Source organism: Legionella sp. ST3F1, assembly GCF_048553315.1.
Lineage (GTDB): Bacteria > Pseudomonadota > Gammaproteobacteria > Legionellales > Legionellaceae > Tatlockia > Tatlockia donaldsonii.
In genome coordinates this window covers 1-45,496 of sequence record NZ_JBLZIO010000027.1, presented here as the reverse complement: position 1 = coordinate 45,496, position 45,496 = coordinate 1, and the positions used below count along the sequence as shown (strand labels likewise).

The window sequence follows — 45,496 nt, the reverse complement described above, 5'->3', positions numbered from 1 at the left end:
AAATACCCCGTTTTTATTAATTGATATTTTGCCAGATTCTCTAATTTACAGTGGATCTATTTTTAGGGAGGAGATCAACCCCACTGAAATCAAATATTAATAATTACATCGAATGTAAATTTTAAAGCTCAACAAACTGATAACATGGGATTTTGATTTTTTAATGGTCTATTAAATGCGGAAAGGAAAGATGGCGAGCTGGCTAAAAAAAACTGGTTTAAATTTCAGGCAACCATCGATATTCATAGAACACTGGCACTTGGCACTAATTTTCACAGTAATTCAAATGAGTGACGCGGAAGAGTTAAATCAGAACAATTTCGCGGGTATTCTAAAAGAGCCCTTTTTACAATCGATGAGAACGAGCAAAATGAACGAGATTGATTTCGATTAAGCAGCCACATCAATACCTGGCAGGTTCTTTGCGTAACAATCCCTACTTTGTTTTAAGAAAACAAATTTTTAAGGTTTTAAGCAGTACGCGTTGATGAGAATAGTCAAATACCCCAACAACAGGAGTTAGAATGAATAGCCTTATCGATACCGCTGTAGGAAAACTATCAAAACAAAGCTTAAGTGTCGCGTTAACTAAAATCATGGGCTGTTCCTATCGAGCAGCCATCAATATGATATCTTTTGGAAAATGACGACTTGTAAAACTAATCACCGCTCAATTTTAAACTCCAATTTTTAGCTTTAGAGTATGAGTATACTAGCTTTTTCTATTTTCGACAGAACCCGAGCAACCCCTTTCTTAAAAGACAACTGTTTGTAGAGATTAATGGTGAATTCCTTTCGGGAATCTGTTCTAGAAAATTTTTCGCTGTATTTCGCTCCGCTCAAATGAAACCATTATGCCCATAAATCAAACAAAGAGATCAGGTTAAGTTTACTTTTCGTGACTCCATTAAATTGGATATTTTAAATATGACTATATTATCTCCTCAATCCCTAGTTCAGTTGGTTTATGAATTAGCTAAAAAAAATGATGTAACTGAGTTAGCTCAACTTGAGAAAGAAGGTTTTTCTCTAGGGGCCTTTTACTGTGAATACAATGCGGTGATATTACTAGCCAAGGAAAAAAATATCGAAGCAGTTGAGCTTTTGTTAACGCGGTTTAACTTGAGCATAAATTACGCTGTACAGGGATATGCGATGGGTGGTCATGTACGTCTAGTTAACCAACTGATTGCGCAAGGAGCTAGTAAAAATTACGCTGCAAAAGGCTTTGCGATAGGTGGTTATGTCCATGAGGTTAACCAATTAATCGCACAAGGTGCCAACAAAGATTATGCTGCAGAAGGCTTTGGGATAGGTGGTCATGTTCATGAAGCCAAACAGCTCATAGCGCAAGGAGCTAGTAGAGGTAAAGCTACCAGGGGGTTTGCGATAGGTGGACATGTGGACGCGGTCAACCAATTGATGGCTGAGGGAGCCAATAAGGCTAATGCCATAGAAGGCTTTGCGATAGGTGGGCGATGGCGCGAGGTCAAAAAACTGCGCACGGAAACAGGGGATGAAAATGACGCGTTAGCAGGATTTGCGATGGGTGGACATGTGTATGAAGTTAACCAACTGATGGCGCAAAGAAGGCCCATAGCATGTGTTCTAATGCGCTATGCGGAAGGCGGACATATCCTTCAAGTCAAGGAACTTATCCCCCAAGTGAGACCGGCCATGAGTAAGAACGATCTGGTTATCAGCTATGCACGAGGAGGGCATGTTAACCCAGTAAACGAACTCATCGCCCAAGGAGCAGGCCCAGAGTCTGCTCTAACGGGCTATGCGAGCAGAGGGTACCTGAAAGAGGTCAATGAGCTCTTGTCCAAAAAAGGGGCTGCCTGCCGCAATGCAGAGTGGGCTGCTTCTTGCTATGGACTAGGAGGGCATATCAATGAGGCGAATCTGTTACACTTAATGAGTTTTAGTGATACTCACGAACTAAGAAAGTGTATAGCAGAACAGTATGTCATTGATTTATTAGATTTAGGGCAATCTACTCGCGGTGAAAAAGAAAGAAAGCAAATTATAGAAGAGTATATCCTTCAGAACTTAGCCCCACTAATAAAGAGAGCAGGAAAACTAAACCAACTGATGAGGGGATATAACCTCAATTTTGAACAAGCAAAAGGATATTTATCAACAGCTGCAAATGTCTGGGCATTTCAAGGGCAGCAATTAGTGATAGAGGGAAAAATTCTACCAGAAATATACTTTCACATTTTTTCTTTTATCAGCAAATGCTCTGTTAATGACAATATCAAAATTATTGAGTGTGCTAATCAGAAATTGAAAGATGGGGTGGTTAGTTCTTCGAGAACAGGATGGTTGTCTATTTTTAAAACTCAATATTCTTTGGAAAAATTAGAAAAAGAAGCAGAAGAAAGATACCAGAATAGAATGAAACAATTTTGAAGCACAGAAAACTCCTTCAAGACGTCGAGGATTATCATTAGAGAGCTTGCTAAGCAAGCGTAGATACTGTCTTTAATAATTTTATAAATTAACAACCAGTCCGGAGTAGTATGGCATTCGCGAACCCCAGTAAAATGAAGTATTCTTCATCAGTGAACAGTTCGGCATTTACAGTTGAGATCTACCTAAAATTTAACTTTTCTAACTTTGATCATATTGGTAACAGCGCTTTTTTTGATTGTGCTCAATTTTAGTACTAGACTAATGATGTTTATATTGAATAATTGCAATCAAATTAATGAACGTATTTTATCTGTTAAGAGCCATACAACGTGAACTCAATGAAGAGCCAGGCTATCCTAATGCCAGCATTCAAAGACCTAGTGGTTATTTAAGCATTACCTGTCAAAAAGACAGTGTTGAAAATCAGGATTTTGCTGAATTAGTCGCTGACTTTGAGACTCTATGCAAAAAAAATAACATTCCTAAACTACCTAATCAGAGACAATACGCTCAGACTCGAGAACCAAAAGGTCCATCTCAAGAGGCTGCTAATCTTATCAAATACGAATTTTTTATTTCTGCAGAAAATTTCGAACGCTTATTAGTAAATGAATTCCCAACTTATATTGGTTATCGTTATTCTGGTTCTATCTTGCGACTTGCTAATCCTGATGAGGGAGTAATGAAACCTGGAGCTATCTGTTTATTCCCAGTAGTGGCAATGGAAGATAGTACATTTATGTTACGTTCCGCAGGCTGCAACATTACTGAAACTATATCCACTCAACTTGCTTATTATATTAGTAAATATATAAAGCTAGAAAAGAAGCCAGGCCAATCTGATTTTTATGGGCATCATATGTCCCCTTTAATCAGCAAGATATTAGGTATTTCAGATAAAGAAATGTTAGAAATTGCCTTTACTACTATTGGTATTAGGGGTAAAAATCTCAGAATTGATTTGATTCAAGAAGGCGGTGGTTTTAGGCTCTTTAAATTAAGAGAAAAATATCAAGCAAATTTGGTTGCCATGAATCCGCAAGCAGAAAAAATATATCAACGGCTGGCACCGGTAAGCCATGATGAGTTGCCCCATTTAAGCTCAATGGAGGTATCCGTAAAAACCATGATGGAAAAAATAGGCCTTATAATCTCCCATAAAAAGGAAGCGATCAAAGATGAAATAGCAGAATTAATAAAAGAAATGGAAAAACTTAATGCAACTGACTATGATAATGAAGAATCGCTACAATATAATGAGTTGCAAAGAGAAAATCGTGAACTAGATATTAGTCTACTAGAGCAACAAATAATTACTACAAACTTGGTGGAATCAATACCACTTCTAGAGCGATTGAATGAGTTAAGAGAAGCGCCTATACCTACTAAAGAATCCGAAGTAGAAAAACGCAAAAAAAAAATAGAGTCTGAGTTCGAATTTTTGACTAAAACGCTCTCAGAATTAAAACAATCTCAAAAATATATCAGTGTTCTTCTTAAAAAAATAGATATGGAACAGGTACAGCAACAGCAACAAAAAGAGCAGAGCTCCCTGCAAGGCAAACCATCCTTTTTTTCTTCCTTAGAAACCCACCCAAACAAGTTGACACAAAAGAAGGAGGATAAAGAGTTGGATGAAGGAACTGATTTTTCTCATCATTAAGGGAGGAGGTGTAAATTCTCCCATTTGTCTTAGGCTTCCAGGCAGTGCTGCATAAATAAATTACAAGAGCGTCTTTTTCCAATATTCCCTTATAAAAATAGTTGGACATATTTTAACCTAATCTTCAATTCATCTTCCTAGTGTTATTATAGATATCCCAGCTAAGATAGCTTGAGAGAGCGCAGACTCATAGACATGAAGGGAGTAAATGAGATATGAAAGAGTCATTTCATTTAGAGTTAATTTACTTATTGAGGTATGGATGAACTTAACTTTGATAAGTTAACAATATTTATTAACTTTTGTTGTCCCTATTCCGCTGCCTCAAAATTTTTAATGCCAGAATTTATACGGAGTAAAGAACCCCCCCATTTTATTCACCCATGGTGTAATACCTTTCCTAATACCAATATAAATTGATCATCGTATAGAGTATGCAGCGCCAGAGTATTTTCTGGGACGTAAATTCCACTATTTTTGATTAACTCAAAACAATACAGGGAGTAGTTATTGTAACTTACCAAACCAATCTACCTGTCTCTCCGTAAATCCTCAGCTTTGACTACTCCAAACCGCAATCCAACAATAATCGCACTGGTTATATTTTTACAATCCAATTTTTGAAAGATGGATTGCCGATGCTGAGTCACTCTTCGGGCGGATACCTTTAAAAACGCTGCTATTTCTTTCACCTCTTTACCTTGCGCCGATAGATAAAGGCATTGCTTTTCCTGCTCGCTTAAACGCAGGTCGAAATGAATCGGTTGTCGTATCCAAGTGCTGGCAAGCAGAGCTTGAATTTCCGCTAATTGATTAGAGGTTGGATTGCTATTTCCTAAATAGGCCAGATAGTTCTTTGCAAACACTTTAAAAAAGGGACTATCGATTAAATTCGTTTTCATCAAGGTTTCTTGCTTTGTTTTCACCATTATTCTTCCTTTATTTTTTAAAGGCGTGACTTAGTACAGGAATCATTCAAAAAATAATTCCTGTATCTCTAGTCGCTGAAATAATTAAGATTTCTGGTCAAAAGCGAATTAAAAGCACGCTGTAAACCATGCTTCTAATGTTCAACCGGTGTAAATAATGGGAAATTTTGGCGGCTTCTTACGGACATGCCATTGAAATACAAAACTGAAATAGACTAAGATTCGTTTAGCCATTTTTATCTCCACTGATAAATTTGGTTAGCTGGCGGGGAGGAGGTGAGATGCCTCTCTGTCAGCGCTTATTGCATTTAAACACATCAAACGCAGATTTATAGTATTTGATTCTGTGGTGCCTTGCAAATGAATTTTTTTAGCTTTTTTAGCAGGCACTACAGAATTTTTTATTTCCTAGATCTACATTAGAACCCCTTTTCCAATAAGGAAGCTCCCTCCCCCTCTTTCCTATAAACCCGATGAATACAGCAATCGTGACTTCCTCTTTAGGTAGTGTTTTTTCAAGTTTGGAAAAGAAATAATACCTCCCTTTCGATTACAAAAGATTTAGACATGTCAAATAAAGAGGGAGCTACATCAATGGGGTCAGGCTTGAATTTTGAATTAGTTTGGAATTTATCATGACAACTTCGCTTTGGTTCTATCTCACAGAAATCATGACAAGTTGTTGAGCATCCGATTAACTGCATTAGTTTATTGAGTTTTGACACTCTATACACATTCTTATCCACAGATTTTGTGGATAAGATAAAAATCAATCATTAATTGAAAAAATCATTCAGGCCTTTTAAAACAAGGTTTCTCATTGCAATGAGCCGGTTTTTTTATAAAAAACCGACGGTAAGATTAAAAAGTTATCCACAGGATTTTAGAAGAAGCAATAGAACTAGCGCTTAGCTATGATAAACAAATAAATATTAAAAAAACAGTCTTGACTCTACAATTTGAATGAATAATTGAAATAGATAGACTGAACGTGTTTTCTTACCTAAGAATTTCATAGCGTTTGCAGATTGGATATTCCAATGATTACTTTTAGAAGAAATCAAAAGAGATGTAATTTTTTGATTCCTAAAGGGTTTTTGAAACCAATGTCTGGGTATAACTACCTGGTTTCCTGGATAAGAAGGCGAAGCCAAAAATAATTAGGCTAAATAATAATAAATACAATAAATCCCAATATTGGGGTATGACATGTTTTCCACCATAATTGCCGCAATAAGAAAAAATTCCCAGCCCAAGAAGATAAAACAAAAACCAAAGCGATTGCTTCCCATCAAGATCTCGATGTGCTTTTTTTATAAAACAATAAAGACCGGAAAATACCAGACCAAGGATCACAATGCCTAATAATTTTCGTACACTGTGGAAACCAGACCAATAAACCCCTACGGTACAGACATAGAATCCAATCCATGCAATAAAGCCACTACAACGCAAACGAAAGGGTCTTTTATAATCAGGCAATTGTTTACGCAAGCAGATAAGGCAAACGGGCCCTACAGCATAGCTAACCATTAATATGGCTACTAAAAAAGCCGACATTTCTTGCCAACCGTGTAACATGATAGACATCGTAGCAGCTAATAAAAAATTCACACACAAACTCACCCAAGGAACCTGATATTTATTTTTTTTAGCGACGATTTTTGGTATATAAGCGACGGAATCCATACTCGCCAACATATGAGCTGCCGTGGTTGAATAAACCAAACCTGTTGAGTAAGGCGATACAAAGGCATCAGCGTATAGTAAAACACTAAGCCCTATCATCCCGGCCAGAGCAGCCAATGCAGCAAAAGGACCAGCATCACCTGTAAAAGACAACTTCGCCCATCCATTGCTTAGATCATGCTCACTGACGCTGCCAATAAACGACCATTGCAAGCTTGTGTAAAGCAAGGTCGTCACCAATAACGAGCCCACTAAAATGAGGGGAACATATTTCCCTGGTTTTTCAATTTCGCCCATCATAATAATAACTTGCCGAAATCCCAATAAAGAAAAAAGGACTCCCCCACTCGACATAGCAGCCATAACTCCCTGCCAGCCATAGGGCATAAAACCGCCGTATTGGGAAAAATTTTTCGTGTGGTAACTCATGGTTAACAAGCTAATGACTGTAAGGATTGGGATTAGTATTTTCCAGACAGTAAAAGCGGCATTAATTCGTGCGAATAAACCAATCCCGAAATAATTAAATAAAACAAAACTCATGAGTAATACCAACGCCAGTAAATAACCCAGGGGTGTATTGGTATAATGCATACCCTCATGAATAATTAATCCGGGAATATAATTACTGGCGTACTGAATAACCCCCTGAGTCTCAATTACCGGTAAAATGGCCAGGGAAAACCACGCCAAGCTACTGATCATCACACCGGTTAAACGGCCATGAGTGTATAAAGGTAAACAAGCCAGTGTATCAGCTCGAGGAAACATGGTCCCTATTTCAGCATAAGCCAAAGCAACAAACAGCAGTAAAAAACCAGCGAGGGGCCAAGCGATAATGGCTGCTGGACCCGCAAAATGGGCAGAATATAAAGAACCAAATAACCAGCCTGAACCAATCATGCTGGTCATTGCAATCCATAATAAGCTCAGCGCACTCAGATTTTTTTTCATGTCGATTTTACGCATCCTTGTGTTTACAGTCAGATAAGAAACCCAACCGAATTGTAAAAAAATAACACCAACCTTTTGATTTATTTTATTAATTCAATACAAGAAGGTATAAAATACAACCTTATAACGAACCATAGGTTAAATGATATTTATCCAGCAATTTATCCAGGGTAATTCTGGCTTTCGTATTTTCACTTATCCAAATACCTGTCAGCGCCTGCCTCATCTTGCTGTTCGTTCGTAGTAATTTATCGAAAGGCTCCTCAAGAACCTCATAATTTTTTATGAAAAAATCTTCCAAAGGACCTGCTGCGATATAAGCCAACTCTGCAAGATTAGTTGCCTGGGCTAACAACGCCTCAATGAAGCTTATTCCCTCTATGGGTTCAGTGATTATTTTATCGATCCTTTCGACTAAAGAATCATCATAGAGCTGCTTTCGAAACGCCTCCAGATAGACCTCTGCCAGGGAAATATATTCATTAAGCATGCTCAAAACGTTATGGAGATAGTAATAAATAGTTAGCATATAGTCCGGTGGAATCCAAGTCAAAAAGCAGAATTCCCTCGGGCAGCAGATACTGAGAATAACAATCGTTAGATTTGAAAAATAGCTCTCGGCTCATAGGGAAGTTCCAGCTCCGTATGAGAGCTAACTGCTTTCATGGACATCATGCTGTATAGATGGGGATATTGCTCGCCACCCGGTTTATTAGCTTCCACTTTCAAAGTATCTTTTTCCAATAATCTACTGTCAATCTCTACTAAAACGACCCTATCAATTCCCTTGAAGAATTTTTCAAGAATTGCGGGATATTGATTTTCGAACGTTAAATGGATGAATCCATCTTTCTTATCGTTTGCAGAACCATCGAAATGACCGCTTTTCTCGAAAGCGGTCCACTCGTCAACGGTTAAGATTTTATAAACACAAGTCATCTTTAAACCCTTATTGGTTGATTGGACCGCTAAATCCTATCAAAAAATTATTAGCCGAAAATTAAACTGCATGATCAGCATTAACGCGGCTTTGCGCGCGAAAGTTTACATATAAGAGCAAAAAACTCTTCCGTATGCAGCGCAAGTTTATCTTTTTCAACTGCATTTGAATTATTTCCTAAAAAATGATTAATTTGCTCTGCACACTGATTGCATTTGAGGTGTTTGAAATGAGCAAGTATTTCCCCTGCTCGCATCAGATCAGCATATCCCAAACAGTTTAAATAAAAACTATATCGATCCGATGCTGTGGGAGCTAATGCAATACGCTTTATATGGAGAAATGGACACCATCGATGTTCTACTGCCTGGAATGTATTATAGGAACGAGTAAGGGTTTTCAAGAGCTTTTTAAGCAACCGTGAATTGGTTTGCTCAAAAGCAGGAAATAAATCGGCTGGCTGACGTGGTGGCTGATTTGAAAAATAACTCTCTTTCGGTAACATGATTTTTAAATAATCAAAATGAATTAGTGCCTTGTACTTAAAGAGTTTTAATTTCGACATTGTACTGGCGTCAGGATCATGTGCGAGGTAATCATTAATAACCTCAATCAGAAAGGAACCATAACCATTCACAATCGAGCACCAGTCACACCAGGATTTAATTAAAGGACTAAAATTAGCGCGCGTAAAAGACACATAATCCTCTAATTTCTTATCCGTGTGGGCCGTAAGAATTAATCCTTGGCGAACCAGGGTAATTAAATAATAAAGATTGAACAGGTTGGGGCTAACCAGTGCACCATTGACGAACATTCGCAAAGACTTGTTTTCACCAAAAAACAAAGAGGTTTCATAATTTTTTCTAAAATTCAGCGACAGTTTAAAAAACTCATAGGAGTATCGATGTACAAGGAGATGGTCTTTAATCGATAACATAATTTATTGACGTCTTGTGCAGATAGAACAAGTTTACTTCGGTATCGGAGCAATGATCAATTTAAAATTCGACCCTTATTCTTGAATAATAAAAATTTTCAACCATTATTAAGTCAGGGCTTACGCAAACTTAGAGGTCGAGGCAAAATTTTATTTTAATGAGGGCGTTTAGCTAAACTAAATGACCGAATTAAAATAAAATTTTAACGAAGAGATCGAAGTTTTGCGTAAGTCCTGTAAGTTAAATCCTTAATCTGGGAAATAGGATGCCTCGACTTTATACCATAGGACATTCAACGCATTCCTTGCAAGAATTCATAGCGATCCTTGACGTCTACCATATTAGTCACCTGGTTGATGTTCGTACTGTGCCAAAGTCTCGCTATGTCCCCTGGTTTAATAAGGAAGATTTTTCCGTCTCTCTGGCGAAGGAAGCAATTAGTTATACCCATTTATCCAAATTAGGAGGCTTACGGAAGGGCTCCCCTAGTTCAATCAACACGGGCTGGCGGAATGCCAGTTTTCGTAATTATGCCGATTACATGCAAACCAAACTATTTTATGAAGGACTTAAAGAATTGCATGATCTCATTAAAAATAACGCCGCAGTGGCCATCATGTGTGCTGAAGCCGTACCTTGGCGCTGCCATCGCTCACTGATTGCCGATGCAGAAATCATAAGAAACATCAAGGTGTTCGACATTATCAGTAAAAGCTCAATCCAACCACATAAACTAACAGACTTTGCCGTAGTGAATAAACAAACCAGGCCTTTCCAGATTTATTACCCTAAACCCTGATATTATTGACGCCTCTCTTTATCCTGTAGACGAATGCCATCTGACTCAATGCTAATGACGCCTTGTTTATAGAGTTGACCTATTGCGCTCTTGAAGCTTTTTTTACTCTCGCTAAATGCACGTTGGATTTCAAGTGGTGAACTTTTATCATGCAGTGGTAAAAAACCACCCTTTTTTTGTAATTGCGCCACAATACGCTGGGCTAATTCCTGGATGCTATCCTGGCCGGTTTTTCTTAAGGCTATATCAATCTTTCCATCTTCTCTTATTGCTTTTATATAACCTCGTAGTCTTTTTCCATAACTCAATATCTGAAAGATGTCCCCGGAGTGGATTAGCCCCCAGTGGCTATCATTAATAATGGCCTTGGTACCTAAAGGGGTGGTTTCGGCAATCAGTAGATTGACTTCCTCACCCGGCTTGTAGGGAGCTGGTAATTGATCCAGAAAGTGATCTATTTTGGAACTGGCAATAATACGCCCTTCATTATCCTGTTTCACATAAACGAGATACGATTTATCTTTTTCCATCGGACGACGTTGTTCAGGTCGAGGAACTAATAAATCTTTCTCCAATCCCCAATCAAGAAAAGCACCTATGCGATTAACATCAACTACTTTTAAAAAAGCAAAACTGCCTACTTTGGCACGGGGCGCCAAGGTTGTGGCAATAATCTTATCTTCCGAATCGAAATAGATAAACGCATCTACTACATCATTCACCCTGGTACCTTGAGGCACGACTTTATTAGGCAATAAAATTTCGCCCCAGTTACCACCATCCAGGTAAACACCAAACGCGACCTCTTTGATGACTTTTAATTTGTTAAACTGCCCTACTCTAATCATTTTTTTACTCATCTTTTAGTATGGGGCCGAGCTTATCATAGAAATGGCTACCCGATTAAATAAAGTAAAATATAGCCTACTTAGGCCTCTTGTCTGTATGCCTGAACCACTTAGCTAATAGGTCCCAAAAGGCTGCTATTGCCACTATAATGGTAAACAGAAAGATTGCCACGACCATTTGCACGATATCAAAATTAAGCGCATCGCGCGCGACAAACCAACTTGCAATAAAACCTGCTACTACCAAAAGTATACGTACAAGCCATCCCAGCATAACATTCTCCTATCCAACTCTCTAAAGCCTGGTTGCTTCACTATGGCTTGTTTTAATCCCATAAGCCACTGTATGCACTTAAATTAACACCGAAAGAGACCTAACTGCCTCTAATCCCAAGATATCGTTCAGGTTTTATTTGTCGTTCACCCGGAAGCAGGAACCTATTTATTAATTATTTAATAGGAGTAGCAAATGGTATCAATAGCGTATTTTTATCCCTCTCGGTTACTTTGAGTTAACTAAATTCAGGAATTATGTTATTAATGTTACTCTTAAGGCTCAAAGGTTAGTACTTGATATAAGGATATAAATAGTGTGGCTTAATCTTAGGAATTCATTGGGACCTCTTCTGCTGATTCTGCTATGCCCTCCCTTTGTCATGCTGATGTGGTACACCAATACTGAGTTAGCAGGTTCCTTAGCGACGCTATGGAATATGATAACCCAAAACGGATTGGTACAAACCATTTATGACATATGGAGACCCTATTTTTGGGGTTCAGATACCGCCTGGATGATCATTGGCTGCTTTATCGTCTTTGAAGCCGTCTTAATGCGTTTTCTGCCCGGAAAACCTTTTCAAGGGCCTCTTACACCGAAGGGAAATACCCCGACCTATAAAGCGAATGGCGTTTTAGCCTTCATTACCACGATGGGAACGTTTTGCCTGGCCACGTTTGGCCTGAATTTATTTCCTGCAACCATCCTGTATGACAATCTGGGTAGTATCCTAGGCGCTCTTAACCTTTTTAGCCTTCTTTTCTGCGTCCTATTGTATCTTAAGGGACGCTTTTATCCTTCATCAACCGATGCAAGTATCAGCAATAATATTTTATTTGATTACTATTGGGGAACAGAGCTATACCCACAAATTTTTGGTTGGCATATTAAAAAATTTATTACTTGCCGTTTTGGCATGATGAGTTGGGGATTATTGCTTCTCTCTTATTGTGCCAAACAAGCAGAATTGAGTGGGCTAGCGAATTCAATGCTCATCTCTGTCTCATTACAATTCTTGTATATAGCCAAATTCTTTATTTGGGAAACAGGCTATTTACGCTCATTGGACATTATGCATGATCGAGCTGGCTTTTATATTTGCTGGGGTTGCCTGGTCTGGGTTCCTTGTATTTACACTTCGCCCAGTATGTATCTTGTACTTCACCCAATTCATTTAAATTTTGTATGGGTTGCACTTATTTTAAGTCTGGGGGCAGCCAGTATCCTTATCAATTATCTTGCTGACAAACAACGAATTCGAGCAAGGGAATCAGCAGGCAATTGCAAAATATGGGGCAAGAAACCCTTGATTTTGCCTGCCCATTATAAAACGAGCGAAGGAAATACGAAGAAAACCTTACTACTTGCCTCAGGATGGTGGGGTCTTGCAAGGCATTTTCATTATGTCCCAGAGCTTACCAGCGCCTTTTTTTGGTCAGTCCCAGCCCTTTTCACCCACTTCTCCCCTTACTTTTATGTTTGTTTCCTGACAATTCTCCTCATCGACCGTGCTTTTCGTGATGATAAACGGTGCGCTGAAAAATATGGTCAAGACTGGAATGAATATTGTGCGCTGGTTCCTTATAAAATCATTCCTTTCTTAATTTAAGGAACTCTGTTGACGCCCCCTATCGGGCTCAGGCTCAAAAGGGGTGCCTATACCACAACCCCAAATTTTAGTTATTGAACCCATTATTCGTTTAACCTCGAAACGAAAACCCACCTGTAGATCAAGGTGTTTTTTTCTTGCCTCATCACAATTAATTGTTTATCTGTGATGCCAATTACCTAAAAAACCCTGGATTTAATCCAGAATATTCTGATTGGCAAATTGATTGGCCATGATTGGAATACTCCCAATCATCCGGAGACCTGGCAAAGACTTTATAAAAAAGGATGAAAATTCAGCAACACCGGCTTGTTTAAAAATAAGCTCAGCAGGCGCTCATGTTATGAGCGCCTGCCAAAGATTCCGCGTAGCAACAAAAGCCCTATACCGGCAGCAATTAACAGGGTTTTAAGGGGATTTTCCTTGGCCGCTTGCATAATTATTTCTTTAGATGCTTGCATCTCATCCTCAATCTCCGCAAACGTATTTTTTCCCTTTTCATACAGTTCTTCGCTTAATGTTTTAATCTCTCTAAGCAATGGCTGTGCAGATTCATTGAAATGAGTATCAGGCTCACAAGCTTGCTTAAGAAATTGAACGTCCTTTTTCTCATTCATAAGCGTTCCCTAATCCCTGAGTTTTAGTGCGCGCGTTTTTTCAGCCCTTTCTGCAAAACTCGTGTGGTTCGTTTAATCTCTTTCTTTGTTTGCCTGGCTGCCTCTTCTTTCAGCACAAATAGATGCTTTTCTAAAATATGAAAGGCTTCTTCAAAGTAATCGATTGCCTTATGTCCATTATCAAACAATAGTGAGACATTTCTATCCAAAATTTCTTCTGGACGATTAAGATCCTTTAATTGCTCGGGTTTCATATAAGAAAAATTTTGCAGCGTTTTAAGATTAAGCTCGAGTAGTTCTCGCATAGGCTGAACAGAGTTAAGTAAATTTTTTCCTAAAAGCCTATTCTGGGTTTGCTGTTGCAATCGTAGGGATTCTTCCTTGCTCATCGTTCTCTCCTTTTGCTAAGGTATGATTAATTATAGACCATTTAGCATTTCTCCAGAGTGTGCCTACTCTTCACAACTCAAGAAAGAACTAATCATTAGGGGGGACGAGGCTTGGAAACAGCTATGAAATAAGAATCACCGCAAGATGATTCTTATTATTAAAGAGCGACTACAAGTAACAAGATAAAACGCCACATCAGAGCGATTTAAAAATAATTTCTATATTCTTACCATCTTCTTTTTCTCTTGCGGCAATCCACTCTTGAATGGCTGATGGTAATTGACCACGACGATTAGGATCATTGGTGAAGTAGCTTACTTTTCTCTCATCGGAGTTTAAAACTGCAGCCCAAATCAGATTATCACTGGTCATTATGATACAGTTCCCAGGTCCTATGCCTCGTATAAATCCTGAACGGACAGAGGCTTTAGGATCGGTACTTTGCTCACTATCCCCCGCCCCCCCGCATCCTGATATAAACTGAGAGTAATCATTACCCACCAGTTTCTTAAACCGGTCTTCCTGTTGTTTTGAATCTAACAAGCCCAGTTCTACAAGATTAAGGGATTTCTTTTTACCATTTTTGACATAATTACCGCTGAAGAAAACCCCATTTCCTGCGTAATAAGTACAACCAGCATTTTGGTTGACAACAAGCCCCTTATTTACAAATTGAAATAGCAGTTGGCAAGGTGGATTACCGCCCTCTGCATTTTTATCAATCGTTAGAGCATCCTTACCAATAAAGAACGCTTTATTGTCCAGTTCGCCTGTATTACCTCCGTTATTTGCCAAAATGGTATAACTGAAACCTTTTGAGTCAACAGCAGTAATTTCCAAAGCGGACTGCCCATACTGATTGCTATAGTCAGCAAGCCAAGTCCCGGTGGCAATCTGCTTCTGGATAGGTTGCGAAGCTGGCAGCAAGGCATGTAGCGCATTGATCCGTTGATCATAAGCGTTGGCAAGACAGGATGGAGATTGACAACGATTTCGTTCTTTTAGCCATTGCTTTTGGCTTTCTGTTAATTGGCTATTTGAGGCCGTGTTAGAAAGTTGGTTATATAAAAGACCCAAATAACTATCTTTTATACTGAGTTCCTGCTCATTGCAAATCATTTTCTCTACAGCACTACCTGCCTTTTGGCAATCATAACTGGCTGCATAACTAATACTAAATGCACTGAGAAATAGTGAGCCGGATACAGCAAAAAATCTTCTCATAATAGTCCCTTACTAACTAATTACCCTGAATATAATCTATCAAGGGGACTCTGTATACACGCATTAGAACTATTCCTCAGACAGCTTCCCATTAGCTGTCTTGATGTCATTTATGAGCAAGCATCACTGAAAAAATATTACACTGGATTATATGACTTGTACTGCTCATACTTATACTCAATTGCTTTAGCACCTGGGTTATGAGGAAACACCATGAAGATAAGAAACATTTTTTTAATCCCAATTCTACTCCTCTCTGGGATTGCCTGTGCAAACGACTCCACCGCTGAATTAGCTTCAGGAGGTTTAGTTTTCACTAAAAATGCTTTCATTGAATTACAATCGGAAGAACTCTTTTTATCCTTAAAGAAGGTACGCATTCGTTATATTTTTTTTAATAAATCGGATAAACCTATTAAGGCTTTGGTAGCCTTTCCTTTACCCTTAATTAAAAGCTACCGCTATGATAGACAATTTGCAGTTTTACCCGTCGATGATCCAGTCAATCCTGTGGGTTTCGTCACTCGCGTCAATAACCAGCCGATTAAAATGTCCATCCACCAAAAAGCGCTGGTTAAAAATAAGGACCAAACCGCTATACTTAAAAAGTACAAGCTTCCTTTATCACCTGAATACAGTCAAACCAAAAAAGCCTTACTGGCTATTCCCAAACAGCAATGGCCGGAATTAGAATCACTTGGCCTCATTTGGCTTGAGGAATTCGACGATGGCAAAGGAATGAGAAAGGAACCGCAACCTGCATGGGACTTAAAAACTACTTATACCTGGGAGCAAATTTTTCCACCCAGGCAAGCCATTATTATTGAACATGAATACCAACCCGTGGTTGGCTCATCAGCAGGCACCAGTATAGGCACTTCGTATGCAATCCATGAAAAATGGTATAAAGAATTTGTTACAAAATACTGCATCAGCGACCATTTACAAAAAAGTTTAACCCCCAAAACCAAAAACAGTACGCCGCCTTATACGGAAGGACGCCTAGCTTATATTCTTAAAACCGGCGCCAACTGGGCAGGACCGATTCGCAATTTTACCCTAACAATTGATAAAGGTGACAAGAAAAATATACTAAGTTTTTGTGGAGAAAAAGAAGCAAAACAAATTTCAGCGACTCAATTTCAAATAAAGAAAAAAAATTTTATCCCTTTGCAGAATTTAGATATTCTTTTCCTTATTCCTTACACCGACCCGATTGAATAAATTGTATAGAGGAAACACTGTCATTCCACTTTGTTTCCTCCATACAATTTATTCAACTATTCGATTTAATTTTTTCTTAATAAAATTGATTTAAAATAGCTCAATTTTTTTGAGCGCCTAGAGTACTTTGATGGGTAAACCTATTCAGATACAAGAAATAATTGCAATAAACAATAACGGGGAAATCCTACAATCAAAAGCAAAAGAGTTGAGAGGTACGGCTTGGTATATTAAGGACACCAATTCCAGTACTGACGATAGGGTAACTCGCATGGCCGCTCATATAGAAAATCTTGCGGCTCAAGCAAATACAGCCCATAGAAAACTAGAAATAACAACAGCCGATGTTTTAGTAACCCGCTTAAGCCTGAATGAATTTAGCCTGTACACCAAAGAGACTCCTTTAAGCCTGGACGAATATAAATTACTTATTAAAAGAATCGATGGCATTGCTTCTAAACTCCCAGCCAATATCCATCTTTTATTAGCAACCATCCCTGTTTATTGGCCCGATAATAGTGTCCATAATTGTGCCTTATATGTTCAATCAGCAAGCTCAGCGACCGAAAGACCAATTATCAATCATTTCGCCAAAAAAAATTACTCTGCGGTTGATTTCCATTATATCAACAAAGCAGGGGATCCCTTGCCTTTGCGTGGGGATGAATACGGATCCAATGCCTGCCCCACAATTGTTTTAAAGGATACCGAAGTACGGACTATGGATCCTCATCAATTTGAGAGTGCATTAAAGATCATAACTGCTGAAGGCGAATCCTTTATCACTCTTATAGATATTTGCCTGGATCATAAAGAAAGAGTTGCTGAAAAAAATTTAGTGGGTTTGCTAGCGCAATTACAACGAAGGGGTTTAAAGATTCCACTTTATATGAGTCAGCTAATCACCTCTCATACCATTGCCCCTATTAGAAAAAATATTTTTGCTTCATTGACCCAAGCAGATACAACCTATAAAGCTGTGGATAGATTGTTTCCTAATGAAACGCGCCACTTACTGTCCCCATTTGGCGATTGTACTGACCTCACCCTCTTTCCACCGACCTATCTGGAAATGCCTTACAGAAAACGGGTATTACGCCATCTTAGTGCAACGATACCTGGACAGACTATTTTGGAAGAGACAATAACACACCCTCGCATAGCCCTGTATTTACAGAAACGAATCCGATCGCTTGCAGCTCTAGGGATAACTATGAGTGAAGAAACACAGCAACGATATCAAACCTGGGTAGATAGCTTTCTTTTTTCTATATCTAATCTGCTGAATGAACCATTTATTGCAGGAGCGTCTGCAATAGCAAGTATAGATAGTCCTGCTTCAACAGCAACAGAGGATTCTGCTACGCAAGATCTAAGTAATGCCGAACATTGGGTAGAGGCACTATTGACTGAGCTGCTGGATGAACCAGCAAGTATGGAGAACTCTATAACACCAGTCACCCAGGACGGGACGTCAACATCAAGTACAGAAGAGGATTCTACTGCGCTGGAGCAAAGTGATGCGGAACATTGGGTAGAGTTACTACTGACCGATCTACCGGATGAATCGGCGGGCATCGAGGATTCTACAACGGTGGATCTCAGTAATGCCGAACATTGGATAGACGCACTGCTGGATGAATCAACGAGTTTGAATGATTCTACCGCATCCACTACTATAGATGATCCATCAGCATCAAGTACAACAGATGACTCTGGTTCCGATTTCGATGACGACAGATTTTGGGTAAACGTACGATTAACAGGTAGTTCAGTACATCCATCCAGTAGCTCATCACCATCCCCTACTACAGAGATACTCTCATCCCCAGATTGGCAAGATTCAACCATCACCCATGATAAGCCCAAAGATACGGAAAAATCGTTCCCTTGCTCTGCCACAAGAAGTTCGGAAAGTCTTTTGTATTCCGACAGTAATCCTTACAGTTTATTTTTTAGCGGTGCCGCAAAAGAGATTGAGGAATTAAAGCGCCCTTTTAAAAACCACGCGACTACAATTGAAACCTACCCTCGATTTGTTACTAATCAAAAAGCAGCAAGAAACGACGTAGTGAAAAAGCGACGACATTTTAGGACCATGGTATAAAGCGGATAACGCCTTCTCTGTTCGTGTGCTTTTTGCATATACTTTAATTTATTGGCCTATGCGAGTTACCCTCATGGAAAAGAGGACATTGACTGTATTAGCGGTCGTTCTGTTTATTGGTTTTTTCCGTGTTGCTTTAATATTTACAACGCCATTTCAAGCCGCACTGACTCAAATCGATCCGAATCAAATGGGCTATATGGGCTTGCTGCAAAATCCAATCATCCATTTATTATTCTGTTTAAGCCTCCTAATCATGCTCGGTGGTTTTTATTATGCTTTTAATAATCTTAGCCCTGAAAGCAGCTTGGGCAAAACCAATATTATCTTTATCCTGATTGGAGGATTAATCGGTATTGCAATAGCAATTCTGTGGAACAACTGGAACTATATTCATAGCCAATTTACAACCTTGATCACCCTGTTGACATACGAAGCCTATAATCCACAATCAGCACCCAATCTAAGTTATTATCAATGGAAATACGCTCTGAATCCTGCAAAGGTTACTATGGGTTTATTACTTATCCCCCTGTTTCTTCCCTTATTCTATTACTTAAGAAAAACTCGGAAAAACAAGAATCTGCCAGCTTCAAAACGCTAGTTCATCTCAATTCACTCAAAATCAGAACAAATGCAACTAGCGGTGGGAGTAGAGGCAGAACAGTGGAAACAAAACTGGCTCATTGTAGTCACCTTTGAAACAACCCCTTCCCAAACTGAATAACACCGTAAATACCGGTAAAGGCTGTGCTCTACCACTTTATTATTTATGCGCACAAAAGAACACAATGCTCTATAATTAATCAAACAATCCTCTAATTGGAACGCTTATGATCCATATCAACCTTTTAAATGATTTGGTGCAATTCACTCTGGCAGGCACACCTGAAGAACAAGCGAGAGATAAAGACTATTTAGAGAATGCTTTATGTGAACGATACATTGACTACAGCAACTCTACAGGAAAAACCGTGTCTGATTGTGATCTCTATGTACATATTTCTAATTTTAAGTCGGCTAATGAGATTAGAGACATGCTCACACCAGATTTAGGCGTTCAGGATAAAAAGAAGCCTCAGTTTTTCCAAAATCCATCTGTGAATTATAAATTTCAAACACAAAACAAAATTGGCGTTGATGAATTAATTGATAACAAAATCGAGATACTGAGAGCAGGGCCACGTTGGCCGCAGGATACGTAAAATCGCATGTCTCTTTATCAGGCTACACACAATAAAAGCCAGTGCCTAAATGCAATGATATTCAGTTCAAACCAGCTCTCGTTATTTTTTATTTCAATAAGATACAGGAAAAATTTCCCCCGAAATCATCCTCTCCCGCATGATACGCGCGTCTGCAGCTAAAAAATCTTTTGTCGGTATAAGTATCGATGCCCATCTGTCCAATCGATTTTAAACGCAAGTTGACCAAGCATCTTTCGACAAACCCCGGTAAATCAAAGAGGAAATGATTTAATTTCTCAGCGCTTTTGAAATAACGGCAATTGTCCTGGTTGTCATGAATAAATGCATCGAAAAAGTCATGACCGACTTCATAAGAAGACTGGGCAATACAAGGACTAAGAGCCGCCACGACTCTCTCGGGGGTAGCACCTAACTCTTGCATTTTATGGATAGTTGATTCTAACACGCCCGCTTTGGCGCCTCGCCATCCGGCATGGGCAAGCCCAATGACACCCGCTTGCTCATCAGCGAATAAAACAATAGGGCAATCCGCACTATCTGAACCCAAAAGGATATTTTTCTGCTTTGTTACCATTGCATCTGCTTCGATTGTCTCATTCTCTGGCCAATGCTCATTAACAATCACTGCCTTATTACCATGAACATTTTTTACGGTTACCAATGAGGTGAGAGGATATCCTAAAAATGTAGTAATTCTTCTCCTATTTTCCTCCACTCTTCCAGGTTCATCATCACTGCCATAAGCACAGTTTAGAGAAGAATATCTCCCTTCGCTCGCTCCGCCGCGTCGCGTAAAAAAGGCATGTTTAATTGAGGATAATTGCTTTAACGTTGGCTCATGCAGCGCTTCAAGCGTGTTATCGTTCTTTTGATCGTGCTTAAATGTCAAAATGAGTCCTTTAATCCATCAGGTAACGTTGATATTTTAAAAACGCCAACTGCGCTTTCACAGCAGGCCATTCGCTTGCAATAATGCTGTAAACATAGGTATCTCGTAAAGTACCATTAGGCATCACCATGTGATTGCGCAAAATACCATCCAACTTAGCTCCCAGACGTTCGATACCCCGTTGACTTTGGCGGTTAAGAGCATGGGTACGAAACTCCACAGCAATGCAATTGAGGGATTCAAACGCATGGTTTAGCATTAACAGTTTGCACTCAGTATTAAGACCTGTACGTTGCACCGTTTTACTATACCAGGTTCCCCCTATTTCCAAACGATTATTACCATGATCAATATTTAAGTAAGTTGTCATTCCAATTGCTTTTTGGGTTTGATTATTGATAACAGCAAAGGGCAACATCGTCCCGTCGGCCTGCATTTTTAACCGCAAATCAATATTTTCCCGCATTTTCCGGGGCTCCGGCACAAAGGTAAACCAGAGTTTCCATAACTCTCCATCGTTAACTGCCTCTACTAAATCATCGTGATACTCATGGCATAACGGCCTTAAGGTGCAGTAATCGCCCCGCAGGATTATTGGTTCATTTAAACTGGTCATCGAAGTCCCCAATCCGGATTTTTCACTAAGTTTATGGAATAAATAATAGAGAGGGTAGCCCCGCCTTTTATTTATGATTTAACATAACAAAGTAAGCGTTCTAAATAATTTGAATAAGGATGATTAAAATGCCTAAGGATGAAGGACAGCTTCATGATGTCTACGTTGATTGGGACCAATCATCAGGATCTAAAGAAGAGACGGAGTATAGCGCGGTAAGGCCATGGACACGTTTTATGGCAAGAATCATCGACAACACTCTATTCACTATCCTTTTCGGCTGGATTTTAGTATTCCTCGCGCCCGCATTCATGGAGGCAATCAATGGAACAATTTTTGGTTTTTTATCCTTAGTTGCCTGGATTTTCGTAGAAACTCTCTTATTAATTACCCTGGGTACCACTTTCGGGAAATGGCTGTTAAGGATTCAAATCACAGCCAATGACGGACAAAAACCCACTTTGCCCCATGCCTTTAAAAGAAGTATAAAAGTTTGGTTTTTTGGCTTAGCTATGGGTATTCCCTTTATTAACCTGTTTACGCTCATTTCAGCCCATAGTGGCTTAAGCAAAAATAGAATCACAAGCTGGGATAAAACGGAAAAATTTACTATTACTCATGGTGAAATAAACATTTATCGGGGAATCGCTGCCTGGGTTATAATCATAACGCCGATTGCTTTTGCAATTATGGCTAGAGAATTCAGTTAGAATCACAAGATTGGGGTACCCAGAGTACACCATTCGCTGGATAGAAGTGAAAAGAGGATTTAGAAATAGACAAAAATTCCATTTATTTTAAAGCGGTTATTGAATCAACAATGGTCTTTAAAATAAAAAGGGCTGCTCCCTTTTTATTTAATCGCTGGGTATCGCATGCCAAACAACGGTATCCTGACTATTTATTTCAAGCCAATACAGAAGTCTTAGTCAATGATCTCACGCTTGCACTGGCTAAAAGTCTGGAGTTAATCTGGCGTAAAGAGAACCAAAGCAAACGCGATGTACCGGAATGGTGTGGAGGATTTCTATTGGAAGCAGCAGCGTCTGCACTCAATGTTCAATGGTCCCAAGAATACATTTGCAAACAGACTCCTGAGTATAAAGAGTTGTTTTTTCTTAAAACCGTCACCCAATATTTAAAGATGGATACGGTCGCCATTAAAAAAGTAGAGGCACTTTATAACCATTTAATCACTAAACAAACCAATCCTATAGAGCAAGACGATAGCAAAAATGAAAAAATTATTGATCTCAAAAAATTTAAAAAGAATAAATACCCCAATAACCTTTTCAAAAATAGAATCGTTAACTACCTGGAGTCTATTTTCTTCGAAAAGCATTTCCTGATGTTTAGCGACATTCTTAAAAATAAATTCCCTCTCCCCCTGGCAGATTTTTTTAGTGATGAGGAGATGATGAAACTCGTCGACGCTGTCAGACGATAATTACCCTCTCATTTACCGAAACATACTGGGAGAATAATTATGGTGCTTCGCCTCATCCAAATCATTCACATGGTTTTCAGCAAGCACTAGAAGTAATTCATCAATCTGACGATTAAAATCGTTAAGATCACCTGGACCAATAACCAAATGATTTTGATTACTTTGATCATCAATAGTGAATAAACTCCGTACCTTTTCTTTATCAACAGAATTTTCAAACGTGATATGAAGTAATGAGTCCTTCTCCGTTATTCCCGAAACTTTGCCGAAATAATGACTTAATACCAGTTCATATTTCTTATGGGTTAATTCCTTAATCCTATTTGCATTCTCTTGAGCAATGATTGCATTGAATTGCTCTACGGCGTTTTTATTGATAGATAAGACGTTGTGCTTAATCGTGTAATTTTCTTTTAGCGCTTTAAATTCTTTTTCCAGAGCCTGTTTATCGATTTCGTCTTTAAACGCTATCTCAAAAACCGGGCTCTCTTCATTGTCTTTCATCTCAATGGGTTGTTGGCCTAAAACTCTCTCGAAAGCGGCTTTGATGGCATGAGTTAATTTCATATTATGCATCCAGGGGCATTTTGTAATTTATTATAACATATAGATATATATTTTATCATTTATGCAGGGTCCGAAACGCTGCCAAACAGCCTTCCCATGACCTTTCAATTTCACCGCGGCGACATGTTACTCAAGTGTTTTTTTATAAAGAATTTCTTCCAGCAGCGCACCACCTTCATAGAACTCTTCTATTCTCGTGTAATCGGTCACGACAAATCCCAGCGACTCATAAAAGCGTCGCGCTTGGGAGTTGTCAGATAAAACCCAAAGGTAGACTGATTTAAAACCTAATTTTGATAACTCAGACAATGCTATCGTACATAATTGAGTGCCTAATCCCTGACGCCAATAATCTGGATGCAAATAAATAGCGCTGATCTCGCCTTTTAATACGTCTGGTTTTAGATCACGAAATTCACAGATACTCGCAAACCCAACCATTTTATGATCAATTTCAAGAACTAATATTTTTACACCTTGTTTTATAAGGTCTTGCCATTGCTGAGTACGCTCTTGGACGGATAAATTCTGTAAGATAGACTCAGGAATAAACTCTTTGTACATTTCCTGCCAGGAACGGATATGGTTAATAGCAATCGCTTCAGCATCTTCGAAAACAGCAAACCTAATAACTGGCGTTGAATTTTTACTCATAACAAAAAACGAATAAGAAAAGAAACTGCTATTTATCACTAATTCGACTTAGATTCTACGTCTCTCTTAAAATAGTTTTGGAATAACTCGGCTAAACCAGCAAAATCGACGTCATTGCATTTTTGGCGTAATTATTACTACAGTCAAATAGGAGGTAAACAAGTTACTGCATGATAATAGGCAGCAAACCTTTGAGATAGTCCGCAGCGCTTCTTGTCTTTGAAGCATTACGGACCATGCTGGTTTTTTACGATATGGAGAGATCTACAAACGTACGCTTTTAGGAGTACACGCATCAACAATGGCATAACCGACATCGGCAATTGCTCCCGCTATCGCTGCAGCAGTATCAACAACTGTCGACAAGGTACGCGTAGCTAATGCGGTCAAATCCCATAAGGTATCGGTGAGAGCAGACCCTGCAAAGTAGGCAGCCTGTAAGACATTAGTAAAAAATTCCGGCACACTTTTGTTTATATTACCTACATCAAGAAAAACGATATTAATAGCTGTTTCCAGAACGTTGCGACAGGCATGAAGGCAAGATTGTACCGCCAAGGTCAAATCCACTATTGGGGCGACAACCGGTGATCTTAACTGTGTTCTCACATCTGCAAGAGAGTCGAATGGCCGGAAAAAACTTGCCCCACTATTTATTTTGACACCGCTTTCTTTATATGCATAATCTTTAATAGCATATGCTCTTTTAAATACACTTTCTTTCTTCCCGTACATCCTATTACCTATATGATTAAAAAATTGCATAGTACCATTAATTGCTATACGACGCTATGTCGCAGTTTGGTAACACCGGATGCTGTAAAAATCCGAAAATCAGCAGACTCTACAAGCCGTTCGAGCCCCATCCTTTATACTTTATGAACAACTGGCAGATGGTTTATTCATAACCATAATGGTACAATGAGAGCAAATTTCTCGCTTGTTGTGCCAAGGAATAGAATGCCCAAACTTAAAGAGTCGGTTATCGCAACAGCAAAGGCTGTCGTTGCACAAGTTCTACTCGCCACCATTGAAGATTGTGCTGAGGTTACATTCGATAAAAAGCAACTTGCTCCTGAAGAGATTGATTTTTTAAAAAACACAGCACTGTCAGAAATTAGCTTTGAGAATATAACGACCCTGAAAAATTTCTGATTAGAAATAAAGAGTCCGGTGCTGTCATGGCAGTTTCCAATCGCGCAGTAGCCAATAATGAACTCAGAGGGCATTTAGTACGAGCTATAATCAGCGAAGCACAAATAGCCACTCCAACACAAAGTCTTTATGACACCCTCAATCATGCGTTAAACAATCCAAAGACCTCAGGAATATTAGCGAAAAGTAAGGGATTCTTTGTTGGCCTAAAATTCTCTCCCTATGAGCAGGGTGAGATTATGGAAGAAAACCATTTTGTGCTCTTTACACAAGTTCTTCTTAATATTCTGGATCAAAAGAAAAAAGAAGGACGACTAGATGGCGTCACGTATAAAGATGTTCTCAAAAAAGAAAATGACGTTAGAGACCATATTTGGGACGGTATTGATTTAGATGAAATTTATGAGGTCACCAAAGAAATCGGTGTGCAATTTAAACAATTCTCAAGCAAAGCAGAGGATTTGGAAAAAAGAAGTTACAAAGCAGAAGCCGGGATTGCGCGTCAACTTGCTACCGATCTGGAAGGCAAACAAACCTTACTTAAAACCGGAGACATCAGTGTTAGCGGCTTTTTCACTGAAGGTATAACATTAATAGAGGCAGCACAGCAAACTACCCTCATAGATCTCCGTGGTTTTGGAAAAATTTTCAATGATCTGGTAAATCGATTGATAACGATGTTGAATTATTTGGGTGCAAATCTACCAGCGGTGGTAAGAGAGCCCGATTCAGCTACCAAGCTTACAGCCACGAAAGCAAATCTTTCCTTTTTTAAAGAGATGACACTTCCAAATCAAGAAAATGATGAAGTAGCGCCTCATCAAGTCCAGGATTTTGTCGCTAGATAGACTCTAGTTGCTGGGTAACGGCAAGAAATATTGAATCCCCTTTTCTCCCTTTCCGTACCGTGTTTTATGCGCGGTACGCAGAAGATAGTTCCTTTCACCGAAACGTTTTCTGTGCTCATTAGCCTGCAATGAATACCGCATAAGCCCTGATAATCACTATCAATTTATAGGATATTTTACTTGCCGACTTTCCACGGCTCTCCTGAATAGCCAATTCAGTGATTACGTTTATTTATTTGTGCGACAACAGAGGATAGTGCCATTGCAAGATTTTTCGGCAAAACAATGTTGGGGAATCCCGGAATTGGAGCGGGTGATGGGAATCGAACCCACGCTATCAGCTTGGGAAGCTGAAGTTCTACCATTGAACTACACCCGCCTCGTTAGATGCTAAGTGTAATAGCTAAAGAACTCTAATTCAAATAAGTATTAATCAGCGATGTCAGGTCCTTCTGTTATGCCCTTTCAATAATGGTCATTATCAAATCACATCACGAAACCCAAAAACATATCGATAAAAAAAAATCAAAAAGGACAAAATAAGTGAACAACTAATATTTATTTAATTTTTATGGATTACGCCGTAAGACCCGCTACGTCTGCCTGAATATTGGCAGCCATCCGCCCTGACCTTGTCTGGTTATTAAAGAATAAAAATGAATTACCCTGGGTTGCTATGGCTTGAACCGCTCCGCCAAGAAGACCAGGAACGATACCCGTGCATAAAACAAGAAGGATTGATTTCCAAATTGCCCCTGTCACTCTATTCTCATTAAGGACTTTAATAGCGTCTCTATTCGTCTCTATATAATCATCAAATGCGTCTTCCTGGCCATCTTTAAATGCTGCTACGCGCTTTTCAGTATCGACAATAAAGCCATCGATTTTCTTAGACTTATCCTCGGTTAGGGGATCCGTAGCAGTTAATTTTTTCGCTTTGTATATCCTTAATTCTTCGATATGTGCTTCCAGAGATTTATATTTTTCTGCAGATCCGAATTTTTCCGAGTCATCTTTAATCTTGGAGGTAAGTGTCGTGATTACTCTTTCATGAAAACCTTTATTTATGCTATAAAATTGATCACTTGAGTGATAAATTTGACCAAAATCAACAGGATATGTTTTACCGTTATGCGTAATAAAATTTCTTTTATCACGGCAATCGGTCATGACATAACCTTGCCTAAGCATATCCTTAAGACAGGCAAGTCGCTGGCGATCGTTTGGATAACTCCCACTGATATAAGGTAAAGAAAGCTCTCCTTTTTCTGTAACACAGGCAGTTGCATACTCAGTATCTTTGTAAAACTCATTCCATTGTTTTACCTGCACAGAATAACTTCTCTCAAGGCCAAGTCCTTTGGTCGATTTAAAAACACGGTCGCCTTCTATTCTTGTGACGTTATTATTACCTTGATCACATGGTTTGGTTTTAGACATGACAATTACTTCTTTTTTACCACTAATGGGTAGATTTTATCCTATATACATTAAGGAAAAATTAGGTCTTTTTTATACCAGAAGACGTGCAGATTTTTTTTCAAACTATCAATAACCTATATATATTTTCAGCAATTCAGTTTAAGATTTTACTTTTCAATGAAAAAACCATGTTGCCATTAAACATTCAACGCTCCCTGCCCAAAGTTATAACCTTGGCTACCTTATTAGCCATTGTTCCCCCCTCTTTTGCCCTTGATTTAACAAAAGGACAGAAAATCCTGCAATTAGGCGGTTATCTGAATCACTCAGGTAAAACCCAGTTTATCGGAATTGAAGACTTGATTGGTGACCGCTTCACGGTAAGTAAACACCATGATGGAAATCTATTAGTCGGATTGGGGTACCTTTTAAATCATCCCGTAAAAAAAGCCATTCAGTTATCCTATGGCATTAATGTCTTTTATTTAACAAAAACGCATGTCAAGGGGCAGGTGATCCAGGAAGATTTATTTGAAAATCTGGGCTACAAATATGGCCTTAGCCATGTTCCTGTCTACGCTGCTGCCAAGGCATCCATCGATAATCCTGCCAATCATTATGGAATTATTTTTGATAGCGGGATTGGAGTCAATATTCTGACAACCAGCAGTTTTCATGAAGAGTCTCTCGACGGTATGACCCTTCCAGATCATGCTTTTTCGGGGCATAGTCAAGTCACCTTTTCTGCAATGGCAGGCTTCGGAGTAAAAATGAATAACGTTTTTGGTCATGCACCACTCGAATGCGGCTATCGTTTTTTTTATTTAGGACAAGGCAAATTTAAAAAGCAGACAAATCAATTACTTAATAACCTGAGCACAGGTCCGAGCTATGCTAATGCCTTGATTTGCTCAGTTGTGGTTTAACGATAAGGATTGTGAATGAAACGGAGTTTAAGCAGGTTTGGTGTGTTGTTTGGTTTATTATTAACAAGCCAACTAGCCTTTGCGGCAGCCTTTTTCAAAGTATCGTCAACAGGTCTGTCCTCAGAAACAATAAGCATAACTCTGTGCCTAAATGGAAAAGGCCCCCTTACCTGCCAAAACTATAATGTCGCTTCATTAAATCTAAGCATCACTACCACTGTACCCAATCGTGTCTATCCCTCCGTAGGTATCAAGGTTAATAGACCAGGTTATTATCCTTTATTGGGTTGTACCCCCATTGCAAATGGCTACTGTTTATTTTCAGCAAATAATGTATCCCCCGCCACCATTACCCCGGCCAATGCACGATACAATGTCGTTTTTGATGCTGGCAGCAGTGGCACACGGATGTTTATCTATCAAACTATTGCCCCCCTTAATCCTCTCATCGTTACTTTATTCACTGATAATAACAATATTCCTCTAGCCAGTTTTGCGAATAACCCTGCAGCAGCAGGCAATGCCATCCAGCCTCTGTTAACAGAAGCGACCAATGTATTGCAAACCTATCAAATCACGCCATCTCAGGCCATTGCCAGCGTTTTGGGAACTGCGGGAATGAGAGTGCTGACAGAAGCACAGCAAGCGGCCATTTATCAATCAGTCGCCAATACGATAGTAAGCAATAACTATGGTTTGGGAGAAACAAAAACCATTAGTGGGCAGCAAGAAGGTCTATATCAATGGCTAGAAGTCAATTATTTAAACAGCAGCCTTGGTACCTACCTTACCAGGGGTATTATTGAAATTGGCGGCGCTTCAGCACAAGTCGCCTTTGTTGCCAATACTCCATCGAATCCCAATGTCATCAAATTGACCATCAATGGTGTGGTGTATGATCTTTTCAGTATTAGTTTCCTGGGGTTAGGGCAAGACCTGGCAAGGCAATCGATGGATGCAGTACAACCACCTCTCGACCCTGATAATTGTTACCCCGTTGGCTATAATCAAGGGCCCATTACCGGTAATTTTTTATACAGCAGGTGTTTGGCAAATTATGGCGAGGTCCTTACCAATTTTTCAATGTTATCGCAGTTAACTTCCGTGCCAGGTTTTACAAGCCAAAGCTATTATGGCATTGCAGCGATTTACTTCAATGCAACGTTTCTAGGCATCTCCAATAATTTCAACCCCCTTTCAATACGCAATGCCATTACGTCTATCTGTTCTAACAGCTATGCCCAATTACAACAACTATACCCCGGCCTCCCGCAATTATTTAATAAATGCGCTGACTCAACCTACGTTGATTCTTTTCTATATTCTTCACCAGGATTAAATTTGGTTGGTATTCCTGTAGAACCTGTCGTGACTATCAGCGGAGTTCCTATAACATGGACTGGCGGTTATATTTATCTGGTAAACAAGGTCCCCTCAATACTTGGCTAACACTTCGTAGCGAAAACAAAAATAGCGCGCAATATTCCAACCACTGCCCGCTGAAGAATATTGACCTATTTTTGCTTCAGGAGCCTAATCCAGCCTGTTTTGCCTGTGTTTCTAAACAACTCATGGCCTGTTGGGCAAGTTTCTTTGTGTCACTTGGTCCAATTCCTGAATCGTATTCAGGGTATCTACGGATCACTTGAGCCAGTTCTTCCCTGCTTCCACTTCCATCACGTAACATTTGCTGAGCTGCTTTAAGTACCTCTCTTTTATGAGTGCTTGATTTGTCATTTTTACCTTCAAACTCGGCTATTTTTTTCTCTATTTTGGGTAGCAAGGTTTCTGGAGTTATATTGCTCACATAGCTTCCTGAGCTGTGACTTGAGAAAAAAGAAAATTTACGTTCTTCTACGGCACTAAACTTATTCACAACAGATAAATTTTCTTGAATTACTTTACCAAAATCTCCCGTATAAACTGCTTTGTTGTCCTGACTGTCATTAACCATGAATTGCTTTAAGATCTTGATTTTTTGTTCTATTGGCATCTCAGGGTGTCCAATAATATTTTCAATATCTTGTGCAATAGCTAATTGCTGTTTTTTTATTTCTAATTTATTTCTATCAGTTGGCTTAGTTAATTTAGCTATCTCTTCCTGTAACTGGGCCATTAACTTTCTGTTATTTCCAGAAACCTCAACTAAGGCATCATAAAGATTAAGTGCTTTAACAAAAGCGTTAATGTCCCCAGCAACCTCATGCCGACTACCCTGCTCACATTTTTCTACCAGACGTTTTTCATAAGTATTCAGGTAGGCGAGCTTTTGTTGCATACCTGCATTTCTCTCTCTTGGCGATTTATCAAGTAAATTTTGTTTCTCGCCTTGCAATTCCTCATAGTTGTGCAGGTTTTCTTTATTAACTAGTAATTGATAATTGCCCAATCTATCTCTAAATGATCTTACGAAAAGGGCGTGCTCTTGCAGCTGTGCCCTATGAGCGGCTTGTTCAGATTCATTACCCCTTGGAAATTCCTTATTGGCAAAATTTTTTACTTCTTCTTCAAAAGCATCAAATTTGACAAGTATCTCCTTCATCAGAGGATTATTTTTTGCGCTTTCAAATTGCTTTCTTATTTCTTGAATCGCCTGATAATCGGCATTAAGTTGTGCATAGGTTTTTCTAATTGTTTGGAGGGGATTGCCTGGTGATTGTTCTGGGCTGGGAGTCATCAATTCTCCGAATACACTATTTATTTTTTCTCTAATAGCTGCTTCAACGGATGTGCCCAGATCGATATCTTGCAACATTGATTCTCTACGTTCATCATACAACAGGCGCACATCCTGAAAGAATTGATTGGCATAAACGCCCATTTTTTGATTCACTAAAGGGAGGATCTCTTCGTTGATGATTTTTTCGTAGTTAACTTGCTTAAATTGCTCGAATCGTTTGCTCTTGTCTGCTTCTTTTTCTAATTTTAATTCTGCTAAATAAGCTAATCTTTCTCGTGAGATACTGATTTCCATTTTTCTAGTTGCAGTTATTTCAGAACCAGCAGTTTCTTCGAGATGTTTTAATCGCCGTTCCTCATTAGCAATCCGTATTGAAATAGGATTCAGATCACCTAGTAATTTTAAAACATCCTGATCGGAATATTTTGTTTTGACGCTCGTAATAAACCCTCGATAGAATTTCTCAACCGGGTCATTAAGAGCAGACGATAGAACACCTGGTTTTAAGCCCAGTGAAAATTCAGCCTCATCAGCGAGCAAAACAACGGATTCCCAAGCAACACGGAAGTCCTGCATTTTTTCCAGAAATAACTCGCGACTTCCAACGCCAACATTGAATAATGCCGCATAAACTTCTTTTACCGCATTTAGAAGATTTTGTACGTCTTTCGGTGTTGGAGTTACTTTCACTAGAAACGGAGCCATACCTTGTAGCGCGGAGATTAATACTTCCTTATCCTGCGCAATTTGGCGAGCCTCGGGACTATCTTTTGCAGGAGTGGGGAAGCTCCTAACACCTTTAATGATTTCTTGCAGAGCCTCCTCACGCTTCATGGCATCTGATTTTTCCACAGTCATTTCTACTGGCTCAGATTGGGCAATAATGTTTGCAGTCAGTGCGCCCATTACTCCTTTAAGTGCTGGTGTACCCTCGGAAAGAACATAATGAAAAATCCTGTTTATTCCATTTTCTTTAATTGCTGCAATAAGTTTTGTTCTATCCTGGATTAAAATTTTCCGTAAAACTTGCTCATAATTCGGAGAATCGTTTAATAAATCGTTTGTATAGTAATTTTTATCCACCTGGGCCAGGTAGGGTTGTAATTCCTTATAGCATTCTTTGATCGTTTCTTGATCCTGATGAGTCAATGGTGTACCTGATTTAGTGTACTTCGCTAAGCAGGCATCCAGTTTTTGTAAATCACCGGCCACTTGTTCTTCAGCTTCATGTCCTCTGGGAGCACTCCATTGGTCACCAAGCAGATTGTCGATTTCACCCATTTCTACTTTTATTTGTACTTTGATTTTATGCAAAGCAACTAAAATTTTATCGACTAAAACGCCATCCTCGGTCACGGGAGTTTTGGTTACACCCTTGGCCTCCAGGTCTTGGATAAAGCGAATGAAGTCTTGCTCAAACTCGTTAAAACGGGCTTCAAGTTGTTCAACAGGGGTATTCTCGAAAAAATTAAGGAGCCTATGCTCTAGCCAATCAACAACTTTTGGTATGAGGCATGGATCATCCGTATGCTGCAAATACTCGGTTACCTCTTTAGGGATATCCTGCAACATAACGGCAAATCGTGGATCAACTTTGGCTTTTGCGACAGCCTCACTCATCTTTTCAGCAGTCGTTAACTTCGCTTGTTCAAAAAACTCAGCGAGCTCCTTAGGTAAAATTTTGACAAGCGCTGCAAATTGCGGATTATTGGCGACATTAGCAAGAGCCCCAGCCATATTTTTAGCTGGTGAAGCAAGCCCTAAACCGGTCTGGCCTAAAAAGAGAGCTCTTGATAAGGTGCCTTCGGTGTATTGATGCCCTGCCTGCTTCTCAACTGCAACGACAGCGTCTCTTAAGTAGCAAAGCGAGTTAATTACATTTTTGTACAAGGAGACTTGACTTGAATCCGTTTCCTTTAGTTGATAGGGTTTTACTCCCCCAGTATCGCTAAGGCCCAGTTCTGCTACTAATCCAGTAGAAAGATTGTCTCTCAAAAAACCAACTGCTTTTTGTATCGTGTTATCAATTAAACTATAAAAATAATTAAATACCGTTTTATAAAAAACAGTTACAGAAGCATCATTAGCCTCTATTTGATAGGGAAGGCCGGGTACCTGACGGAGGCCTGAAGCCACCTCGGCAGCCAGGTTTTTTTGCAAAAATTCGATTGCTTTTTGTATGGACTTATCAAATTCTCCTGAGAGTTTTGCTGCATTAGCTTGCGCAAGGAGAGTGCCTTTGGACAAGTCCTGTGAAGGCTTTAAAATGATGGGAGATGCTGGTCTTTCTTTTAATTTTTCTTGTAACTGTTGAAAATAGAGTTCCTTACATTGTTCAAAACGCTTTTGAATAGCGGCCATGTTAGCAGCGATTACCTTTTCAAGCTCCACTATTTCTCCAGTAGTCACTGGACGAATACCGTCGACTTGAGGTTTATCCTGCATCAAGGCTTGCACTATTTGTTTATCCCATTGGAGGAGAAACTCGTTTTCTTCAGGAAAGAGGTATTTTTGGAATTGAGCATAGTGTTTCCGCAATTGCTCTTTAGTCTCTGCATCCACGCCACTGAGTGGTTTATTTCCTTTTGCGACTTCATTGAGCGTATCAATAAACGTTGAAAATGCCTTTCTTGCTTGTGCCAATTCATCGAGTTGATCATCCAAATCAGCCATTTTTTTGTTGAGTTGTCCAGACGATAAGTTTTCGGCAGTGGTGACTGGCTTTAACCCATTGCTATCAGAAATCTCTTCAAGGGTAGTTTTTTTACCCATTCTCTCATAGGAGGACGCTTTCACTTGAGCCTGGCTGGATTGAATTAAATCTATTTGCGTTGCTACGGTAGCTATTTCTCTGTTTATCGCATTCATCACTGCCGTGTCTTGTTTTAAAATCCTGTCAAATAAGGTCTGTCCAACCAACCGTAAACCATAGTCACCGACAGTTCTAAGAAAGGGTTGTTCCTCAGGTTCTGGTGAAGCGCTTGCTGCTCCCTGAGACAAGCGCTCTTTTTCTTGCTCTGTTAAATTCAGGTAACTTACAATTTCCGCATCCAATCGGGGATCTCTAGCCCTCATATGAGGTTGGAATTGCTGATAAAGGAAGGCTAATTCTTGTCTATCCTGGATAGTTAATTTTTCAGGTCGCGTACTAATTTTTGCAAAAAATGATTCCGCAGCCCTGGCAATCTCTTGTACCTCATACATCCTTTCTCTTGCTGCATCGAGTCTCGCATGTTGCCGACTTATCCTTTGTGCTACGAAGGTCTCATCAATCAAGTGAGCGACTTCTTCCCCTACTTCGAATTTCGTGCCTAACTCTAATTTATCTTCATCTTTTTCAGTTACATATAAGAAAGCCTTTACACCGACGTTATCCGCTTTAACCCTTGCTTCTTCAATTTTAGTAGTAAGGGTTTCAATCAATTTATTGTAATAAGTCGTTGCTGCACTTAACGCTGGCTCAACCAAGAGGCCAGGTTTTAAACCCATCGTTATCTCAAGCGCTTCCAACTCATCTATGATAGCTGGTAGTACTTTGCGTTTAAAATTAAGTAAGGCTTCTTCGAGTCTTAAGTAGGCTGCCTTAGAGGTTGGTATGGCCGTCTGGACTAAAGTCTTCGTATGATCTTTTAAGAAACCTGCCAACCGCCCAATCGCAGCAACATATTCAATACCGAGTCCTTGGGACCAGGTTTTAACGGCCATACTATCCAAATTGGCAACAAAGGCATTCGCTTCTTTTTCTCTTTTTTCCTTTTGTTTTAAAAGGGCAGGATTAGAGGGATCTATAGATAAGTCTGGCTCAGGGAATAAGGAGCCGCTTTCAAGCATGGTTTGTAATTGCTTAAAATAGTCTGGAATATTAAAAACAGCTTGCCCCAGAGCATTGAAACTTACCTCGTCAGAGGTGATCTGTTCTTTGGGTAAAAGCTCAACTGCTTTACCAAACACTTCACCCCAAGGTTGATCTAAAAGAGCACCACGGGGTGTAAATTGTCCTAGCTGCTCCAATAGTGGAGCCATTTTTTGTTTAAGCTGATTAAAATGAGGGCCCAAAATGGCTTGAACAGAGGCGTTTGAGTGATTGATTAATTGGATCGCCTCATACACTTGATTAATCACACAATAAAGACTTCTTGCGATTTTTGGAGCAAGTGCTACCAATTCTGTGAGGCTTGCTGTTTCACTCAGATTGATTTGCTCAAGCTCTTGTAGCATTTTTTCAATATTGAACAACATATTGATTGCTTTTTTGAGCACAACGACTTGTTCGGGATCAGAGGAATCGATGTGGTAAGGTACCCCTCTTGCTGAAGGCAACAACTTTTCAGCAAGTTGCTCAGACATAATCTCAGGATTAGTTAACAACATCGTCAACGTATGTCGAATCGCATTGCACTTCTTAGATAACCCTAAGGTCTTAAACTTATCAACTGTAGCCTTAACCTTGGTATAAGGCTCTTGCATTGCCGAAAATACGTGCATTCAACACCACAACAAAGTGCGTTGCTCTATATAAATTGTATGACTAATTTATTATCGCAATATTACGTATTTCTTATGTGAATATTATGGAGTCGAACTGACAATGAAAAAATTCTGCTAATTGATGCGGAGACTTTGCTGTGATAGAACTATTTAATTAAAAAATATTTTTTTAAATGTTTTGAAATAAATGATTCACTCTTCTTGGCTATGCCAGTTCACATTGATATTTTCGAGTAACAGAAAATAATTAGGATATTATGAGAATAATCAAATGGTTAATGACCTATTTACTGATTGGCTTTTCCACTTCGGTTTTTGCAGAACAACTATTGATTCCTATCCAATACCTGGAAACAACTGGCGCTCGTCAATTAACACCATTTACTCTGGAGGATGAGTACTACATTGCAGTAGCCCAGTTCGCTGAAGACATCCCTGACACCCCTGCCAAGATGGACGGAGGTAACGCCGATGTTGATGTGATCATTTTCAAGAAAGCAGGTAGTCAATTCCGTGAATACCAACGCATCCCCGGACATGGTAATGAATCAGCTACTTTTTTTTCGATTGGCAAAAATTCTTTTTTAGCGATTGCCAGTGCACACTCAGGTCCTCATCCTCCTTTTAATTTGCATACTTATTCCATGCTCTATCAATGGGATGGGCGTTATTTTTATCCCGTACAAGAATTTTTAACTTACGGTGCGCAGCAATGGTACTCTTTTAATATTGGCCAACGGCACTTTTTAGCGGTTGCAAATGGAGGGGGTACTTCCGAAAACAAAGGCCATCCTCAAGAAACTAATTCCATGATTTACGAGTGGGATGGTAAAAAATTTGTTCCTTTTCAAACCATTCCATCCCGTCAGGGTTATTCGTTTAAAGCCTTCTCTATTAATAACAAACTATTTTTGGCCTTTGCCGATCACTTGAAGCAGTCATCCCTTTATTTGTGGGATGGGACTCAATTTAATCTGTATCAACAGTTTAAAGGTGATGGCGGGCGAGGCTTTGAATTTTTTATGCTGGATAATAAATTTTATCTCGCGTACGCCAACATTAAAACAGATTCGATACTCTATCAGTGGGATGGAAAAAAATTTAATCCCTATCAACTTTTGCAAGGCGAAGGAGGACGACATTTTAGTTATTTCACTTTAAGGGATGAGCACTACCTTTTCCGGATTAATTTTATTACCGGTAATCACACTAATCCAAGCCCCGCCTTGCAATCTCCTTTATATCAATGGAAAGAGGGACAATTCGCCATCATTCAAACAATACCCACTTTTGGTGGCGTTAGTTCCCATGTGTTTTCAATGGATGGTTCACTTTATATGACCCTGGCAAACAGTTTAAGCGCTGACCGGCGTTTCAAAGTGAAGTCAGTTATTTATGAAATTACCAAAGGCAAACACATTGAATATGGGTAACAACAGGTACAATGAGTTCTTGTAATAACCCTAATAACCCTGTTACTTCCTTGCCTCAAAACCAGACATGGGAACGTTGAGGCACGTTTTGTTCAGTGCCCTTTCGTTCCGTATAAAGACTTAGCTCAATGGAAAATCCTATTTAAGATTCCGTTAATGTAACTCCAATACACTAGGCAAAATTTGCCAGGAACCAGCATGGGTAAAGAACAAATTTCTTTTTTTAAACGGTTAACCACTGCCAGTGGAACGCCAACAAAAACAGCGTTTCAAGACCTTGAAAATAACCTATTAAGTACCTGGCTTTTAGAACATTACCGATTGCAAGGAAGTATCATCACTGTCGAGCATGACGAGGGCAAAATAGGATTTTGCTGCATTGATTTAAACCAACCCATAGAAATAGAGAAAATCCAGTCAGCTATCAATGCTTTCCTCCAAGAAAACCCTACTACGCCATTAATGATGCTTGGAACAGTTCAATACTGCACGAGCAAATTCCCAGCGATGCAAACACTTTCTCAATTGCCACTTCAGGGAATTAGCAAACACGTCGTTGTAGCCCATCACGATATGAATTCAGATTTACGCCAACAAGTCGAAGAGGTTGCGAAGCAACAACAGTTAGCTAATAAGCAACGTCTTTCCTTGTGGAGCGAGGCAAAAATAAAGTATGCCAAAGAAATGGACCCTTTATCGGAGGATAAAAAGCAGAAATTGCAAGCTGCCTTGGAGCAACTTGAGGAATCGATTATCAATGGATTAGATAAAGAAAAATCCATTACTGAATTTATTGCTAATACTCAGCTCATTCTTGAAGAAGAGGCGCATCCTTTTCTCAATATTGTTTTAAAAATTGCTGCTGTGGCAATTATCACTTTATTTGCAGGTGCAATAGGATATGGAATTGGCTTAACACTGTGCTCCTATTATCCCGCTCTTTTTATCGCACCTTTTCTGGGATCAACAGAGACAGCCTTGCCTACACTAACAGCGACTACCGCTTTCCCGAGCCTTATTACTGCGGGCGTTGCCTGCGATAGTCTATTTAAACCCAAAGCGCCTATGCCTGTCCCCAAAGAAGCCCATGAAGTGACGGATGCAGCCCGTTCCCACTTGCAATCGCTTTTCTAACAACCATCAAGGGAGTAACACTCACTCCCTTAACGGTTTAACCGGGTAATTATTGATTTGGGCAACCACTTTGATGGTAGGCTACAAGGGCATTATAAATCGCAGTATAATTTGCAAATGCAGTTCGATTCGCTTTTATATCATCAAAAACAGTATCTGTTCGTTTGCAATCACCCAGCCCAGTTATAACCGTATGGTCACCGCTCGGTTTTTTATAAGACATAAAACCCTTGCCGCAGTGCAGATGTGGCCGCTTTGTCTTGGGGTTTCCTAAATATTTTTCATTACCGCAATAGGTATTCTTATAGTTAATGCTCGCAAAAGAAATCACTGGAACCAACATAATCAGGCAAGCTGCTACAAAACTTTTTTTCATGTTAAGACATCCTCGTTTAAAAAAGCGAAGTTTGCCATATCTCTTTTTAATATCAACTAATTATTATAAAAATATCATCATCACATTGGCGTTATGGATACGTTACCGGGATCCAGAGAAGATATAGTATAATAAATAAACACTTAAGCTTGAGCTAAACAATGTCTACCGAAAAATTTGAACCTGAAGACACCATTCAACTTCAGGAAGTCGATGAGGTTAATGGAATTACCCGCGAGTCGACTCACCATTTAATGAGATCAAGCAAGATCAAGGGAGCAGCTGTTGCTGCTTGTAGAAATGGGGGTATTTTTACGATGCCCATAGGAGAAACGCTTGGCACAGAAGAATCCTCCCCTACTCCTGTTAGGCCCGGAACAATTTTTGAGGCCGCTTCGCTGAGTAAACCCGTCTTTGCTTATTTGGTCTTAAAACTAATCGAAATGAATAAAATCAACAGAGAGCGCTCTGCATTCCTGGGGAAATTTAAGACTGAATTTGATTTAAAAACGCCTTTGTATACTCTGTTCCGGGATACAGAGGGACAAATAATTCCAGATGACGAGAACCCCTTCCTCAAGCGATTTCTCCCGAACCAGAACGATCAGGCAAAACGCTTGACCGCTGAAATGGTACTATCCCATAGAACTGGGTTACATATCACGGATGAAGAACCATTTAAATTTCAGTTTCCACCGGGTAAATATTACGCCTATTCAGGACCTGGTATTGACTGCCTGCAAGGAGCAATTAAAGAACTGACCGGTGTGGATCTGGAAACATTAGCTCGAGAATACGTATTTGGGCCGCGGGCTTTAAATATGCCCAACAGTAGCTATGGCCGCCCGAAACCTGTCGCCGCCAACAGTCTAAGAACAACAGCGGAAGAGTATGCCAAATTCATAACCGCCTGGATCAATGACGACCAATTGAATTATGCCTTCAGGCCTATTGAACCCATTTATTCGATGATCAACGATTTCTTCCCCTATTCAGAAGATAAACTGGTTGAAAAGGTCAGGGTTTCTGAAAGCGATAGAGAACAGGTGACTTGGGGTCTAGGTATCGGGTTAGTCAAAAATGGCCAGGGCCAAATAATAGGCGCTTACCACACCGGCGACATGAATAACGCAAGGGCTGGTTTTGGTGCCGAAATAAATCCGCAAACTCAACGTTGTATAGCAACGACTGTTTATTTCGCCAATTCGCACAATGGTCATATCCTTGCCGAACACGTCTTACCTTCTACGTTAGAGCCCGCACTCAATTATTTTTTCCCAACCTATGGCTTTGCTCGGAACGTCGAAGAATTAGACGGCACTGATTTTCACGGATTAAATCCCAAAATTTTAAACCCGGAATTAAAAGAAAAGGCCTACAAGACAAAGTCTGCCATGCAGAATGAAGAACAACTAGGCGATCAAACAACCGAGAAGGTTGAAAAAACACAGACACCCACCGCTTACCCAACTACCCCTAAACCACCTTGGGAGTACTAGGAATGTTGGATAGGGGTTTCCAGCTACCTCATCGTGTTCTTAACTATGAGAACCGTGTTAAGTAATTGAGCACATGGATAACTGTATTAGTTCATTAGGATTTAGCATTCTATACACACGCTTATCCACAGATATTGTGGATAAGATAAAAAAACAACAATCCCTAAAGCGTTTTATTAAACCCTTTTAAAATAAGGCTTTTGAATTATTAAACGGTATTTTTTTCTAAAAAATAGACGGGAAGACCAAAGAATTATCCACAGACTTTATAAGAAAATAAAAAAAGAACTATGCGTTGGTGATGATAAACAAATAAATATTAAAAAAACAGTCTTGACTCTGGAATTTTTAAATTTAAGTTGTTAACTGCTTACCTTGCAGACCCTGTCAAAATAACCAATCTGAATTATTATTTATTAATTTCAGTGAATATAATTGTCTTATTTTTACCTTGTCTTTTAGCTGCGTATAATGCCTGGTCGGCTGCATCGACTAACTCTTTCAATGAAGAACCATCACTTGGATAGATTGCTACTCCTAGTGATATAGCAATATTAGAGACCCGTTCTTCAATCACAATCCGCATTCGGCTCACTTTATTTCGAATTTTTTCAGCAAAGAGTTTTGCATTCTTAGGATCGCAATTCGGTATAACAATTAAAAACTCTTCACCACCGTAGCGACAGGCCAAATCACCTTCCCGAACCAAAGACGGAAGTAAATTACCCAGGCGAGATAATACATAGTCTCCTATTTCATGGCCAAAACTATCATTGATTGCTTTAAAATTATCAATATCAACCATAATAAATACCAACGTTGTCTTGGTACGTTTTGCTTGCCCTATTTGCTTGATCATAAATTCGTCAAGAAAGCGACGATTTAATAAGCCGGTAAGTGGATCACGAATAGACTGGGAATGAAGTAATTCTTTTAATCTGATATTTGCAATCGCTAGTGAGACTGTTTCTGCAACCACCGGAATTAACGTATTCTGTTCGTTGGAATCCCTGTTAATAAATAACAGACCCAGTATTTCATTTTGAGCCATTAAGGGTATGCACAAAGATGCTTGCTGTTCTTGTTTCATCTCTTTGATATGCCGACATACAACCCCGGGTTGTACTTCACTGATTTCATGAATACAGCCTCGTCTTAAAGCCCAACATTCATTGGAAGAAAAAATCACTGGATAGTGATTTACATCATCCCATGTAATTTTTTTTTCCAGATAGTTGCGTGAATTATGCATTAGATATAAAGCCCCCTTGGAGAAACCCAGAATTTTATTAGCAAACGATGAGAAGGACTCCAGGATTTCATCAATTGTGTTGCAAGCAAGAAAAGTTTCACTTAATTGTGTAATGGTAAACATCTTTTGATTAATCGATTTAAGTTGCGATTTTTCTTTCTCAACCGTTTCATACAATTCTCTGAGAGACTTTTCTTTCTGTTGTAATAATCTGTTTTGTTCAACTCGCAGCGTTACATCGCGGATAATAGCGATAGCACTCCCTCCTTGAGGGGTTTGCAACGGACTTAAACTAATTTCAATGATAAATATTTCCCCATTTTTTCGCTTTCCTTGAAGCTCCATGCCAAGCCCCATGGGACGTACACGGGGTGCATTAAAATAATCCTCACGATGCTGAGGATGTATTTTAGCCGCATTTTCAGGCATTAATAACTCGACTGCCTGTCCTAATAATTCCTTTTTGGTGTAGCCAAACATGACTTCTGCCTGAGTATTACTAAATTCAATTTTTCCGTCTCGATTCACTAAAATCATTGCATCAGGAATAGCAGATAAAAAAGCCGAATTATACCCCTCTCTTTCTTGCAACGTTTTATTAATTTCTTGAATATTAGTAGCTCTCTCCATGATTTCCAAACCAACCTGCCCCTCATGACTTTGCAATATTTCCATCGTTTTTGATTGAGCGTCATGCGCTTGCTGATGAATAAATGTGGTTACATCCACGACTCGATGAATAATGTATTTTACACGGTTATCTTGATCCAGAATGGGGCAATTAATAGGACTCCAGTATCTTTCCTCAAACCCTCCGCCTAAAGCAGCAGGGCGTCGAATATCGTATTTTTGTATAGCCATCGCATCACAAATTTTGTCTTCTAATACCCGATTTAAAGAGTAACGCAAATTAGTGACACCCGTTGCCGACAGATCATCAGGATTGTCAGGAAAAATATCGAAGATAGGTTGTCCCAGTATTTCCTCTCGTATCCGCATCGTGGCTTTAAGATAAGCATCGCTTGCACCAACAATATTCAATTTGGGGCATAAAATAAGATACAAATCCGGAACTGCTTCCAAAATGGCTTTAGCGTCTTCTTTGAAATGTTGAATGTCTTTGTTTTTCATGTCCGCTCATTACCGATCCTTGGCCTCAAGAGATATAATCAATAAGACATAGTAAATGATAGCATAAGATTTAATCATTCAGCTCAAAGAACTCCATACCCCTGTAAGAAGAATTCGGCGATTTGCAAACGAGGTTGCTGCGGATTTTTGGGGTGGAGCAATCCCTGCTTCAACAAGGCAAGTGACTATAGCCAATAACGGCTTACAGCGATGTTTCCATCACGGTGACAGGATGCCCTCTAAATTCATCCATACCTATTTTATTAAATCCCTGCCGCACATAATAAGCAGGAAGTGTTGGATCGAAAGTAAACAGGTACAATGTCTTAAAATCTAATTCAATGGCCTTTTGCTTGGTGACATCAATTAGCATTTTTCCAATACCCCTTTTTTGATAGGCTCTATCGACCACAAGAGAACCAAGCCAGGGCACCAAATGCGGCTGTATTCCATCATTTTCACGCAAAGAAACACTACCTACGAGTTTATTTCCATCAAAAGCAACAAAGGTCATTGGCAATAAGACATCGTTTAAATGATCACGAAAACGCTGCTCGACACGTTCGATAGGAATGTCTGGCACCCAAACACGTCCTAAAACAGAATGCCAAATCCTTGCGAGAGCAGGAATTACGTGAGGATGATTTTTAAGATAGGAGATTGTAAGACTCATATGAGAAGCTCCTCTTTAAAAATTGAAGCTTATTGTAATCCCTTTATTTTGTCTATTCACAGAAAATGTCACTAGAATGTTTATCCATAATTTCAGGAAAAATAATACCAACCTAAATTAGTCCTTATCAATGGCATTGAAAAAAATAAAATTATTCTTGCCGTGTTTTTTCACATAATACATCGCAGCATCCGCTTTCTTAAGAAGATCATTCATGCCATCTCTGGGGTACAATGAAATACCAATACTTAAAGTAACTTTGAGGTTATAATTTTCAATCAAAAATCCTTTTGAGAATAAACGAATTAACTTCTTCACTATTTTAATAACATCCTTTTCTCCATTGAGGTAGGACAATATTAATGCAAATTCGTCTCCACCAAACCGTGCCAGGGTATCAATGTCCCGTATACATTTTTGCATGCATTGAGCTGCCGTGCACAATACCAAATCGCCTATATCGTGACCGTAAGTATCATTAATATTTTTAAAACCATCGATATCTAAAAAACAAACGGCCATATTACAATTTGTTCTTTTTGCAATAGCCAGTGCTTGAACCAGGCGATCTTCAAAGAGTGGGCGATTAATCAATCCTGTCAAAACATCATGCTCCGCAAGGTGTTTTAATTTTTCTTCGTTTATTTTTTGTTGGGTAATATCTCGAGCAGTTGTTGATGCGCCTATTATCTTTCCCCGAGCATTTTTTATTGGCGCTATCGTAAGAGAAACGGGAATAATATGACCCTCTTTATGCATTCTGACTGTTTCAAAGCCCTTAATGGGTTCGTCCTTAACCATTTTATCCATGATATCTTGAAATTCTCCCTGCCTCTCCTTAGGAAATAGCATTTTTATATTAGCACCTATGGCTTCCTTTTCCGTGTAACCGTAAAGATTCCTGGCTGCTTCATTCCAGCTTTGTATGATCCCTTCCAAGTTTTTTCCTATGATTGCTTCCCCTGAAAACTCAACAAGAGCAGAAAGCATAGCCTTTGCATCTTCCAGTTTTTTTCGCTCAGTAATATCATGTTCAATCGCAGCAAAATACTGAATCCTCCCCTTACTATCTTTAATAGGGATAATAGTAAAATCGAGCCAATACTCTGTTTGATTTTTAGCATAGTTTAATAATTCAACATGGATAGCTTCTTTTTTTTCCAAAGCGATCCTAATTCGTTTTAGCGTGTTTTTATCCGTTTTATCTCCTTGTAAAATACGGGGTGTTTTACCTAGAACTTCCTCTTGGGTATACCCAGTAAGTGTTGTAAACGCATTGTTAACATAAAGAATTTTTGGACCAAATGGCTCATTGAGAGGTTCAACTTCGGTGATGATAACGACATCATCAGTCTGATCAAGAACCGATTTAAATGGTAACTCCTTTTCATCAATTTTATCGGACATAAATCCAGTGCTCCTAATCCAAAAGAATATCCAACTTTAATTTCACCTTACAGATCGGTTTTTCGAGAAATCATTTTTGACCAGCATTTACTCCATCAGAATCGAATAACACGCCTTTAAACGTTTGAATTTCGTCCAGTGCTAGATTGATCCCTAATGGCGGTGGATAGGGGCGATGAGATGGCATTGCGTCTGCTGTATCCGCAACAACAATTATTTTTGATTCAGGTATAATTAGGCCAATTCTCAAGCTGCCAATTCCATTTCATGATTAATAATCTTACTTTTTATTAATCAGAATATAGCAGGATTATGCTTAATAAAGCATCGTTTTATTGTCCTAATACGCCAAATGTCCTACTTATTTTAAATAGTTGTACAACAAAATTTATATCAAGATTCACATCTTACATCTCCCCCATCTGGAATTTGCCATCTACCCAAGCAATCTACTTTTCGTCTAATAGATGTTCAGCTTTGATTACCCCAAACCGCAGCCCGACAATAATTGCACTGGTTATATTTTTACAATTCAATTTTTGAAAGATGGATTGCCGATGCTGAGTCACTCTTCGGGTGGATACCTTTAAAAACGCAGCTATTTCTTTCACCTCTTTACCTTGTGCGGATAGATACAGGCACTGTTTTTCCTGCTCACTTAACCGTAGGTCGAAACAAATCGGAAGTCGTATCCAGGTATTGGAAAGTAAGGCCTGGATTTCAGCTAGCTGTTTGTGGGTAGGATTGCTATTCCCTAAGTAGTCCAGGTAATTCTTTGCAACCACTTTAAAAAAGGGACTGTCGATTAAATTCGTTTTCCTCAAGGTTTCTTGCTTTGTTTTCACCATTATTCTTCCTTTATTTTTTTAAAGGTGTGACTTAGCACAGGAATTACTGAAAAAAATAATTCCTGTGTCTCTAGTCGCTGAAATAATTAAGATTTCTGGCTAAAAGCGAATTAAAAGCACGCTGTAAACCATGCTCCTAATGTTCAACCGGTGTAAATAATGGGAAATTTTGGTGGCTTCTTACGGACATGCCATTGAAATACAAAACTGAAAT

The 45,496-nt window shown here is 39.2% G+C and carries 40 protein-coding genes and 1 tRNA gene; 17 read left to right on the top strand and 24 right to left on the bottom strand.

The features are described 5' to 3' along the window. Window positions 1–927: 927 nt before the first annotated feature. Window positions 928–2,415 (top strand): hypothetical protein, encoded by a 1,488-nt coding sequence (locus ACN4Z1_RS14975; RefSeq protein ID WP_419388017.1) that lies wholly within the window; start codon window positions 928–930, stop codon window positions 2,413–2,415. 298 nt (window positions 2,416–2,713) lie between these two features. Then, window positions 2,714–4,081, top strand: coding sequence for a hypothetical protein (locus tag ACN4Z1_RS14970; protein WP_419388018.1), 1,368 nt, complete (start codon window positions 2,714–2,716; stop codon window positions 4,079–4,081). A 530-nt stretch (window positions 4,082–4,611) separates the two neighbouring features. On the opposite strand, the gene ACN4Z1_RS14965 is transcribed toward ACN4Z1_RS14970, so the two are convergent. The 5 genes from ACN4Z1_RS14965 to ACN4Z1_RS14945 form a co-directional block, all read right to left on the bottom strand. After that, window positions 4,612–5,010, bottom strand: coding sequence for a response regulator transcription factor (locus ACN4Z1_RS14965; protein WP_419388019.1), 399 nt, complete (start codon window positions 5,008–5,010; stop codon window positions 4,612–4,614). Window positions 5,011–6,096: 1,086 nt separating this feature from the next. Then, the gene (locus tag ACN4Z1_RS14960; protein ID WP_228364279.1) at window positions 6,097–7,653 is read right to left on the bottom strand and encodes an APC family permease; all 1,557 of its coding nucleotides are present in this window, start codon (window positions 7,651–7,653) and stop codon (window positions 6,097–6,099) included. 121 nt (window positions 7,654–7,774) lie between these two features. Continuing rightward, window positions 7,775–8,206 (bottom strand): DUF6869 domain-containing protein, encoded by a 432-nt coding sequence (locus ACN4Z1_RS14955; RefSeq protein WP_228364280.1) that lies wholly within the window; start codon window positions 8,204–8,206, stop codon window positions 7,775–7,777. Between the two features lie 44 nt (window positions 8,207–8,250). After that, on the bottom strand, window positions 8,251–8,592 hold the full coding sequence (locus ACN4Z1_RS14950; protein WP_228364281.1) for a DUF952 domain-containing protein: 342 nt from the start codon (window positions 8,590–8,592) through the stop codon (window positions 8,251–8,253). 80 nt (window positions 8,593–8,672) lie between these two features. Continuing rightward, window positions 8,673–9,533 carry a hypothetical protein gene (locus ACN4Z1_RS14945; protein WP_228364282.1) on the bottom strand — a complete coding sequence of 287 codons (861 nt, stop codon included), beginning with the start codon at window positions 9,531–9,533 and terminating at the stop codon, window positions 8,673–8,675. 266 nt (window positions 9,534–9,799) lie between these two features. Here ACN4Z1_RS14945 and ACN4Z1_RS14940 point away from each other — a divergent pair, with 266 nt between their 5' ends. Beyond that, window positions 9,800–10,333: a DUF488 family protein gene (locus tag ACN4Z1_RS14940; RefSeq protein WP_228364283.1), complete on the top strand. Its 534-nt coding sequence runs from the start codon at window positions 9,800–9,802 to the stop codon at window positions 10,331–10,333. Window positions 10,334–10,335: 2 nt separating this feature from the next. Here ACN4Z1_RS14940 and ACN4Z1_RS14935 read toward each other — a convergent pair whose 3' ends face one another. Both ACN4Z1_RS14935 and ACN4Z1_RS14930 read right to left on the bottom strand, forming a co-directional pair. After that, window positions 10,336–11,181 (bottom strand): S1 RNA-binding domain-containing protein, encoded by an 846-nt coding sequence (locus ACN4Z1_RS14935; RefSeq protein WP_419385850.1) that lies wholly within the window; start codon window positions 11,179–11,181, stop codon window positions 10,336–10,338. 76 nt (window positions 11,182–11,257) lie between these two features. Continuing rightward, complete coding sequence (locus ACN4Z1_RS14930) at window positions 11,258–11,455, bottom strand: hypothetical protein (protein ID WP_228364285.1); 198 nt, start codon at window positions 11,453–11,455, stop codon at window positions 11,258–11,260. Between the two features lie 316 nt (window positions 11,456–11,771). Here ACN4Z1_RS14930 and ACN4Z1_RS14925 point away from each other — a divergent pair, with 316 nt between their 5' ends. Continuing rightward, window positions 11,772–13,067 carry a 7-dehydrocholesterol reductase gene (locus tag ACN4Z1_RS14925; protein WP_419388020.1) on the top strand — a complete coding sequence of 432 codons (1,296 nt, stop codon included), beginning with the start codon at window positions 11,772–11,774 and terminating at the stop codon, window positions 13,065–13,067. Window positions 13,068–13,408: 341 nt separating this feature from the next. Here the strand turns inward: ACN4Z1_RS14925 and ACN4Z1_RS14920 are convergent, their stop codons facing one another. The 3 genes from ACN4Z1_RS14920 to ACN4Z1_RS14910 form a co-directional block, all read right to left on the bottom strand. Further along, entirely contained in the window at window positions 13,409–13,684 is a 276-nt protein-coding gene (locus ACN4Z1_RS14920) for a hypothetical protein (RefSeq protein ID WP_228364287.1), read from the bottom strand. Window positions 13,685–13,707: 23 nt separating this feature from the next. After that, window positions 13,708–14,073: a phasin family protein gene (locus ACN4Z1_RS14915; protein WP_228364288.1), complete on the bottom strand. Its 366-nt coding sequence runs from the start codon at window positions 14,071–14,073 to the stop codon at window positions 13,708–13,710. Between the two features lie 196 nt (window positions 14,074–14,269). Next, window positions 14,270–15,298 carry a lysozyme inhibitor LprI family protein gene (locus ACN4Z1_RS14910; protein ID WP_228364289.1) on the bottom strand — a complete coding sequence of 343 codons (1,029 nt, stop codon included), beginning with the start codon at window positions 15,296–15,298 and terminating at the stop codon, window positions 14,270–14,272. Window positions 15,299–15,511: 213 nt separating this feature from the next. Between ACN4Z1_RS14910 and ACN4Z1_RS14905 the strand changes: the two genes are divergently transcribed. The 4 genes from ACN4Z1_RS14905 (at window position 15,512) to ACN4Z1_RS14890 (ending at window position 19,834) form a co-directional block, all read left to right on the top strand. Beyond that, on the top strand, window positions 15,512–16,522 hold the full coding sequence (locus ACN4Z1_RS14905; protein WP_228364290.1) for a DUF4424 family protein: 1,011 nt from the start codon (window positions 15,512–15,514) through the stop codon (window positions 16,520–16,522). A gap of 130 nt (window positions 16,523–16,652) precedes the next feature. After that, window positions 16,653–18,629, top strand: a complete 1,977-nt coding sequence (locus tag ACN4Z1_RS14900; protein WP_228364291.1) for a hypothetical protein — start codon at window positions 16,653–16,655, stop codon at window positions 18,627–18,629. 73 nt (window positions 18,630–18,702) lie between these two features. Then, window positions 18,703–19,233, top strand: coding sequence for a hypothetical protein (locus tag ACN4Z1_RS14895; protein ID WP_228364292.1), 531 nt, complete (start codon window positions 18,703–18,705; stop codon window positions 19,231–19,233). A gap of 229 nt (window positions 19,234–19,462) precedes the next feature. After that, complete coding sequence (locus ACN4Z1_RS14890; RefSeq protein ID WP_115220975.1) at window positions 19,463–19,834, top strand: hypothetical protein; 372 nt, start codon at window positions 19,463–19,465, stop codon at window positions 19,832–19,834. An 88-nt stretch (window positions 19,835–19,922) separates the two neighbouring features. Here ACN4Z1_RS14890 and ACN4Z1_RS14885 read toward each other — a convergent pair whose 3' ends face one another. Both ACN4Z1_RS14885 and ACN4Z1_RS14880 read right to left on the bottom strand, forming a co-directional pair. Then, window positions 19,923–20,726, bottom strand: coding sequence for a polyphenol oxidase family protein (locus ACN4Z1_RS14885; protein WP_228364293.1), 804 nt, complete (start codon window positions 20,724–20,726; stop codon window positions 19,923–19,925). 10 nt (window positions 20,727–20,736) lie between these two features. After that, window positions 20,737–21,342, bottom strand: a complete 606-nt coding sequence (locus ACN4Z1_RS14880; protein ID WP_228364294.1) for a GNAT family N-acetyltransferase — start codon at window positions 21,340–21,342, stop codon at window positions 20,737–20,739. A gap of 128 nt (window positions 21,343–21,470) precedes the next feature. Between ACN4Z1_RS14880 and ACN4Z1_RS14875 the strand changes: the two genes are divergently transcribed. Both ACN4Z1_RS14875 and ACN4Z1_RS14870 read left to right on the top strand, forming a co-directional pair. Beyond that, complete coding sequence (locus ACN4Z1_RS14875) at window positions 21,471–22,052, top strand: RDD family protein (RefSeq protein WP_419388021.1); 582 nt, start codon at window positions 21,471–21,473, stop codon at window positions 22,050–22,052. A gap of 110 nt (window positions 22,053–22,162) precedes the next feature. Continuing rightward, entirely contained in the window at window positions 22,163–22,789 is a 627-nt protein-coding gene (locus tag ACN4Z1_RS14870) for a hypothetical protein (protein ID WP_228364296.1), read from the top strand. Window positions 22,790–22,801: 12 nt separating this feature from the next. Here the strand turns inward: ACN4Z1_RS14870 and ACN4Z1_RS14865 are convergent, their stop codons facing one another. The 3 genes from ACN4Z1_RS14865 to ACN4Z1_RS14855 all read right to left on the bottom strand — a co-directional run bounded on the left by ACN4Z1_RS14865 (window position 22,802) and on the right by ACN4Z1_RS14855 (window position 24,745). Further along, window positions 22,802–23,356, bottom strand: a complete 555-nt coding sequence (locus ACN4Z1_RS14865) for a hypothetical protein (protein WP_228364297.1) — start codon at window positions 23,354–23,356, stop codon at window positions 22,802–22,804. 126 nt (window positions 23,357–23,482) lie between these two features. Further along, window positions 23,483–24,010, bottom strand: a complete 528-nt coding sequence (locus ACN4Z1_RS14860) for a GNAT family N-acetyltransferase (protein ID WP_058443628.1) — start codon at window positions 24,008–24,010, stop codon at window positions 23,483–23,485. A gap of 264 nt (window positions 24,011–24,274) precedes the next feature. Continuing rightward, window positions 24,275–24,745 (bottom strand): hypothetical protein, encoded by a 471-nt coding sequence (locus tag ACN4Z1_RS14855; RefSeq protein WP_115220969.1) that lies wholly within the window; start codon window positions 24,743–24,745, stop codon window positions 24,275–24,277. Between the two features lie 225 nt (window positions 24,746–24,970). Between ACN4Z1_RS14855 and ACN4Z1_RS14850 the strand changes: the two genes are divergently transcribed. Both ACN4Z1_RS14850 and ACN4Z1_RS14845 read left to right on the top strand, forming a co-directional pair. Continuing rightward, complete coding sequence (locus tag ACN4Z1_RS14850) at window positions 24,971–25,165, top strand: hypothetical protein (protein WP_228364298.1); 195 nt, start codon at window positions 24,971–24,973, stop codon at window positions 25,163–25,165. Window positions 25,166–25,191: 26 nt separating this feature from the next. Continuing rightward, window positions 25,192–26,013 carry a hypothetical protein gene (locus ACN4Z1_RS14845; protein ID WP_228364299.1) on the top strand — a complete coding sequence of 274 codons (822 nt, stop codon included), beginning with the start codon at window positions 25,192–25,194 and terminating at the stop codon, window positions 26,011–26,013. A 305-nt stretch (window positions 26,014–26,318) separates the two neighbouring features. Here the strand turns inward: ACN4Z1_RS14845 and ACN4Z1_RS14840 are convergent. After that, window positions 26,319–26,392, bottom strand: a tRNA-Gly gene (locus ACN4Z1_RS14840). 197 nt (window positions 26,393–26,589) lie between these two features. Continuing rightward, on the bottom strand, window positions 26,590–27,453 hold the full coding sequence (locus tag ACN4Z1_RS14835) for a hypothetical protein (RefSeq protein WP_228364300.1): 864 nt from the start codon (window positions 27,451–27,453) through the stop codon (window positions 26,590–26,592). 170 nt (window positions 27,454–27,623) lie between these two features. Between ACN4Z1_RS14835 and ACN4Z1_RS14830 the strand changes: the two genes are divergently transcribed. Together ACN4Z1_RS14830 and ACN4Z1_RS14825 are read left to right on the top strand one after the other, a co-directional pair. Then, entirely contained in the window at window positions 27,624–28,361 is a 738-nt protein-coding gene (locus tag ACN4Z1_RS14830; protein WP_228364301.1) for a hypothetical protein, read from the top strand. A gap of 15 nt (window positions 28,362–28,376) precedes the next feature. Further along, the gene (locus ACN4Z1_RS14825) at window positions 28,377–29,810 is read left to right on the top strand and encodes a hypothetical protein (RefSeq protein WP_228364302.1); all 1,434 of its coding nucleotides are present in this window, start codon (window positions 28,377–28,379) and stop codon (window positions 29,808–29,810) included. A gap of 76 nt (window positions 29,811–29,886) precedes the next feature. On the opposite strand, the gene ACN4Z1_RS14820 is transcribed toward ACN4Z1_RS14825, so the two are convergent. Continuing rightward, window positions 29,887–35,526 carry a hypothetical protein gene (locus ACN4Z1_RS14820; RefSeq protein ID WP_228364303.1) on the bottom strand — a complete coding sequence of 1,880 codons (5,640 nt, stop codon included), beginning with the start codon at window positions 35,524–35,526 and terminating at the stop codon, window positions 29,887–29,889. 260 nt (window positions 35,527–35,786) lie between these two features. On the opposite strand from ACN4Z1_RS14820, the gene ACN4Z1_RS14815 reads away from it, so the two are divergent. Together ACN4Z1_RS14815 and ACN4Z1_RS14810 are read left to right on the top strand one after the other, a co-directional pair. Next, complete coding sequence (locus tag ACN4Z1_RS14815; RefSeq protein ID WP_228364304.1) at window positions 35,787–36,962, top strand: hypothetical protein; 1,176 nt, start codon at window positions 35,787–35,789, stop codon at window positions 36,960–36,962. Between the two features lie 198 nt (window positions 36,963–37,160). Then, complete coding sequence (locus ACN4Z1_RS14810) at window positions 37,161–38,096, top strand: hypothetical protein (protein ID WP_228364305.1); 936 nt, start codon at window positions 37,161–37,163, stop codon at window positions 38,094–38,096. Window positions 38,097–38,145: 49 nt separating this feature from the next. Here the strand turns inward: ACN4Z1_RS14810 and ACN4Z1_RS14805 are convergent, their stop codons facing one another. Further along, window positions 38,146–38,472, bottom strand: a complete 327-nt coding sequence (locus ACN4Z1_RS14805) for a hypothetical protein (RefSeq protein WP_228364306.1) — start codon at window positions 38,470–38,472, stop codon at window positions 38,146–38,148. Window positions 38,473–38,633: 161 nt separating this feature from the next. Between ACN4Z1_RS14805 and ACN4Z1_RS14800 the strand changes: the two genes are divergently transcribed. Beyond that, window positions 38,634–39,971 (top strand): serine hydrolase domain-containing protein, encoded by a 1,338-nt coding sequence (locus tag ACN4Z1_RS14800; RefSeq protein ID WP_419388022.1) that lies wholly within the window; start codon window positions 38,634–38,636, stop codon window positions 39,969–39,971. A gap of 409 nt (window positions 39,972–40,380) precedes the next feature. On the opposite strand, the gene ACN4Z1_RS14795 is transcribed toward ACN4Z1_RS14800, so the two are convergent. The 5 genes from ACN4Z1_RS14795 to ACN4Z1_RS14775 form a co-directional block, all read right to left on the bottom strand. Then, the gene (locus tag ACN4Z1_RS14795; protein ID WP_228364308.1) at window positions 40,381–42,354 is read right to left on the bottom strand and encodes a diguanylate cyclase; all 1,974 of its coding nucleotides are present in this window, start codon (window positions 42,352–42,354) and stop codon (window positions 40,381–40,383) included. 202 nt (window positions 42,355–42,556) lie between these two features. Beyond that, window positions 42,557–43,027 carry a GNAT family N-acetyltransferase gene (locus ACN4Z1_RS14790; RefSeq protein ID WP_228364309.1) on the bottom strand — a complete coding sequence of 157 codons (471 nt, stop codon included), beginning with the start codon at window positions 43,025–43,027 and terminating at the stop codon, window positions 42,557–42,559. Between the two features lie 117 nt (window positions 43,028–43,144). Then, the gene (locus ACN4Z1_RS14785) at window positions 43,145–44,434 is read right to left on the bottom strand and encodes a diguanylate cyclase domain-containing protein (protein ID WP_419388023.1); all 1,290 of its coding nucleotides are present in this window, start codon (window positions 44,432–44,434) and stop codon (window positions 43,145–43,147) included. Window positions 44,435–44,504: 70 nt separating this feature from the next. Continuing rightward, on the bottom strand, window positions 44,505–44,684 hold the full coding sequence (locus ACN4Z1_RS14780) for a hypothetical protein (RefSeq protein ID WP_419388024.1): 180 nt from the start codon (window positions 44,682–44,684) through the stop codon (window positions 44,505–44,507). 199 nt (window positions 44,685–44,883) lie between these two features. After that, the gene (locus ACN4Z1_RS14775; protein ID WP_419388025.1) at window positions 44,884–45,282 is read right to left on the bottom strand and encodes a response regulator transcription factor; all 399 of its coding nucleotides are present in this window, start codon (window positions 45,280–45,282) and stop codon (window positions 44,884–44,886) included. Window positions 45,283–45,496: the final 214 nt, after the last annotated feature.

Coding starts and splice junctions, on each gene's coding strand:
- ACN4Z1_RS14800 (WP_419388022.1), top strand. CDS start 38,634: ATGTCTACCGAAAAATTTGAACCTGAAGACACCATTCAACTTCAGGAA.
- ACN4Z1_RS14950 (WP_228364281.1), bottom strand. CDS start 8,592: ATGACTTGTGTTTATAAAATCTTAACCGTTGACGAGTGGACCGCTTTC.
- ACN4Z1_RS14810 (WP_228364305.1), top strand. CDS start 37,161: ATGGGTAAAGAACAAATTTCTTTTTTTAAACGGTTAACCACTGCCAGT.
- ACN4Z1_RS14890 (WP_115220975.1), top strand. CDS start 19,463: ATGATCCATATCAACCTTTTAAATGATTTGGTGCAATTCACTCTGGCA.
- ACN4Z1_RS14930 (WP_228364285.1), bottom strand. CDS start 11,455: ATGCTGGGATGGCTTGTACGTATACTTTTGGTAGTAGCAGGTTTTATT.
- ACN4Z1_RS14965 (WP_419388019.1), bottom strand. CDS start 5,010: ATGGTGAAAACAAAGCAAGAAACCTTGATGAAAACGAATTTAATCGAT.
- ACN4Z1_RS14880 (WP_228364294.1), bottom strand. CDS start 21,342: ATGACCAGTTTAAATGAACCAATAATCCTGCGGGGCGATTACTGCACC.
- ACN4Z1_RS14830 (WP_228364301.1), top strand. CDS start 27,624: ATGTTGCCATTAAACATTCAACGCTCCCTGCCCAAAGTTATAACCTTG.
- ACN4Z1_RS14895 (WP_228364292.1), top strand. CDS start 18,703: ATGGAAAAGAGGACATTGACTGTATTAGCGGTCGTTCTGTTTATTGGT.
- ACN4Z1_RS14855 (WP_115220969.1), bottom strand. CDS start 24,745: ATGTACGGGAAGAAAGAAAGTGTATTTAAAAGAGCATATGCTATTAAA.
- ACN4Z1_RS14915 (WP_228364288.1), bottom strand. CDS start 14,073: ATGAGCAAGGAAGAATCCCTACGATTGCAACAGCAAACCCAGAATAGG.
- ACN4Z1_RS14815 (WP_228364304.1), top strand. CDS start 35,787: ATGAGAATAATCAAATGGTTAATGACCTATTTACTGATTGGCTTTTCC.
- ACN4Z1_RS14945 (WP_228364282.1), bottom strand. CDS start 9,533: ATGTTATCGATTAAAGACCATCTCCTTGTACATCGATACTCCTATGAG.
- ACN4Z1_RS14825 (WP_228364302.1), top strand. CDS start 28,377: ATGAAACGGAGTTTAAGCAGGTTTGGTGTGTTGTTTGGTTTATTATTA.
- ACN4Z1_RS14785 (WP_419388023.1), bottom strand. CDS start 44,434: ATGTCCGATAAAATTGATGAAAAGGAGTTACCATTTAAATCGGTTCTT.
- ACN4Z1_RS14845 (WP_228364299.1), top strand. CDS start 25,192: ATGGCAGTTTCCAATCGCGCAGTAGCCAATAATGAACTCAGAGGGCAT.
- ACN4Z1_RS14960 (WP_228364279.1), bottom strand. CDS start 7,653: ATGAAAAAAAATCTGAGTGCGCTGAGCTTATTATGGATTGCAATGACC.
- ACN4Z1_RS14805 (WP_228364306.1), bottom strand. CDS start 38,472: ATGAAAAAAAGTTTTGTAGCAGCTTGCCTGATTATGTTGGTTCCAGTG.
- ACN4Z1_RS14940 (WP_228364283.1), top strand. CDS start 9,800: ATGCCTCGACTTTATACCATAGGACATTCAACGCATTCCTTGCAAGAA.
- ACN4Z1_RS14865 (WP_228364297.1), bottom strand. CDS start 23,356: ATGAAATTAACTCATGCCATCAAAGCCGCTTTCGAGAGAGTTTTAGGC.
- ACN4Z1_RS14820 (WP_228364303.1), bottom strand. CDS start 35,526: ATGCACGTATTTTCGGCAATGCAAGAGCCTTATACCAAGGTTAAGGCT.
- ACN4Z1_RS14905 (WP_228364290.1), top strand. CDS start 15,512: ATGAAGATAAGAAACATTTTTTTAATCCCAATTCTACTCCTCTCTGGG.
- ACN4Z1_RS14835 (WP_228364300.1), bottom strand. CDS start 27,453: ATGTCTAAAACCAAACCATGTGATCAAGGTAATAATAACGTCACAAGA.
- ACN4Z1_RS14975 (WP_419388017.1), top strand. CDS start 928: ATGACTATATTATCTCCTCAATCCCTAGTTCAGTTGGTTTATGAATTA.
- ACN4Z1_RS14935 (WP_419385850.1), bottom strand. CDS start 11,181: ATGATTAGAGTAGGGCAGTTTAACAAATTAAAAGTCATCAAAGAGGTC.
- ACN4Z1_RS14870 (WP_228364296.1), top strand. CDS start 22,163: ATGGTCTTTAAAATAAAAAGGGCTGCTCCCTTTTTATTTAATCGCTGG.
- ACN4Z1_RS14970 (WP_419388018.1), top strand. CDS start 2,714: ATGAACGTATTTTATCTGTTAAGAGCCATACAACGTGAACTCAATGAA.
- ACN4Z1_RS14920 (WP_228364287.1), bottom strand. CDS start 13,684: ATGAATGAGAAAAAGGACGTTCAATTTCTTAAGCAAGCTTGTGAGCCT.
- ACN4Z1_RS14790 (WP_228364309.1), bottom strand. CDS start 43,027: ATGAGTCTTACAATCTCCTATCTTAAAAATCATCCTCACGTAATTCCT.
- ACN4Z1_RS14860 (WP_058443628.1), bottom strand. CDS start 24,010: ATGAGTAAAAATTCAACGCCAGTTATTAGGTTTGCTGTTTTCGAAGAT.
- ACN4Z1_RS14875 (WP_419388021.1), top strand. CDS start 21,471: ATGCCTAAGGATGAAGGACAGCTTCATGATGTCTACGTTGATTGGGAC.
- ACN4Z1_RS14900 (WP_228364291.1), top strand. CDS start 16,653: ATGGGTAAACCTATTCAGATACAAGAAATAATTGCAATAAACAATAAC.
- ACN4Z1_RS14850 (WP_228364298.1), top strand. CDS start 24,971: ATGCCCAAACTTAAAGAGTCGGTTATCGCAACAGCAAAGGCTGTCGTT.
- ACN4Z1_RS14910 (WP_228364289.1), bottom strand. CDS start 15,298: ATGAGAAGATTTTTTGCTGTATCCGGCTCACTATTTCTCAGTGCATTT.
- ACN4Z1_RS14795 (WP_228364308.1), bottom strand. CDS start 42,354: ATGAAAAACAAAGACATTCAACATTTCAAAGAAGACGCTAAAGCCATT.
- ACN4Z1_RS14775 (WP_419388025.1), bottom strand. CDS start 45,282: ATGGTGAAAACAAAGCAAGAAACCTTGAGGAAAACGAATTTAATCGAC.